Genomic DNA, 55442 nt, shown 5'->3' on the forward strand with positions numbered 1-55442 from the left:
CCGCCCTAATAGCTCCGCTATCAAGACGCTCCGGCGCCTTGCGATGCACCGCACCAGACGCCGCGGCCTGATCCGGCCCTGACCGACGAGACACCCCCAAACACAGGAGGCACCCGTGCCCGACATACTCAGCGCACCGCTGGTGGTCGAATTCCCCTTCACCCGCTCCCTCGGCCCGGTCCAGAGCGCCTTCCTCACCGGACTGCGCGAACGCACCGTGCTCGGCGTCCGGACCGGCGACGGCAAGGTCCTGGTCCCGCCCGTCGAGTACGACCCCGTCACGGCCGAGGAGATCCGTGACCTGGTCGAGGTCGCGGCCACCGGAACGGTCACCACCTGGGCCTGGAACCCGCAGCCGCGCCGCGACCAGCCCCTGGACACCCCCTTCGCCTGGGTGCTCGTCCGCCTCGACGGCGCCGACACCGCGCTCCTGCACGTCCTGGACGCCCCCGGACCCGAGGCCGTCCGCTCCGGCATGCGGGTCCGCGTCCGCTGGGCCCAGGACCGCACCGGCGCCATCACGGACATCGCCTGCTTCGAACCGTACGAGGGCGATCCCGGCGGATCCGCCCCGCACGACGGCGAGTTCGCGGACCCGGTCACCGGCATCGTCACCCCCGCACGCCTCGACTACACCTACTCCCCGGGCCGCGCCCAGAGCGCCTACCTCGAAGCGCTGGCGGGCCGGCGCGTCGTCGGTGAACGCTGCCCCTCCTGCCGCAAGGTGTACGTCCCGCCCCGCGGCGCCTGCCCCACCTGCGGCGTCGCCACCGACGAACAGGTCGAGGTCGGGCCGCGCGGCACGGTCACCACCTTCTGCGTCGTCAACATCAAGGCGAAGAACCTCGACATCGAGGTCCCCTACGTCTACGCCCACATCGCCCTCGACGGCGCCGACCTCGCCCTGCACGCCCGGATCGGCGGCATTCCGTACGACCAGGTGCGGATGGGGCTGCGCGTCGAGCCCGTATGGGCCGACGGCAGCCGCCACCCCGACCACTACCGGCCGACCGGAGAGCCGGACGCCGACTACGACGCGTACAAGGAGCTGGTCTAGATGCGAGACGTAGCGATCGTCGCCTTCGCGCAGACCGACCATCTGCGGCGCACCGACGAGCTGTCCGAAGTCGAGATGCTGATGCCCGTCCTGCATCAGGTCCTCGACGCGACGGGCCTGAGGACCAGCGACATCGGCTTCACCTGCTCCGGCTCCAGCGACTACCTCGCGGGCCGGGCCTTCTCCTTCACGATGGCGCTGGACGGGGTGGGCGCGCACCCGCCGATCTCCGAGTCCCATGTGGAGATGGACGGCGCCTGGGCCCTGTACGAGGCCTGGGTGAAGATCCAGACCGGCGAGGCGGACACCGCCCTCGTCTACGCGTACGGGAAGTCCTCGCCCGGCCAGGTGCGCGACGTCCTCACCCGGCAGCTCGACCCGTACTACACCGCCCCGCTGTGGCCCGACTCCGTCGCCCTCGCCGCGCTCCAGGCCCAGGCACTGATCGACGCGGGCGACACCGACGAGGCAGCTCTCGCGGCCATTGCCACCCGCAGCCGCACGGACGCCTCGGACAACCCGCACGCACAGCTCAGTGGCGCCGTCCCGGCCGGTGACTACCTCGTCCAGCCCCTGCGGACCGGTGACTGCCCACCCATCGGTGACGGCGCCGCCGCCGTGATCCTCGCCGCCGGGGACACCGCACGGGCCCTCTGCGCCAGGCCCGCCTGGATCCGAGGCATCGACCACCGGATCGAGGCCCATGGCCTCGGCGTGCGCGAGCTCACCGAATCACCGTCGACCCGGCTCGCCGCCGAACGTGCCGGGGTCTTCGACCGCCCCGTCGACACCGCCGAGCTGCACGCCCCGTTCACCTCCCAGGAAGTGGTGCTGCGCAAGGCGCTCGGCCTGGGCGACGAGGTCACGGTCAACCCGTCCGGCGGCGCGCTGGCCGCCAACCCGCTGATGGCCGCCGGGCTGATCCGCCTCGGCGAGGCCGCCGCCCGCATCCACCGCGGCGAGTCCGACCGGGCGCTCGCCCACGCCACCTCCGGGCCCTGCCTCCAGCAGAACCTGGTCGCCGTCCTCGAAGGGGAGAGTGCTCATGCCTAAGGAGCCCGTGGCCGTCGTAGGCGTCGGCCAGACCAAGCACGTCGCCGCCCGCCACGACGTGTCCCTCGCAGGTCTCGTCCGTGAAGCCGCCGTGGCCGCCCTCCAGGACGCCGGGCTGACCTGGGCGGACATCGACGCCGTCGTCATCGGCAAGGCGCCCGACTTCTTCGAGGGCGTGATGATGCCGGCGCTGTACCTCGCCGACGCCCTCGGCGCAGTCGGCAAACCCATGCTCCGGGTCCACACCGCGGGCTCGGTCGGCGGCTCGACCGCGCTCGTCGCCGCGAACCTCGTCGCCGCCCGGGTCCACCGCACCGTCCTCACCCTCGCCTTCGAGAAGCAGTCGGAGTCCAACGCGATGTGGGGCCTCTCGCTCCCCATCCCGTTCCAGCAGCCGCTGCTGGCGGGCGCCGGCGGCTTCTTCGCCCCGCATGTGCGGGCCTACATGCGCCGGACCGGGGCGCCCGACACCGTCGGTTCCCTCGTCGCGTACAAGGACCGGCGCAACGCCCTCAAGAATCCGTACGCGCACATCCACGACACGGGCATCACGCTGGAGAAGGTCCAGGCGGCGCCCATGCTCTGGGACCCCATCCGCTACTCGGAGACCTGCCCGTCCTCCGACGGGGCCTGCGCGATGATCCTCACCGACCGAGCGGGAGCCGACCGTTCACCGCACCCGCCCGCCTGGGTGCACGGCGGTGCGATGCGCAGCGAACCGACCCTCTTCGCCGGCAAGGACTTCGTCTCGCCGCAGGCCGGCAAGGACTGCGCCGCCGATGTCTACCGGCAGGCCGGCATCAGCGACCCGCGCCGGGAGATCGACGCCGTCGAGATGTACGTGCCCTTCTCCTGGTACGAGCCGATGTGGCTGGAGAACCTCGGCTTCGCCGACGAGGGCGAGGGCTGGAAACTCACCGAGGCGGGAGTCACCGAACTCGACGGCGACCTGCCGGTCAACCCGTCGGGAGGGGTGCTCTCCACCAATCCCATCGGCGCCTCCGGCATGATCCGCTTCGCCGAAGCGGCCCTCCAGGTAAGGGGACAGGCGGGGGAGCACCAGGTGGAGGGCGCCCGCCGGGCGCTCGGCCATGCCTATGGCGGCGGGGCCCAGTTCTTCTCCATGTGGCTGGTGGGTGCCGAACCGCCCACGGGCTGACCCCCCACCCTCCGGACAGGCCGCACCCACCGCGTTCCGCGGCCTGTTCGGGACCGCCCTCGGTGGCTAGGCTCTTTCCGGCCGCAATCGACGAGCGTGAGGAGCCGACGTGGCTCGCAGGACGACGCCCCAGCAGCCGTTCGCCGGCTGGGACAAGGCGGACATCGACCTCGGCAACGCCCGTTGGCGTTCGGGCAGTCGGGGCATCGGAGACGTCCAGATCGCTTTCGTCGAGGGATTCATCGCCATGCGCAATGCCGGGCGTCCCGCCAGCCGCCCGCTGGTCCTCACTCCCTTGGAATGGCGTGCGTTCGTCGTGAACGCCCGGCACGGCGAGTTCGACGCCGGGACCGGACACGGCGTGGTGTGATCCGCGGACCGGCAGTCCGTCGTCCCTCGGGCCGGACGGGATCGGTCTGCCGTCGGGGGCTCAGGTGTGGCGACGGATCATGCTCCTCGCCGGACGCGGCCTGAGGGCGAACAGGATGTGGCAGGCCGGCCGCTGACGGAGCCGAGTGCGGCGGTGATCCCGGCTTACGCGCTGTGGACATCTGTTCACAGGCGTGGAGAATGGACCTTCACATCCAGGAGCATGGGGGGATCTTGTGAGTAGTGGTGCTCTCATTGGTGCGTTAGGGCTGATCGTTCTCTTGGTGGCCTATTTCGTGCCGGCTTTTGTTGCCTATTCGCGAGGGGTGCCGAACAAGGGCTCCGTGTTCGTGATCAATCTGTTCCTGGGCTGGACCGTGGTGGGCTGGGTCGTCGCGCTGGCCATGGCGGCGCGCAGTAATCAGCAGCAGCCCCGTCTGTAGGCGTCCGGTCCTGTCCGTGGATCGTCGAGCCCTGTTGTACATGTCCGAGGCGGTCCGTCGGTGATCTCCGGCGGACCGTTCCCGCTGCCGATCCCTGGCGGCCGGACCGCCAGGCCTTCCGTGCCGGCGGCCAGGACCTCACCACCCGGGGCGCATACAGGGAGATGGCCAGCCCCTTCCGAACCCGTCCCGCTCGCGCCGGCCGTCCGCCCGCCCGCTCGTCTCCGGCGACCGCGCCCGTGTCGCACCTCCTCACGGGCGGCACCGCACACCGTGGGTAGCGTGGCGGGGTGACAGGTGAGAGTGATCTTCGTGTTCTGCTGAGCAACCTGCGTCCGGAACTGCACCCGGGGCGCTACGTCTACGCGGCCGCGCCCGGCGGTGTCGTGCCCGACGGCACCACCCCCGTCGTCACGGTCCTCGAGAGCGAAGGACTCACGGTGGTCCTCCCGGAGGAGCAGGCCGCGGCCGCCGGACTGGCCACCGCCGACTACCCGGCCGGCTGGATCACCCTCCGTGTGCACTCGGCGCTGGCGGCCGTCGGGCTGACCGCCGCCGTCTCGCTCGCCCTCACCGACGCGGGCATCAGCTGCAACGTGGTCGCCGGACTCCACCATGACCACCTCTTCGTCCCGTACGACCGGGCGGCCGAGGCTGTCGCCGTCCTGGAGGAGCTGGCCGCCGAGTCCGGAGCCGGGTGACCGGGGGCGGGCCGGGCAGTGCGGCGTGGGGACGGCGGTGGGCCGCCCGGGCCCGGCTCGGCGAGGTGGGCCCGGACACGTAACATGTCTGCATGTCCTTCCTCCGCCGCCGTAGCGCCGCCACACCCGCGGGCCCCGACTTCGACGTCCTGGCCATGGACCCGGGCGACTGGCCCGGCAACCTCGGCGCCGGTCTGCTGCCCGCCCCCGACGGGAGCTGTCAGGGCGTCTTCCTGCGCTACGACCTGTTCGGCGGCCGTGGCCCCGCGATGATCATCGGCAACCTCCCGGAGGGCTCGCCCGCCCGCGAGACCGAGGAGGGGCAGGTCCCCTTCGAGGTGGCCCAGCTGCTGCTCGCGCTGGAGAACGACGAGCCGGTCGAGGTGACCGGCACCGAGGACATGCCCGTCATGCAGGGCGACAACCTGCTGATCGTCCGCCGCGTGAAGCTTTCGGAGAGCCGGATCTCCTGTGTCCAGTTCGACCGCAGCGACGGCGTGCTTGTCACCATCGCCAGCTGGGACCGTCCGATCACCGACGACCTGTACACCCTCCTGAAGCCGTTGCCCGCCGAGCTCTTCCAGCAGGGCTGAGCCCGGCGCGGCCACCGGACCGCCGCACGGCGCCCGGCGACCCCAACGGCGCCACTTCTGTCCAAGTACCAGCGGCCTCCGTCCAAGAGGCCGCTTCGTCATGTGTCTTGTCCGCGCAGTCGTCGGACCTCTAGCGTCGGTCGGCATGACATCCGGGATGACGCGACGCACCACTGTGAAGACGGCGATCGGCGTAACAAGCGCTCTGGCGCTGGGAGTTCCCGCACTGTCCGGCACGGCAGCCGCAGTCGGGACCTCCGATGAATCGATGACCGGCAAGCGGAAGGCGGAGCTGCCGAACCCGGTGCTCCAGTATCGCGCGCCCGCCGCGGACTGGGAGCGCGAGTCCCTGCCCATCGGGGGCGGTGCCCTGGGCGCGAGCGTCCATGGAACGCTCGCCTCCGAACTCCTCACCTTCAACGAGAAGACCCTGTGGACCGGCGGCCCCGGCTCGGCCCAGGGGTACGACTTCGGCAACTGGACCGCACCCAGACCCGGCGCCCTGACCGGAGTGCAGGAGCGCCTCGACAGGGAAGGCGCGCTCGGCCCCGACGCCGTGGCCGCCGAACTCGGACAGGCACGCCGTGGCTACGGCGCCTACCAGGTCTTCGGGGAGCTGCACCTCGACGTGCCGGGCGCACCGGTCGCCCCCGATGCCTCCTACCGGCGCGGCCTGGACCTGCGCACCGCCCTGGCGTTTGTGGCCTACAGTCATGAAGGGGTCGCCCATACAAGGGAGTTCTTCGTCTCCCACCCGGGTTCCGTCATCGCCGGACGGCTGGCGGCCGACCGTCCGGGGCAGGTGGCCTTCACCCTGCGGTACACCTCGCCGCGCAACGACTTCACCGCATCCGCCACCGGTGACCGCCTCACGGTCCGGGGCGCGCTCAAGGACAACGGTCTGCGCTTCGAGGCCCAGATCCGCGTCCGCACCACCGGTGGCACGGTCACCGCAGGGGCCGACGGCAGCCTCACCGTCACCGGAGCGGACAGCGCGTGGTTCTTCCTCGCGGCCGGCACCGACTACGCGGACACCTGTCCCGCCTACCGCGGACAGGACCCGCACACCGAGGTCACGGCCGCCGTCGACACCGCGGCGGCGACCACGTACGAGCGCGTGCGCGACGCCCACGTGAAAGACCACCGCACCCTCTTCGACCGGGTCACCCTCGACATCGGCCAGCAACTGCCCGACCTGCCCACCGACCAGCTGCTGAGCGCCTACACCGGCGGAACGAGCGCCGCGGACCGGGCCCTGGAGGCGCTCTTCTTCCAGTACGGCCGCTATCTGCTGATCGCCTCCTCCCGACCCGGCTCGCTGCCCGCCAACCTCCAGGGCGTCTGGAACAACTCGACCAACCCGCCCTGGTCCGCCGACTACCACAGCAACATCAACCTCCAGATGAACTACTGGCTCGCCGAGGTCACCAACCTCGCCGAGACCACCGCCCCCTACGACCGCTATATCGAGGCCATGCGCGAGCCCGGCCGCAGAACGGCGAAGGAGATGTTCGGCACCGCCGGCTGGGTCGTGCACAACGAGACCAACCCGTTCGGCTTCACCGGCGTCCACGACTGGTCCACCGCCTTCTGGTTCCCCGAGGCCGCCGCCTGGCTCACCCAGCAGATGTACGAGCACTACCGCTTCAGCGGCTCCACCGACTACCTGCGCTCCACCGCCTACCCAGCGATGAAGGAAGCCGCCGAATTCTGGCTGGCCAACCTGCGCACCGACCCGCGCGACGGACTCCTCGTCGTCACCCCGAGCTACTCACCCGAGCACGGGGACTTCACCGCCGGGGCAGCCATGTCCCAGCAGATCGTCCACGACCTCCTCACCAGCACCCTGGAGGCCGCCCGCACCCTCGGCGAGGCACCCGCCTTCCGTGACCGTCTCGAATCGGCCCTCGACAACCTCGACCCCGGCCTGCGCGTCGGCTCCTGGGGCCAGCTCCAGGAGTGGAAGGCCGACCGGGACGACCCGGCCGACGATCACCGCCATGTCTCCCACCTCTTCGGCCTCCACCCCGGCCGTCAGATCGAGGCCGGGAGCACCTGGGCCGAAGCCGCCAAAGTCTCCCTGGGTGCCCGTGGGGACGGTGGCACCGGCTGGTCCAAGGCATGGAAGATCAACTTCTGGGCGCGGCTCCGGGACGGCAGCCACGCGCACAAGATGCTCGCGGAACAGCTGAAGAGCTCCACCCTCCCCAACCTCTGGGACACCCACCCGCCCTTCCAGATCGACGGAAACTTCGGTGCCGCCTCGGGTATCGCGGAGATGCTGCTGCAGAGCCAGCACGACGCCGTGGACATTCTCCCCGCACTTCCCGCAGCCTGGCCGGACGGCTCCGTGCGCGGACTGCGCGCCCGGGGAGGATTCACCGTCGACATCGAATGGGCCGCGGGCCAGGCCCGCCGTGTGGTGATCACGGCGAGCCGGACCCGCGAACTGACCGTACGCGGCACGCTGTTCACCGGCGGAGAGAAGGTCATCAGGGCCCGCGCCGGCAAGCGCTACACCTTGACCCCCGAGAGCTGAGCGAACAACGACGTCACCTGCGCCGCCGAGGTGCCGAGCCCCGTGGGACCGCCCAGGTGCCACGGGGCCGCGGTGCCCCGCCGCAGATCCTCCTCGCGGTAGCGCCTGCAGTCCCGGTGCCAGATCAGGATGCCCGCGATCCAGTGCTTCAGCTCCTGGACGTAACCGGCGAGGACCTCCCTCGCCTCGCTGTCCAGGCCGAAGTCGTCGTACAGCACCGGGAGTTCGTTCTCGGCGACGTGCAGGAACTGGCGCAGCCGGGACTTCATCAGGTCGTACAGGATCGACACTCCGGTCGGATAGTCCACCCCGAAGAAGTTCTGCACCACCAGGACACCGTTGTGCACCTCACCCTCGTACTCGATCTCCTTCTGGTACGAGAACAGGTCGTTGAGCAACGCGGCGTAGTCGGCTGCCGCGTTCTCCAGGGAGCGCAGCGGGCCGCTCTCGTAGATCTCCGGCGGTACCTTCCTGCCGTGCCCGAGCCGGCACAGACCCATCGTCAGATCCGAACCGAACGTCATGCGCCGCATCTCGACATAGTCCACCGGGTCGGGAATCCGGTTCTGTGCCTGGTTCGCCAGCTCCCACAGCCAGCTGGCGGTCATGTCCTCGATGGACTTGCGGAACGCGCGCCTGCCGCTGTCGTCCATCGGAGCCGAGGTGCGCTCCCAGAGGTCGCCCAGCCCGCGTTCCAGCGCGTTGACGGGCTCGGGCGGCGCGGTCCCGTCCAGTGGCATGAAGAGCGACAGCCGCTCGTTGGCCAGCCGGGCTCCCGCCAGATCGCGGGTCCGTCCGTGCACCACAGGGAACCAGTCGTCCCCGTAGGTCCCCCAGGCCAGCCACTGCGAGGACAGGTCCAGCTCGTCCGGGGTGGCGTCCGGATGAATGCCGGCCGCGCACAGCGGCAGGTCGATCGCCCGCAGCCGCTCCTCGTCCCAGATGTGCGAGTTGGGCACGCCCGGCTGCGCCTGAAGGATGCCCACCCGGTCCGACCAGCCGACCAGCCGCTCCCGGGCGCCGTCCAGGTGGGGACTGAGCGTCGTACCGAACGGCAGGTCGAAGTCGGGCAGCAGGGACGGGCCGACATGCTGGAACGGCCGATGGGTGTGGCTGCGCAGCCGGGCGGACTCCGAGCGGGGAGTGAATCGGATCGACGCGGCGGCCATCCCGAAGCCCGGCGCGGCCCGCACGGCCCCGCCGTCGTTCATGTAGCGGCTGGAGCGCATGTGCCATTCATGGCCGCCGGACTGCCAGTCCTGCAGCCCCTTGACGTACGCGAGCACCGCCGCAGTCTGCGCCGCGTCGAGGCCCTTCCCCGCGCAGAGGGGGCCCAGTTCGGTCAGCGCGGTGTTCTCGAACTGCTGGAGGCGTGACGTCAGCAGATCGTTCACCGCTTCGGCGGCCTCCTGTGTCGAGCAGTCGAGGAAGCGCTCAAGGACCAGGACGCCATTGCTGTTCTCGCCCTCGTCCTCGACCTCCCGCTGGTACGAGAACAGGTCGTTGCGCAAATGGACCCCGTCCGAGAACGCGTCACGCAGCACGCGCAACGCCCGTTCGCCGGCCACCGCCTCGGGCACCTCGGCGCCCGCCGCGTACTCCACCAGACCCGCCGACCAGGGAGCGCCGCCCACCTTGCGGCGCATTTCGATGTACTCGACGGGGTTCGCGATGCGGCCCTCGTTGATGTTGGCGAGCTCCCACAGCGACTCGTTCAACAGGTTCTTCGTCGCCTCGGCGAACCTCACCCGCCACGCGTCCGACATGCCGGGCACCGTCCGCGCCCACAAATCCGCCAGACCCGCCTCGACCGGGTTGGTGGGCTCCGGCGTGGGCGCGCCCCGCTCCATCGGCATGAACGCGGGCAGCCGGTCCAGGTACGCCTTGCCGCCCTCGCGGTCCGGGGTGCGCTTGAACAGCTCCAGGAAGTGGTCGTCGAAGAAGAAGACCCACACGTACCAGTCGGTGACCAGGGACAGGGCCTCGGCCGCGCAGTCGGGGTGCGTGTAGGCACACAACAACGCGTAGTCATGGGAGTCGAGGTCCTTCTCCTCCCAGATGCCGGACCCCTCCAGCATCCCTATGGCCCGAGCCCACGTCTTCGTGTGCTGCCGCGCCTCCTCGACATGCGGGTTGAGGCGCGCCGGATACGGAACATAGAAGTCCGGCAGGGTGAAGGGCTGTGCCATGTGCGTCCGGCCTTTCGGTGAGTCTCCGCGTGAGCGTCACGCGGTGCGGTCGTGTCCGCGCGAGCTCTACCCTTCGGCCGTTCGAGGCACGCGCGGCGGCTATTAGTCACACAAGAAGTACGCCCGTTCGAGGGACGGTTCCGGATCGCGCCGGGCGGTCCGCCGCTGCGTAAAACTCCGGTAACGCGACACCGCCAGAAACCCGTTGCTCCTTTCCTTCCGCAGGTCAGGGCACCTGCCAGTGGTCTGGTCCACTGGTTCGACTCGCGGCTTCCACAACGCTCTTGACGTGCTATCACCTCAGGTCACAGAGTGTGCGCGCACGACGGAACACGAGATCGGAACACGAAGACCTCTCGACACGTACGGCTCGGGAAACGCCCAGCTCCAAGAAGGGTTGTCATGACGTCCAAGCAGAGGACCAGACTCGCACTCGCGCTTACCACCGCCGGCGCACTGAGTCTCGCGCTGCTCAGTCCCGCGGCACAGGCCGGCGCGGACGGGGTGCGGCCGGAGTGCCCGCGCGGTCTCGAATGCGACTGGGTCCCGGCGGCCTACCAGCAGACCGGCGACCCGGCCGACAAGGAGACGTACGGCAACTACGACACCGCGGACCGGCCGCACGGCAACAAGATCAAGTTCATCGTCCTCCACGACACCGAGGAGGACTTCGACACCACCCTGAAGATCTTCCAGAACCCGCTGAAGCAGACGTCGGCCCACTACGTGGTGCGTTCGGGCGACGGCCATGTCACGCAGATGGTGAAGAACAAGGACGTCGCCTGGCAGGCCGGGAACTGGTACGTCAACTCGCACTCCATCGGGATCGAGCAGGAGGGCGTCGCCACCGAGGGCGCGAAGTGGTACACCCCCGAGATGTACCGCTCGACCGCCGCACTCGTGCGCTACCTCGCGGCCAAGTACGACATTCCGCTCGACCGGCAGCACATCATCGGCCACGACGGGGTGCCGCCCACCAGCGCCGCCGGCGCCAAGAGCATGCACTGGGACCCGGGCACCTACTGGGACTGGAACCGCTTCATGGCGCTGCTCGGCAAGCCCACTGTGCCGACGGCCCGCAAGAGCAGTGAACTCATCACTGTCAGCCCGCGGTTCAAGGACAACCAACAGGCCTTCCGTGACTGCGAGAAGGGCGTCGACCTGCCCGTCCAGGGTTCCAGCGCCGTCCCGCTCCACACGGAACCCTCCGCCGAATCACCGCTCTTCTCCGACCCCGGGCTGCACACGGACGGCTCGCCCGGCACCAACTGCGCCGCCGACTGGGGCAGCAAGATCAGTGCCACCCAGCAGGCCGTCGTTGCCGACCACGCACCCGGCTGGACGGCGATCTGGTGGTACGGCAAGAAGGCATGGCTCCGCACTCCGGACCACGCCCGTACCACGACCCCCACCGCCGGCTATGTGGTGAGGCCGAAGGCCGGCCGCACGGAGGTGCCGGTGTACGGGGTGGCGTACCCGGAGAAGTCGGAGTACCCCGCCGACTTCGCTGACCAGCGGGTGGGCACGGCCCTGCAGTACACCATCAAGGCAGGCCAGTCCTACCCCGGCGGCGGAGAGGCCCCCACCGGCTTCTTCTACGCGCCGACCATCGACTCCTCGTACCCCCTGGACCATGCCTACTTCCAGGGCAAGGAGAAGTACGTGACCGTCCAGATCGGCCACCGCATCGCCTTTGTGAAGGCATCCGACGTGGACATCGTCCGCGCACGCTGAGCGGACACACGCTCCCAGGGGGCAGGGCGGCACAACAGCGCGCTGCGGGCCCGGTGTGTCGGCACCGGACCCGCAGCGCGCATCCCCCGTCGGGCAAGGTCAGCGAGTGCCGACCGCGGCTCGAACGGCACTTCGCGCCATGGCGCAGTCGTCGTGCAGGCGACGCAGCAGCAGTCGCTGCTCCTCGCCCGACGAGAGCGCACCCGGACGGTCCTGGACCGTCCGGGCCGGCGCGGTGGTGTCCCGCATGGCCCGCTGAAGGGCCGTCTCGTACGTACGGATCTCCCGCGTGAGCACGAGCATCAGATTGACCAGGAACGAGTCCCGCGCCGCGGGACCCGCGACCTGGGCCAGCTGGCTGATCTGGCGCCGCGCCACCGGCGCGTCGCCCAGGACCGCCCAGAGCGTCGCCAGGTCGTAGCCCGGCAGATACCACCCGGCGTGTTCCCAGTCCACCAGAACCGGACCGGTGGGTGACAGGAGGATGTTGGAGAGCAGCGCGTCACCGTGACAGAACTGCCCCATGCCCTGGCGGCCCCCGGCGTGGGCCAGGCCGTGCAGCAGCTTCTGAAGGTCTCCCAGATCACGGTCGGTGAAGAGGCCGAGCTCGTGATAGCGCGCGATGCGTGCCGCGTAGTCGAGCGGGGCGTCGAACAGGCCGGCCGGCGGACGCCAGGCGTTGACCCGGCTGACCGCACCGAGCACGGCCCGCAGATCCGCCCGCGGCGGGGCCTCGGACGGGTGCCTGGTCAACGCCGCCACCCGGCCGGGCATCCGCTCGATGACCAGGGTGCAGTTCTCCGGGTCCGCTGCGATGAGCCGGGGCACCCGGACCGGCGGACGGTGCCGGACGAACGCCCGGTATGCCGCTATTTCGTGACGGAACCGCTCCGACCACGCGGGCGAGTGGTCCAGTAAACACTTGGCGACCGCGGTCGCCCGGCCGGTGGAACCGACGAGGAGTACCGAACGGCCACTGCGCCGCAGGACCTGCACCGGATTGAACTCCGGGCAGATCCGGTGCACCGAGGCGATCGCCATCCTCAACTGAGCGCCCTGCGGGCCCGACAGGTCCAGTCTTCCGCTGAGCGAAGGGGAACCCGGACCTGCCGCGCGCAGGGGCCGGCCGATGCCGGGCGCGGGGACGACGGCGCGGGGGTCGAGATACGGTCCGCCACCCACTCCCAGGGGACGCAGCGGCCGGGGTGGGGCGGACACGGAGGACGATGCTGTGTACATGGGCTAGACAGATCCCTTCGTGCGCCGACAAGTTACGTGCGCCGCCCCGGCCGGCGGCCGTTCGGCACCCTGGGGAGTACCTAGGGCTGCCGGGCGGGGTGGCGCTTTCCTACCTGACACCGATCCGCGGGTGGCAGACCATGTGGCGGACCCTGGCGAACCCTGGCGAATAGTCGCAAGGCATCTGACAGGGGGTTACTGTCAACACAGCCGAGAACCTGGGGGCTTGACGTGACCGGAGAACCCAACACCCGCCTTTCGGACCTGTTCGGCCTTGCCGGCTGGTCCAAGGGTGAACTCGCGAGAATGGTGAACCGGCAGGCGGCGGCCATGGGCCACCCACAGCTGGCCACCGACACCTCGCGCGTAAGGCGATGGATCGACATGGGGGAGTCCCCGCGCGATCCCGTGCCCGAAGTGCTGGCAGCCCTGTTCACCGAGCGGCTCGGTCGTGTCGTGACCATCGAGGACCTCGGGTTCGGCCGACGCGGGCGTGTGGGGAAACGGCGAGAGGCCGGGACGGAACACAATCCCGACCAACTCCCGTGGGCGCCCGAGCGGACGGCAGCGGTCCTCACCGAATTCACGGGAATGGACCTCATGCTCAACCGACGCGGCTTGGTGAGCGCGGGCGCCGCGCTCGCCGCCGGCTCCACGATCGCCGGCCCCATGCACGACTGGCTGCACACCGACCCCGTACTGGCGGCTGACGCCCCACGCATCGACGACCCCGTGCACGCGGATCCGGCCGGCTACGACCGGTACGAAGCCGCGCCCATCGGCTCGGAGGAGATCGAGGCCCTGGAGCGATCCGTGGAGGTGTTCCGCGCCTGGGACGCCTCCCGTGGCGGCGGCCTCCAGCGCAAGGCCGTGGTGGGCCAGCTCAACGAGGTGGGAGGCATGCTCGCCTACCGCCACCCCGATCACCTGCAGCGCCGTCTCTGGGGCGTCGCCGCCAACCTCGCCGTCCTCGCGGGCTGGATGTCCCACGACATCGGCCTCGAACCCACGGCCCAGAAGTACTTCGTCATCGCCGCACACGCCGCGCGCGAGGGTGGTGACCGGCCGCGCGCGGGCGAAGCCCTCTCCAGGGCGGCCCGCCAGATGGTCCACCTGGGCCGTCCCGACGACGCACTCGACCTCATGAAACTCGCCAAGTCGGGCTCGGGGGACATGGTCCTGCCGCGCACCCAGGCGATGCTGCACACGATCGAGGCCTGGGCGCAGGCCTCCATGGGGCGGGGGCAGGCCATGCGGCGCACCCTCGGCCGCGCGGAGGAGCTCTTCATCTCCGACAAGGGCGATGTGCCACCGCCCAGTTGGATGCAGATGTTCGACGAGGCTGATCTGCACGGCATGCAGGCCCTGGCGTTCCGCACGCTGGCCGAGCACGACCCCTCGGCAGCCGTCATCGCCCAGCGCCATGCGAAGCAGGCGCTGGAACTGCGGGTCAACGGACGCCAGCGGTCCAGGATCTTCGACTACATCTCGCTCGCTTCGGCCTGCTTCATCGCCGACGACCCCGAGCAGGCCGACCGTTACGCCCGGCTCGCCCTGGTGACGATGGGGGAGACCTCCTCGCACCGCACCTGGGACCGGCTGCGTGAAATGTACCGGCTGACGGGCCAGTTCGCGGGCTACGCGAAGATCGAGGACCTGCGCGAGGAGATCAAGCGTTCGCTGCCGCAGAGCGCCATCATCAAGAGGCCCAGGAGTTCGGAGATCTGACCTCTGTGCGTGGTGTTTCCGCGCTGCTCCTACGCCCCGACGCGGGCGATGAGTACACACGCGTCGTCCAGTCGTTCGGTGCCACCGAACTCCTCGACGACGGTCCGGACGCATTCCTGTGCTGTACGGGCCTCGGCGAAGCGCGGCGCGAGTCCGAGCAGTGTTTCCGTGCCCGAACGGAGACCGCTGTGCGCGTTCCCCTTGCCCCGGGCCAAACCGTCGGTGTGCAGTACCAGCACATCACCGGGCAGCAGGTGCAATTCGTCCTGCTCGTAGGCGACTCCGGACGCCGCTCCGAGGAGCACTCCGTCCGGAGGGGGAACCGGCCGCCCGGTTCCGTTGCGGAAAAGCAGTGGAGCCGGGTGTCCGGCCTGCGCCCAGTCCAGCCTGCGGGTGGCGGGGTCGAACCGGCAGCACACCGCGCTGCCCAGGGCGGGCTGGATGGATGTCTCGAGTAACTGGTTGAGGTGCCCCATCAACGCTCCGGGCTCGATCCCGGCCACCGCCATGCCCCGCAGCGCACCCAGGATCATCGCCATGGCGGAGGTGGCCTGGATGCCGTGACCGGTCAGATCACCGACCGTGAGCAGTGTCCGGCCGTCCGGCAGCTCCATGGCGTCGTACCAGCCGCCGCCGATCAGGGCGCTCGAATCCGACGGCAGATAGTGGGCCGCGATGTCCAGCGATCCGGGCCCCTGGTCCGGAAGGCTGAGCGAGCCTCGCCACGGGGGGAGTACGGCCTCCTGCAGTTCCACGGCCATGCGGCGTTCGGTCCTGGCGATGTGCTGCTGGCGGTGGAGTGATTCCTGGGTCCGGCGTACCACCTGCCGACTGCGGTGCAGCGCGCTGACATCGCGCAGGACCGCCCACATGGAAGCGGTGCAACCGTCCGCGTCGAGGACGGGCTCACCCATCATGTGCAGGGTCCTGATCCGCCCGTCGGTGTGCACGATGCGGAACTCGCCGTCTATCGGCTTGCCGTCGACCAGGCAGTCCGTCACCAGCGAGGTGAGCAGAGGCTGGTCCTCGGGTACGAGCACGGAGGGCAGGTCATCCAGCGAGAGCGGCCCTGTCTCGGGTGTGCGGCCGAAGATCTGGAGCAGTTCGTCGGACCAGCTCACCTCATCGGTCAGCAGGTTCCATTCGGCGCTGCCCACCCGGCCGATCAGTGATCCCGGCTGTTCGGCGGCGGGCGAATCCCGGTCGGCGAGCAGCGTCGCCCCGGCCGCGAGCTGCTCGGAGGCCTCCGACGGAAGGCCCTGCCTGAGCTGTCCCAGATGTGCGCCGAGGTCGTCGAGCTGGTGGACCGCCAGGTCGCACAGGGCGCGCTGCCAGCGCAGTTGCGGGTCGTCCTCGTCGACGAGGGCGGTGTCGCGCCGCACCGCGTCCACATCGCCGCGCAGCCGATGCGTCCGGTTGATCAATGCGTCAACCGCATCGCGCTCGGGCGGCTGGGGGGCGGGGTGGTCCGCGGACGGATGGGGCGGCATGTCGTACTCCGATACAGGCGCGGTACAACCAGGTCTGAGGGTGGACCGAATACGACTGTCGCACAGCCCGCAGGCGCCCGTAAGGGGTTTGGCAACACTCGACGCGTTCTTGCATCCGGCATATGCCAGCGGCTGGCCGGAACCCTGATTCGTCGAACACCCTTTCTGAACGCGGGTGTTGATGCAAGTCATCCGGCGCCCCGCGCCTGATGTGCGCCCGCGCTCGCTCTTTCGCGCGGCGTCGACGGACTCCCATCGGGGCATATGCGGGCGGGAGCCCCCGCCGGGGCGGGGGCTCCGGAATTCCGTGGGCCGGGCCACCGGGGGCGATGGCGGCCCGCAGTGTCAGCAGAGGGCGATTCGGCCGTACGAGCCCATCTTCCACTTCCATTCGAGGGTCTCGCCGGGGGAGGTGGTCCAGCACGACCGGTCGGGACCGTTGTTGATCACCAGCTGGATGTGCATGTTCCGGCCGCAGTTGTTCGTCGTCCAGGCCGTCTTGTTCTGCTTGATGACGTCGCGCGCCACGCAGGCGGGCGCGGTGTCCCCGGCAGCAGCTGCCGGGCCGGCCGCGGTCATCGAGCAGGCGGCGATCATCGCGGTGGCCGCAAGGGTGGTCAGGGTGTTCTTCAGGTGCATGGCTCACGTTCCTCGGGAGGCCGGCTGCGATGCCGGGCACAGCGATCAACGAGCGTCGCGGCCCCACGTGACGGCTGGCCGGCGAGTGCTGTGAGGTTCGGGTGCGGCGCCCGGAAGCCTGGTGGCGGAGTGTTCGACGGGGTGGGAATGCTCCCGGGTGCGCCCGCGTTACACGACCAGAACGAAAACGAATCCCGTTCCCATCAAGGGTTCGGGATCGCTGGAGAAGTCCGGAGGTGCTCATGGCCCGCAGTGAAACCCGTCCCGTCGTCACCCTCCGCTCGACCGCCGGAACCGGTCAGAGCTATGTGACGCGGAAAAGCCGTCGCAACAACCCCGACCGCCTGGTCCTGCGCAAGTACGACCCCGCAGCCGGGCAGCACGTCCTGTTCCGCGAGGAACGCTGACCGTAGCCCCGACCGACGCCGGGCGGCCTGCGCCGTCCGTCCGCTCTCGCACCAGGGAAGGAATGCCCATGAAGTCCCGAATTCACCCCGTCTCCCGTCCGGTGGTCTTCCGTGACCGTGCCGCGGGGGCTGCCTTCCTCACCCGTTCCACCGCGCATTCCGATCAGCGGGTGACGTGGGAGGACGGCCGGAGTTATCCCGTCATCGATGTGGAGACCTCGTCGGCGAGTCACCCGTTCTACACGGGGACCCGGCAGGTGCTGGACACGGCCGGCCGGATCGAGCAGTTCAACCGCCGTTACGGCGCCGAGGCCCCTGCCACCGGTGCGTGACGCCGCATCGTCGGCCCGGCTGTCCGTGCCGTGGATCACAGTTCGGGGTGCGGATTCCCGGGAACGGGACCGGATGATTTATCGTTCACCTATATGTGGATGACGCGCTGAGCGCCCACACCAGAGCCGCCCCGGCTGGATTCCCCCGATCCGGCCGGGGCTTCCCCTTGTCCGTGGCCTACGCCCGGGCCGCTGCCGTGACGGCCCTCCGTCCGGCAGTTTCGACGAACAGAGCGGCGGCCGCCAGACCCGCGGCGGACACGGCGCCCGAAGCAGGCCACAGACGCACCGTCAGCGCGGCCAGTGCCGCGCCCGCCACGACGGCGAGCAGCCGGCCGGCGACCCAGCCGTCATCGTGACGCCACGATGCCCGGGCGAGCCGTGCGACGAGAGAGGTCAGCGTTCCGGTGAAGTAGTTCGTGGGCGTGGCCCGGACACGGCCCTGGATGCCCATCGCGAGTCCCATGACCACCAGCAACCCCAGCCGGTCCGCGTCCGACGTGATCAGGCCGCACGCCCACAGCGCCGCGCCCAGGCTGAGCAGCACCACCTCGATCAGCAGCATGACGGGCAGCCGCCACCACACCCGCTCCCCGGCCACCGCGCCCCAGGCCACCCCGCACCCGTACGAGACCAGCGCGGTGACCACACGCAGCGCGACTCCCTCCTCGCCGGCCCCCGCGGCCGCGGCGCCCAGCAGTACCAGGTTGCCCGTCATCACACCGGCGAAGACCTGGCCGACGCAGATGAAGACGAAGGCGTCCGCTGCTCCGGAGGCCGCAGACAGCAGCAGAAGCGCCGCATGGGCGCGGGAACCGTCCGTGGCATCGCGGCCGGCCGGTTCGGTGGATGCGCTGGGAGTCGGCACGTCAGCATCCTCGCCGCCGCCCCGGCCTGCCCGGCGGCGTTGTCCCCGGCGTGGCGCGGCGGACCCGGCGCCGGAGCATTCCTGTGGGAGCGGGCGGCACCGGCTCCGGAGCGCGGTGGCGCTCAGTCCAGGCCGCGTGCCCGCCTGAAGCGGGACAGCCCGTCGGCCAGCCCCACCACCGGCTCCGGATAGTCCGGCCGGTCACGCCCCGACCTCCGCAGCTTCCACGGCTCATGCACGGCGGACCCGGACACCTCCGCCAGCTCCGGCACCCAGCGGCGGACGTAGCTGCCGTCCGGGTCGTATCGCTTGGCCTGGATCACGGGGTTGAGTACCCGGTTGGGGCGGCTGTCCGTGCCGGTCCCGGCCATCCACTGCCAGTTCAGCTGATTGTTGGCGACATCGCCGTCGACGAGCAGGTCCAGGAAGTGCCGTGCGCCGATGCGCCAGTCCACGTACAGCGTCTTGGTCAGGAAGCCGGCGGTGAGCAGCCGTCCGCGGTTGTGCATCCAGCCCTCGTGGCGCAGCTGGCGCATCGCCGCGTCGACCACGGGGTAGCCGGTGCGTCCCTGCCGCCAGGCCTCGATGTCCTCGGCGGCATCCGTCTCGGAGCGCCAGTGGTCGTGCCGGGTGCGGTAGTCCTGCCGGGCCGCGGCGGGCCGGGCCGCGAGGACCTGGTGGTGGAACTCGCGCCAGCACAACTGCCGGACGAAGGCCTCGGCCCCGGCCCCTTCAACGGTGCGGGCCCGGTGGACGAGCTCGACGGGGGACAGGGTGCCGAAGTGCAGGTGCGGCGAGAGCCGGGACGTCGCGTCGCCGGACAGGTCGTCGTGACCCTCCTCGTACGCCGCGAGCCCGTGACGCCGCCATGCGGTGAACCGTGTGCGGGCCTGACGCTCCCCGCCCTCGGCCAGACCCTCCGACACCCCGGAGACCGCGCTGCGGGCGGGCACGGCTTCCGACCCCGGACCGTCCGGGACCCGCACGGCCCGGGGCGCGGCGAAGGTCTCGCGTACCCGCTGCGCGGACCAGCGCCTGAAGTACGGCGTGAACACGGCGAAGTGGTCCGAGGCCGCCGGCGTCACGGCGCCGGGCGCGACCGCGGTGACCACGCCGTCGTGGACGTGCAGCCGCTGCCCGCCGGACGCCAGCGCCGCGCGCAGCCGCTCCTCGCGACGACGGGCGTACGCGCTGACGCCGGCCGCGAGATGGACGTCCGCCGCACCCGTCTCGGAGACGATCCGCCCCACCTCCTCGGCGACATCGCCCGAACGGATCACCAGCCTGCCGCCCCGCTCACGCAGCCCGGCGTCGAGATCCCGCAGACAGTCGGCAAGGAACGCCAGGCGGTTCGGGGCGCCGAACCCGGCCGCCTCGATCGCGCTGTCACGGACGAACAGCGGCACGATCTCGTCCGAGGAAGCGAGCGCCGCCCGCAGTGGTGGATGGTCGTGCAGCCGGAGATCGGCAGTGAACAGGACGACCGCTACGGTCATGGCGCAACTCCTGGGAGGCCGGGGACATGCCATGCTGCCGTCCGCGGGCGCACCGGTCAGGGCGACACCGTGGCGCTCGCCGGTTCGGGTGACGCCGAGCCCGCCGCCGTACGGGCGATGTTGCGGGCCATCCCCCCGAACACGACCGAGTGGAAGGGCCACACGCTCCACCAGTACGCGTGGCCGAGCAGCCCGCGCGGATGGAACAGCGCCCGCTGGCGGTAGCGCGAGCGGCCCCGGCCGTCGGGCTCCGCGTACATCTCCAGCCAGGCCAGGCCCGGCAGCCGCATCTCGGCGCGCAGCCGCAGCAGGCGGCCCGGCTCGATCTCCTCGACGCGCCAGAAGTCCAGCGAGTCACCCACGCGCAGCCGGTCGGTGTCCCGCCGCCCGCGTCGCAGTCCCACGCCCCCCACCAGCCGGTCGAGCCACCCGCGTACCGCCCAGGCGAGCGGGAACGAATACCAGCCGTGATCGCCGCCGATCCCCTCGACGACCCGCCACAGCGCCTCCGGGGACGCGTTGACGTCGAGTCCGCGCACATCCGTGTACAGGCTGCCGCCGGCCCAGTCGGGGTCCGTGGGCAGTGGGTCGCTGGGCACCCCGGGCACGGATGCGGAGGACCACCGGGTGGTGACCCGTGCCTCCCGGACCCGTTGCAGTGCCAGCCGCAGCGCCTTGTCGAGGCCGAACGGCTGCCCGGGGCCGTCGGGGACGTACCGTGCGATGTCGTGTTCCCGGCACACCACCTCGTACCGCAGCGACTCGGCGAGCGGGCGGGCGATCGAGCGCGGCACGGGGGTGACCAGGCCGATCCAGTGGCTGGACAGCCGCGGGGTGAGCATCGGAACGGGGAGGATCAGCCGGTGCGGAAGGTCGGCGACCTCCGCGTAGCGCTGCATCATGTCGCGGTAGGTGACGATGTCGGGCCCGCCGATGTCGAAGGTGCGGCTCACCTCCCGCTCCATCCGGGCGCTGCCCACCAGATAGCGCAGCACGTCCCGCACCGCGATCGGCTGGATCCGCGTGGACACCCAGCTGGGCGTCACCATGACGGGCAGCCGCTCCGTGAGATAGCGCAGCATCTCGAAGGAGGCCGACCCGGATCCGATGATGACCGCGGCCCGCAGAGCGGTGGTCGGGACGCCGGAATCCAGCAGGATCCTGCCCACCTCGGCCCGCGACCGCAGGTGCGGTGACAGCTCCTGTTCGGGTACGTCGTTAGGAGTGAGGCCACCGAGGTAGACGATCCGGCCGACCCCCGCCGCATGCGCCTGCTCCCCGAAGACCGTGGCGGCCCTGCGGTCCGTCTCCTCGAAGCCGCCGCCGGCCGTCAGGGCGTGCACCAGGTAGTAGGCCACGTCGATGCCCCGCATGGCCGGGGCGAGCGACTGTGCGTCGGTGACGTCGCCTCGGACGATCTCCACCTCGCCCGCCCACGGGTAGTCCCGCAGCTTCTCCGGGCTGCGGGCCAGGCAGCGCACCCGGTACCCCGCCGCCAGAAGTTCCGGGACCAGGCGCCCCCCGATGTAGCCGGTGGCGCCGGTGACCAGACAGTGAGGCTCATTCCCGCGGTCGCTCGTCATGAGATCTCCGCATCGGTTCGTCGTGCCGTGCCCGCCGGGCCGTTCGCGTGCCGGCCGCTGCGACCAGTCTGGCCCGCGTCCGCCCGCGTCGCATGCGCCGGTGCGGCGGGGCAGGTGTGCCGCGGCCGGTCGGGGGCACCTGTCGCCCATGAACGCAGAGGCAGGAAGAGGCACGCGCAACGTGACACGGCACAGGGCATGGGGCCATGTTCTGCTCCAGATCACCATCCTGGTGACGGCCTTCGTGGCCATGGTCGGATTCTCCGTCGTGCTGGCAAAGGTGACGCTCACACCGTCGCCCGCTTCGGAGGATCTCGTGACGTCGAATCTCCACCCGGGACGCTCGCTCCGGCAGTACGCCGAGGACTACACCTTCCTCGCAGCCTGCAAACAGGCCGGTGGCAATCTCGTGCTGGGCATGCCGTTCGGCGTGCTGCTGCCCGTTCTCGTGCCACGACGGCTGCGCATGGTCCGCATGGTCCTGCTGACCGTCCTGGTCATCGTCGTGGTCGAACTGGTTCAGGGAGCGCTGGTCGCGGGGCGGGCCTTCGACATCGACGACGTCATACTCAACACGACGGGCGCGCTGCTCGGCTATCTGCTGCTGGGCCGGCGTCTGAGTCACCGCTACCACGTGCTCGCGGCCGAACCGGGGCGCAAGGCCGCCCCGGCCCGGACCCGGCGGCCGAAGCCCGCCCGCCCCCGGACCACGAAGCGGACCGGCCGGGTGACCGCGACCTGGACCCGGATGCGGCAGGGAGTGCGGGCCGGAGTCACCCGCAGACGAGTCCGCAAGGGATGACCCGGAGACGGGGCCCGACGGATGGGCCCGACGGCGGGGCAGCCGACCGGAAGCCGGCCGGCCACTCGATCGGCCCGTGGCCGATTGCGGGTCCGCACGGGCGGTCCCAGCGTGGGGTGACGCCACAGCGTGCCGTAGGCGTACGGATCACCCGCCGAAGGGGAGCGACATGGCCGACGCGCAGTGGAGTCCGGGACGCCGTGCAGGGGACGCGGAGGAGTTCCTGCCGGTGCTGGACATCATCGAGCCGGCCCGCCAGCGCAGGCTCACCGTCCTGTTCCGTCTCCTGCTGCTGATCCCGCACTTCATCGTGCTGTTCTTCCTGGAGGTCGCGGCCTTCTTCACCGTCGTGTTCGGCTGGTTCGCAGCCCTTGTCCTGGGCCGGCTCCCCGAGCCCGTCTTCCGCTTCCTTGCGGCGACCCTCGCCTACCGCACGAGGGTCGCCGCAAGCGGCATGCTCCTCGTCGACAGCTATCCGCCCTTCACCCTGACCCAGCCGCCGGACCACCCCGTCCGGATCGACGTCCGTCCGACAGGTCTCAACCGGCTGGCCGTCTTCTTCCGGCTGATCCTGGTGATTCCGGCCGCCATCGTGCAGAGCCTGGCCACCTACGGCTGGTACGCCCTGGCGATCGTGTGGTGGCTGATCACCCTGATCCTCGGACGCATGCCCCGTCCTCTCTTCGAAGCCACGGCGGCCACCCTCCGCTACGAGATGCGCGTCTCCGCGTACGTGTCGATGCTCAGCCCCGCCTACCCCAAGGGATTCTTCGGCGAGGACGCCCTCTCCGTACCGGAACAGCAGGGGCGCTCCGCGACCAGGCCTCTGGTCATGAGCACCGCGGGCAAGGCGCTGCTGGTCCTTTTCCTCGTCCTCGGTCTCATCGGCAGCATCACGACGTCCGTGACCCGTTCGTCGTCCGACGACACCGATTACCACATGCAGGCGTAAAGGCCTCGTGCGAACCACCCGCCGACAGGCATGATCACCCGATGACATGGACAGCACCTGAAGCCGCACGCACGGGCGGATCACTCGTCGCCGCAGAGCGGGAGATGCTCACCGGGTACCTCGGTTGGTTCCGCGCCACCCTCCTCCGGAAGTGCGCCGGCCTGACCGGCGAGCAGCTTGCCGAGCGGACCACACCGCCGTCGAACCTCTCGCTGCTCGGACTCCTGCGCCACATGGCCAAGGTCGAACGCACCTGGTTCCGGCAGCGGTTCGCCGGTCAGGACCTCGCGCCGATGTACGACCCGCAGAAGGGCAAGGACGCGGACTTCGAGGACCTCGATCCGGCCCGGGCCGCCGAGGACTACGCCCGGCTCGTCGAGGAGTGCCGCCTGGCGGACGAGATCGTCGCCGGCGCGTCGTTCGACGACACGTTCGTCCACAACGGAGAGGTCTTCTCGCTGCGCCTCGTGCACGTCCACATGATCGGCGAGTACGCGCGCCACATCGGCCACGCCGATCTGGTGCGCGAGCGGCTGGACGGAGTCACCGGGGACTGAGGGGACCGCGAACGGAGTCGGCGCGGCCGCGGAGCCGCACGCGTGCGTAGCCCTACCGATCCAGCCACTTCGCGCGCTGGGCCTCTCTTCGCCGAACTCCCTTTCCCTGCCGTGCACTTGACGGCCACGCCCCGATAGGTATGGTCTAGTCCAAGTGCAGGGCCGGTGTCGGACACGCCCCGTTTCCGGGGTGTGTCCGACCACGCAATCCTGCCGTGCCCTTCGCGCCTCTTGGCCCCACACCTGAGAGGCTGGACTGCCGCTTCCGGGCTTCCCCACAGTCCGCCCGCGTGCAGCGACGCCTCATGTGAAGGAGAAGCATGCACGCGAAAAGGAAGACTGCCGCAGTCATCGGTGCCTTACTCGCACCGGTGCTCGCCCTGAGCCTCCCGGCGAGCTCCGCCAGCGCCCACGGCTACATCTCGTCACCCCCCAGCAGGCAGGCCCAGTGCGCCGCCGGAACGGTCAGCTGCGGCGACATAAAGTACGAACCCCAGAGTGTGGAAGGCCCCAAGGGGCTGACCAGTTGTAGCGGCGGCAACAGCAGGTTCGCCGAACTCGACGACGACTCCAAGGGCTGGCAGGTCACTCCGGTGAGCCGGAGCACCTCCTTCCAGTGGGTGCTGACGGCTCGTCATTCCACCAGCACCTGGCAGTACTTCGCCGGTGGCCAGAAGATCGCCGAATTCAACGACAACGGCGCGCAGCCCGGTGCCACCGTCACCCACCAGGTGGACTTCGGCAGCCACACCGGAAAGCAGAAGGTCCTCGCGGTGTGGAACATCGCCGACACGTCCAACGCCTTCTACGCGTGCATCGACGTCAACGTCAGCTGAACACCCGCACCACCCGTCACACGGACACCGGCAAGAACAGGAGCCCCCGCCCTGCGTAGGGTGGGGGCTCCGACGGCGTCGCCGGGATACGGCCCGCGACTCGATGTGCGGGGCGGACGGAGGACGACACCATGGCCGACCAGTGGGTCAGGCTGGAACTCGACCTGAGCGCATTCGACGCGAACCGGTTCGAGCAGTACGTGACCAAGTGCCGGGACGAAGGCATCCGCCTGACCACGCTCGCCGAGCTGGGCGACACCCCGGAGCACCGGCGCGCGCTGTACGAACTCAACAAGGAGTGTTCGGCCGACATCCCGGAACGGGGCGAGTTCTTCTCGTACGAGGAATTCTGCACGCGCCGGTTCGACGTCCCTTCCTACGATCCACGCGGCGTCGTGATCGCGCGGGACGGCGACGACTGGATCGGCATGGCGGCCACTTCCCGCCACGGGGACTTCCTCTTCAACGAGATGACCGGGGTGCGGGCGTCATACCGCGGCCGGGGCATCTCCGTCGCCATGAAGACGTTCGGGATGCGATTCGCCACGGTGTGCGGCGTGCGCAGGATACGTACCTTCCACCATCCGGCGAACGACAGCGCCATAGGGATGAACCGGACCATGGGCTACGCCGACACCGAATGACGCGCGTCGGCCGCTCGATGGAACCGACACGTCGGCGGGACCGGGATTTTTCGGTGGTCGGTGTTGTTGAAGCCATGATGAGGGTCCGCGGCCGACAGGACGCCGCGGACGGACGTCGACGACGGGACAGCTGCCATGCCGCTTCAGGGCGAGTACGAGCCGAGCCCCACCCCTTGGGTGCGTGACCAGGTCGAGCAGTACGAGAGTTCGGGCGGGACGGAGGGGACGACCATGCGGGACATGCCGGTGATCGTCCTGACGACACTGGGTGCCAAGAGCGGGAAGATCCGCAAGACGCCCCTGATGCGGGTCGAGCACAACGGCTCGTACGCGGTGGTCGCGTCACTGGGCGGGGCTCCGAAGCACCCGGTCTGGTACCACAACCTCACAGCCGATCCGCGCGCCGAACTCCAGGACGGCCCGGTGCGCCAGGACATGACCGCCCGTGAGGTGACCGGGGACGAGAAGGCGCTCTGGTGGGAGCGTGCCGTCGCCGCGTATCCCGACTACGCCGACTACCAGGAGAAGACCGACCGGCAGATCCCGGTCCTCGTCCTGGAGCCCGTGGACGGCGGCCACTGAGCGACACGGGCCGGTGCGGACGGGCCGAACGCGACCCGGCAGGGATGCGGCCGGCCCGTCGGACTGCGCGGAGCCGGCCGGGGCACCACACTTGCCGGCCGGCCGTTGCGCACCGGCGCGGGGCAGTGCGACGGGATACTCTCCAGCACGGCTCCTGAGGCGTGGGGCCGAGCGGAAGGATGCACAACCAGATGACAGAGAACTCCGAGCTGGTCGCGTTCGTCCGGGCGCGCCTCGACGAGGAAGAACAGGTCGCACGCGCGGCCGGCGGCCAGGGCTGGCGGTGCCCGGCCGAGGTACCCGGCGAGATCCACGACCGGACCGGTGCCATCGCGTTCACCCTGAGGACGCACGGCTACGACCACCACATCGCCCTGCAGGATCCCGCGCGAACCCTCCAGCGCATCGAGACCAGCCGGGTGCTCCTGGACGAGTACGCGGAGGTCGCCGCCCTGGACGTCGACCGCCCCGAGCGCGACTTCCCCTCGGGCCGGGCCTTCGGCTTGGGGTTCGTGGTCCGGCAGATGGCCGCAGAACACGCGGGGCACCCCGGCTACCTGGTGAAGTGGCTGCCCCGGTTCACGCAGTAGGGCCACCGTGCCGGGGAAGGGTCCGCCTCCCGCGGCACCCGCACGGACGGGGCGGCTGCCCCTCGTACCGGCACGAGGGGCAGCCGGCCGGCGGGCGACCGGGCGGACCCGGGCAGGTCAGAGGGGGTTCGTGCCGCCTTCGCCCTTGGTGGACACCTGATCGCTCCGCTCCTGGAGCCGGCGCGCCTTGTCCTCAAGACGCCGGCGCTCCTGCGGATCGGAGACACGCTCGGCCGCCTCCTTCATTTCCTGTGCCTTGGCGCGTATACGCTCCGCGCGGCCGCCGGTTTCATCCGCAACACTCATGATCGCTCCTGGGTCTCGGGGGGAGAGCCGACCACACCAGCGAATCAGCGCGCCCGCACACCTGCATCTCGAACGGTCACCCGCCGCTACGGAACGCGGCGCGCAAACCGGTCGTGCCGGAGCGGCCCCTTGCGACCCCTGTGGGGGAGACGCTCTTTGACCGGACGACGGCGGGTGACCGGGCCGAGAACGTCGGCCCCGGACCCTGGTGCGGCCCGGGCCGCACCTTCTGGCAGGATCGTGCGCCTGAACGCACCACCCGGGCCCGGGAGTCGCAAGTTCCCGCCGGGTGGACGAGCAAGTTGAACGGGGAACGAGGAAGATATGCGTACGTGGACTCGCGTCATGCCTGCGGCGATGGGCGCTCTGGCGCTGGCCGTGGTGCTGAGCGGCTGCAACGGCACGGATTCGGCCAAGGGGAGTAAGGGATCCGGCTCCGAGGGGGGCGGCGAGAAGGTCTACAGCCTGGGTGAGGCCAGCCCGCCGCAGAAGAGCACCATGAAGGAGTCGAAGGACAGCACGTACACGGTCACGCCCACGAAGGTGGAGACGGGAACGAAGGCCGACCTGGACAAGTCCGGTCTGGACACGGACAAGGACAAGAGTCCCAGGGTCCCCGTATATGTGTGGGCGACCGTGACGCACAAGAGCGGCAAGGCCATGGAAGTCGGCGACATGGACGACGACCTGGTCGTGGAGACGGACAAGGGCCAGCGCACGAGGGCCCTCATCGTCATCATGGGCGAGGCCAAATGGCCCAACTGCCCGGCGCCCGACGGGATCAAGAAGCTGAGCGCGGGGCAGTCGGAGAAGATCTGCAAGGCCTTCCTGATCCCCGAGGGGCAGAAGGCCGCCGCGGTCCAGCTGAGCCAGGGCTTCTCCGCCGAGCCGCTGGAATGGCCGGTCAAGAGCTGACCGCCGACGGGCCCCGCCGCGGCCCGCGCCGGTGATCCGAGCACGGACGGAGTGCACGTACCGAGGAGAGAGGGGACGTGCACTCTGCCGTGTTCAGTCGGTCGCGCCCGCAGCAGGACACACGTCGGACGGCGGTGAGTCTGCCTGGGATCTGCCCCGCGGCTGAATCTCCGCATCGTCCGCGGCATCCACCCGTCCGGGATGTGCCTCCGCTGAGGCATCATGTCGTCGGTGATCACCATTCATCTGAAGTACGAGATCGACCCCGACCGCATCGAGGACTTCGAGGAGTACGGCCGTCGATGGGTCGTACTCGTCAACCGGTTCGGCGGCACCCACCACGGCTACTTCCTGCCCAGCGAGGGTGACAGCGACATCGCGTACGCGCTCTTCTCGTTCCCCGGCTTCGCCGAGTACGAGCGCTACCGGACCGACAGCACCACCGACCCCGAGTGCCAGGCCGCATTCGAGCTGGCACGCCGCACGCGATGCATCCGACGGTACGAACGCCGCTTCCTGCGCCCCCTCGACGTGACGGAGAAGTGAGTGCCATGACGGCGCGCGTGACAGCTGTGAGCAGCAACGGGACGTACGCGTTCAGCAAGCCGAACCGGGCGGGCATCACTCTGCTCGCCGGTCTCGGCGTCGAGGACGACGTCCATGCCGGGGAGACCATCAGGCACCAGTTCCGCATGACGTACGAACCGGAGCTGCTCAATCTGCGCCAGGTGCACCTCATGCACGAGGAACTCTTCGACGAACTCGCCGGAAAAGGGTACGCCGTTGCCCCGGGTGAGCTCGGCGAGAACATCTCCACCCGGGGGATCGACCTGCTCGGCCTGCCCACAGGCGCGCTGTTGAACCTGGGCGGGGAAGCGATCGTGGAAGTCACGGGGCTGCGCAACCCGTGCGCGAAAATCAACACGCTTCGGCCGGGCCTGCTGAACGAGATGTTCGAGATCGATCGTGCGACCGGGGACTTCACCTTCAAGGCCGGGATCATGGGCGTGGTCCGGCAGGGAGGCCGGGTACGACCCGGCGACCCGGTCGGCGTCGATCTGCCCGCAGGCCCGCTCCGGCCGCTGGAGCGCGTCTAGGGTCGGCGGACCGGCCCTGCGAACGGCGCTACTTGCCCAGCTTCTCGGCCACGGCCGCCCGCCGGGCGAACATCTCGTCCTTGGACGCCGCCATCTCCCGCAGGGCCGCCCTGCGCTCCCGCTGGGCCAGCCGGTCCAGATACAGCTGACCGCGAAGGTGGTCGGTCTCGTGCTGAAGGCATCGCGCGAAATAGCCCCGGCCCTCGATCACCAGCGGTGCGCCGTCCTTGTCCCGGCCTCGTACGACGGCACGGTCGAGGCGGGGCACCATCCGGTAGGGACCCGGAACGGACAGACACCCTTCGGACTCCTCGACCAGACGGCGCTCTCCGGCCGGAACCTCGACCAGGACCGGATTGGCGATGTGCCCGACATGACGTACTCCCCACTCGTCCGTGATGTCCCACACGAACAACTGCAGATCCACGTCGACCTGGTTGGCCGCAAGTCCCGCGCCTTCCGCCACCTGGTTCGTGGCGAACATGTCGTCGATCAGTTGCGACAGTTCCGGCGTGCCGAACCGGGTGACCTCCGGACACCGACGCCGCAGGATCTCCTCCCCGACCACGGTGATGCGTCGCACCGAACCGCGTCGGACCTCCGGAGCGAGCCGCGGATAGGACTCCACCGGTTCTCCCAGGACACGCACCCGGCGGTCCTGGGCAGTGTTGTCGAGCCGAACCGTCATGGAACATCAACGCCTTTCGCACCCGCTCGGACGGCGGCCGGAGCAGTAGGCCGCGGCCATTCCGCTGGGCAGCTTGACCGATTGCTTTGCAAAGTAGCACTCTTTGCAAAATGAGCGACGAGAACCGCCAAGTTCCCTGCGTGGACCCACTGCTGCATCGCGCCCGCCGACAACTGCCCGATCACCCGCTGCGTGTTGCCCTCCTGGACCTGCTCGCCGAGGTCGGCACGGTTACGTCCACGGAGGCCGCCGTCCGCCTCGGCCACAGTTCCGGACTGTGTTCGTTCCATCTGCGCCAGCTCGCCCGGCACGGCCTCATCGAGGAAGCGCCGCACAACGGTGGCCGCGCGCGGCCGTGGCGGCTTCGCTGGGAGCAGTCCGGGAGGAGTGGCGGACCGTACACGGAAGAGCCGGAAGAAGGTGCCGCGTCGGCACGCGAACTGGAGGACGCGAGCCATCAGCACTGGCTGGATCACCGGGAGCAGGCACCGGAGGAGTGGCAGCACGACGAGTCCTTCAGCGCCGTGGTCCACCTCACCCCGGCGGAGATGGCCGAACTCGGTGCCGCGATACGCCGCCTGCTGGCCGGCTACCGCGACCGGGACCAGGGGCTCGCCGGCCTCCGGCCCGACGGCACGGAGGCCGTGGCCGTGGTCACCCGGCTGTTCCCGCTTCTCGGCCGGTGAGCCGCCCGCCCGAGCGCGCGCAGCCCGACGACCGGGGCGATCGGCGGAGGAGGGCCCGGTCTACGCCTGCTCCCCAGGGGCGCCTGCCGCCGTGTCGATGACCGCGTCCAGGACCTCGCGGGAGCGGACCAGATCGTTGATCATGCAGTCGATGCGGTCCCGTTCGGTGGTGAGCTCGGTGACCAGCAGCGGGGTGGCGTGCAGAGACGGACCGCCGTCCTCGTCGCGCATGCAGGGCAGAATCCGTGCGATCTTCGAGCTGTGGAGACCGGCCGCGTAGAGCTCCTGGATGCGGATGACCCGGTCGACGGCTCTCGCGGGGTAGTCACGGTGACCGCCCGGGGTCCGGTCGGCCGCCAGCAGCCCTTGTTCTTCGTAGTAACGCAGTGAACGCTCACCGACACCTGTGCGAGCCGCCAGTTCACCGATCCGCATGTCCACCCCCACGACTTGAATCTCACATCAATGTCAGGTTCTACGGTACCGGCATGACGCACACGCAGCAGGCACCCGCCACATCCCGTCTCTTCGAATCCGCCCGGCTCGGTGGCCTCGGACTCGCCAACCGCCTGGTCATGGCTCCACTGACACGTAACCGCGCAGGGACCGACGGCGTCCCTGGCGAGCTGATGGCCACTCACTACGCACAACGCGCCTCGGCCGGCCTGATCATCGCCGAGGCCGCGACTCCGAACGCCGTCGGGCAGACCTACCCCCGCATCCCGGGCATCCACAGTCCCGCGCAGATCGCCGGATGGCGCCGGGTGACCGAAGCGGTACGTGCGGCCTCCGGCCGGAGCCCGATGTTCCTCCAGTTGCAGCACGGCGGCAGGGTGGGCCACCCCGATACCAGCGGCCACGTCCCGCTTGCACCGTCAGCCGTGCGCTGTCCGGAGACGCTGACGACACCGAGCGGGCTCCAGGAAGCTGTCGCGCCTCGTGAGATGTCGTCGCGGGACATCAGGTCCACCATCGCCGATTTTGCCGCGGCCGCCCGCAACGCCGTCGAAGCGGGTTTCGCCGGTGTGGAGGTGCATTCCGCCAACGGCCATCTGCTGCACCAGTTCCTGGCCGGGAACACCAACCGCCGGACGGACGAGTGGGGCGGCCCGGCAGCGAACCGGACCCGCTTCACCGTCGAGGTGGTGCGGGCCGTCGCGGAGGCGATCGGCCCGGAACGGGTCGGCGTACGCATCTCGCCCGGAGCAGGTGTCAACAGCGTGGAAGAGGGCGATACCGAGGCCATCTACGCGGCGCTTCTGCCCGCACTCGCGCGCATCGCCCCGGTCTATCTGCATCTGGTCCGGGCCGATCCGGACCTGCCCCTCTTCTCGGAGATCCGCAAGGCATGGCCGGGCACGCTGATCGCCAACCCGGCGCTGTCACGCGAGGAGGCAGCGGCCGACGGCGGCATGAGGCGAGGGGAACGGCTCCTGGCGGAGGGCGCCGACCTGATCGCGCTGGGCCGCGGCTTCCTCGCCAATCCCGACCTTGTGGAGCGACTGCGCACCGGCGCACCGCTCAACGAGATCCGCCCGGAGTTCCTGATGCACGTACACGGGGAGGAGGGGTACAACGACTATCCCCCGCTCGGACGCGCGGGGCGTGTCAGCGGCCTTCGGCCTTCGGAGGACGGCGGCGTATCAGTTCCGAGAACCTCCGCCGCGGGGGCCGGGCGATGATGTCGCCGCCGCGGGACTGTCCGGTCAGCTGTACGTGCAGGGAGCGGCGCGCACCCTGACCGGAATCGGGACTGATCTTGATCTCCCCGCTGCTGCGTACCAGGCCGTCCGTGTCGACGACGATGCCCGGCCTGGTCACCAGAATCAGGTTTCCCCCGACGCGCAGGTCGACATCGATGTGAAGAGTGCTGTGGGTGATCACCGCGTCGGTGAAATCGAGCTTCGCGTCGCAGAACATCAGCCGGATTTCCATCCGGCGCGGAACGAGCCAGCGGCCCGTTCGGCTGACATCGCCGAAACGCTGGTCGATCCTGACCACCTCCTTCGCCTGCGGTGGCATTCCCTCCGGGGGCAGGTCGGCGGTCAGCCCGGCCAGCTCGCCCATGGTGCGAGCAGACAGGGCGGCGTCCAGGCGCTCGTCCAGCTCGTCAGCGGTGAGCCGGCCGTCCCCGGCGGCAACCTGAAGGATCTCCACGACCTGGTCCCGATCCCGGTCGGATGCCCGTAGCTCGGGCCTTGTGCCATGTCCTGAAGAGTCGTCGGCCGACTGCAGTTCACCCGTCATACATGCATTTTGGCCGAGGGGCCGGGGCCGTGCAACGGCCTTGATCGCGAGTGCGCACCTGGCCGACGGGTCGAGGCTGTGCGCACACGGAACGGCAGGCCGGATGAAGCGGTCGGGCTGCGCTCAGCGGACCGGCCTGTGCGCCGGATCCTGGGAGCCGGCCGCGGCACGCAGCAGGTCGCGCAGTTCCAGGGCGGCCGGGAGCGGGGTGGTGGGCAGTGCGACGTGTACGGTCCGGCGCAGAGCGGGGTCCGTGAGGCGGCACAGGGCCAGTGTGCCGGGGACCGCCCGTGCGGCCAGCGAGGGGACCAGGGCCACCCCCAGCCCCGCGGCGACGTAGCCGAACTTTCCGGTCCATTCCGCGATGCGGATGACCTTCCTGGGGGTGAAGCCCGCTCGGGCGCAGGCGTCCGCGAGCATCGTCGGGCGGTCACCGTACGCGCTCTGGAGCCAGGCCTCGTCCCGCAGTTCGCGAAGGCCGAACGTACCGGCTTCCGCCAGCCTGTGGCCCCGGGGGAGTACGACGCACAACTCGTCCTCGCACAGCACCGTCGTGGTGACACCGTCGGCCTGCGGCAATCCGGACGGGTAGTCGCTGACGACGGCCAGGTCGAGGGCGCCGTCCATGAGCCGCCGCATGAGGATGTCGGTCGGACCCTCGGATGCCGCGACCTCGACACCCGGCCGGGTGTCGAGGAGCGAACGAAGGGCTCCGGGTACCAGGGAGATGTTGGCGGTGGCGAACGCACCGACGTGCAGCAGCCCGCCCTGACCGGCGTGGAGAACGGCCAGTTCGCGTTCAGCCGTCGCCAGCCGGTCCAGCACGTCGGTCGCGTGCCGGTGCAGCGCGCGACCGGCGGGATTGAGTCGTACGCCCCGGGGCAGCCGGTCGAACAGCGGGCCGCCCGCCTGCAGTTCCAGCGCCGCGATCCGCCGGGACACGGCGGACTGCGTGTAGTTGAGCCGAATCGCCGCCTGTGTGAACGAACCGCACTTCGCCACGGCCACGAGCAGCCGTAGCGCCTCGTTCTCGAACATCCGCTCACCACCTCCCGGCTATCGACTGCCTCGCCCGTCATTCTCGCCCCTCGCATTCCTCGGACGCATGGCTTCCATGCAATCCCGTCGCTGGTGGAATGCCATGCCCCGCCCTAACGTCGTTCGCACGGCGGTGTTGCAGCACTGATACGCGTTCCGCCCCTTCATCCACGGTCCAAGTAGCCCTAGGGAGAAGTGTGTTGTTACAACGGCAAGCGATGACGAGGTGTACCCGGTGACGGGGGAGAGGGAGGGCGTCCTCTCCCTGCCGACGATGCTGGCCGACGTGGAGGAACTCGTGCGGTGCGAGTCCTTCTCGTCCGACCTGGTGGCGGTGGCGCGCAGCGCGCGGGTGGTCGGCGCCCTCGGGGCGAGGCTGCTGGGTGTCGCGCCGGAACGGATCGTGACCGGGGGCGTGAGCCACCTGCGATGGACCTTCGGCACCCCGAAGGTCCTGCTGGTCGGGCATCACGACACGGTGTGGCCCATGGGCTCGATCCGGAGCCGTCCCTGGTCGGTGGCGGCCGGCAGAGCGCGGGGGCCCGGGGTTCTGGACATGAAAGCGGGTCTGGTGCAGATGTTCCACGCGCTGGCATCCCTCCCCTCACCGGAGGGGGTGTGTGTGATCGTCAACGGGGACGAGGAGGTCGGCTCCACGACCTCCCGGCAGCTGATCGAGCAATCCGCCGCCGGGTGCGCGGCCGCGTTCGTGCTGGAGGCGGCAGCCGACGAGAGGGGCGCGCTCAAGACCGCCCGCAAGGGCACGTCGCGCTACGAGATCGTGGTGCACGGCAAGGCCGCGCACGCGGGCCAGGAACCCGAGAGGGGAATCAACGCCACCGTAGAGGCCGCTCACCAGGTACTGTCCGTCGCCGGCCTGGGAGTCTCTGCCGCCACGGCCGCGGACGGTGGCCCCCTGGGCCCGGCAACCATCACGCCCACGCTCCTGTCGGCGGGAAGCGCACGCAACACCGTTCCCGCACAGGCGCGGCTGACGGTCGACGTACGGGCGCCCAGCGCGGCGACGCAGGAGGCGATCGACGTGCTGGTACGAGGGCTGACACCCCGGATCCCCGGTGCGCGACTGGAAGTGCGGGGCGGTGGACAGCGGCCGCCCATGGGCCCGGAGTCCTCCGCCGTGCTGTTCGCCCTGGCGTCGAGGATCGCCGTCGAACAGGGGCAGGAACCGCTGAGGGGGGCGTCCGTCGGTGGCGCATCCGACGCCAACTACACCGCGGCGCTGGGCTGTCCGACGCTGGACGGACTGGGAGCCGTGGGCGCCGGAGCGCACGCGGACTCCGAGTACGTCGATGTCACCCGGATGGTTCCCCGGGCCCAGCTGCTCGCCGAACTCGTCGCGCGTACGAGGCGATGAGGTGCTTCTTCGTGCCGGGCAAGTGGACCGTGACACATCCTCCAAGGAGACGATTCGGATGAGACCAGGTGTGAACGGGTTCGGTATGGGCGAGGCGTGCGGCGACTACGCCGTCGCGGGAGTGGGTGGCGCGCTGGCGCAGACGGGAAGGCGGATGCTCATGACGCTGTGTCTGGTGCTGCTCGTCCTCCTGGCCGTCAAGCAGCCCACGGGGGCGTTGGCCAAGGGCGTTGTCGTCACCGGGATCATGCTCGCCGTGTGGGGGCTGACCCGCGCATGGGGCCTGGTGTCCGCCCGGCTGGGGCTCCGCAGGTGCTACCTGTTCCCGGGCGGCCTGGTCGTCACCGGCCTGTTCGGCCGGCCGCGAGGGGTCGTGGCATGGAGCGAGGTGACGGCGCTCAACGTGATGGTCACGGGGTCGCTCCTGATGGCCTTCCACCGGTTCGAGGTCGAGAGACGAGGGGCCGGACGCCTGGCGTTCCTGGCCATGGGCATGGAACCGGGGCTGGTCGAACCTCTGCTGAGCCGGGCGGCAGCGAACGGCGTGGGGCGCTGACCCCGGTCTCGACCGCGGCCAGCGCCCCGTCCGGGTACCGCAGTCGGCTCAGCCGGCCAGATTGCGCAGGAACCGTGCCGCGACCGGGCCCGCGTCGGCACCGCCGGACCCCCCGTCCTCCAGGAGGACTGCCCATGCGAGGTCGGAGTCGCCCTGGTATCCGATCATCCAGGCGTGGGTGCGGGGCGGCTTCCCGGTACCGAACTCAGCCGTTCCGGTCTTCGCGTGGGGGCTGCCGGGGAGCTCCCGCAACGCGTGGGCGGACCCCGAGGTCACCGTGGCGCGCATCAGCTCGCGGAGCTGACCGGTGACCTCGGCGCCGAGCGCCGCCGGTGCGGTGAACCTCTTCTTCACCGCGTCCGGCACCAGCACCGGCTGGTTGAACGTTCCGCTCTTGACGGTGGCCGCGATCGACGCCATGACCAGCGGAGACGCCTGGACACGTGCCTGACCGATGGTGGCGGCGGCCTTGTCGTTGTCGCTCGTCGTGGCAGGGACACTGCCGTCGTACGTGGTCGTGCCGACGTCCCAGCTGCCGCCGATTCCGAACGCCTGGGCCGCGTCCCGCAGATCGGTGCTGGAGAGCTGGCTGCGGGCGTTGACGAAGTATGTGTTGCAGGACTGGGCGAAGACATCGGTGAAGGTCGAGCCGGCAGGGAGGGAGAACTGTCCCTGGTTCTCGAAGCGCTGACCGTCGACGTGCGCGAACTTGGGGCAGGCCGCGGCATCTGTGGGCCGGGTGCCGCCCTTCAGCAGAGCCGCTGTGGTGACGACCTTGAAGGTGGAGCCGGGCGGGTAGCGCCCTTCGAGCGCGCGATTGAGGCCACCGGGCCGGTTGACGGCGGCGAGGATGTGGCCATTGCGCGGGTTGACGGCGACGATGGCCGCGTTGTTCTTGACCTCGGCCACGGCATCGGCCGCCGCGGTCTGGATGCGCGGGTCGATGGTGGTACGAACCGGACGGCCTTCGGCCGGCGCGGCTGAGCCGAGGTTCTTGATCGCGAGCCCGCTCTGCCGGTCCGCGACGACGAGGGACTTGCCGGCCTTCCTGCCGCCGGAGAGCACCTTGTCGTACCGGGCCTCCAGCCCCGATGTGCCCTTGCCGCTGACCGGGTCGACGATGCCCACGAGTGACGCGGCCTGAAGCGGCCGCCCCCGGCTGTCGAGGACCTTGGCCCGGGTGCCGTCCGTCTTGAGCGCGAGTGTCTGCCCCGGACTCAGTTCCGGGTGGATCATCGGCGAGGTGAATTCGACCTTCCACGTCCCGGACGTGCGGTTCACCTCGGCCCGGGAGCGCCAGGTGATCTCGCCCGCACCCGGAACCTCCATGGCCACGGAGAAGGGGAAGAGCACTTTCCCGTCCTCCTTCTTCTGGCCGTCGCCGCTCACCAGGGTGGTCCTGGACGGCTTGAGGTTGGTCAGGACCGACGTGAGGAGCGACGCGGCGTTGTCGGGTGTGTCGGTATGGCGCGCGGCCCCTTTGGCGTCGTGCCCCGCCCATGCTGCGAGGAATGCCGTCATGGGCTTCCGGGCGGCTGTCACCTGCGGATCGTCCTCCTCCGCGTCGCCGCCCAAGAGGCTGAAGGCGACGTAACCGCCTGCGGCCAGCACGAGAAGGGCGGCGACGATGCTGAGCAGTCGCCTTCCGCGGCGCCGCGGCCCGTATCCCGTGTGAGTGTTCCGGCTGCCGGCACGCGTCAAGGTGCTCTCCGTTCTGGGTCCGGCCTGATCGGCCTGCCGGAGACGACCCCCGGCGTCCACGGGGGCGCAGCCGTGCGGGCGGGTCTTCGCAGGCCCTGCCGAAGCCCTCGCGGGCAACCCCCGCCGGGAGTCAAACCCGCTGCCCGACCGAATGTCGAATACGCTCTCGACATCAAGGGGATTCGCAAGTCGTATCGCTGCATGTCAGGGGGGCGCAGTGCTGACAGAACGGCACCTGGAAATCTTTGTCGCGCTGGCGGAGGAGGAACACTTCGGCACGGCGGCCCAGCGGGTGGGCATCACCCAGCCACCGCTCTCGCAGGGCCTGCGCAGGCTGGAGGCACTGCTCGGTGTTCGCCTGTTCGATCGCGAGCGGGGGGTGTTCCTCACCGAGGAGGGGGCCCTGCTGCTTCCGCACGCCCGCCGGGCTCTGGCGGCGCTCGCGGAACTCCGGGAGACCGGCGCCCGCGAGCACGCGGACGGCCGTCGGCTCCGACTCGGGCTGACCCCCGAGGTGCCGACGCCGCTCGCAGCCGATGCGGCAGCCGCGCCGGTCCGGGCCGGCGAGCGGACCAGGATCGGCATGGTGACGGCGTCGACGGCCACGCTGCTCGGCGACGTCGAGGCCGGGCGTCTCGACCTGGCGGTGATCCGGCATCCTTCGGTTCTGCACGGTCTGTCCGCAGGCCGCGTGATCCTTCTGCCGACCTGGGTTCTTGTCCCCGACGGCCTCGAACAGGCCGGTGGCGCAGTGCCGTTGGGACTCCCGGTCGCCGTGCGTCCGCGCGCCGAGGCGCCGGCGGCCCATGACCTGTTCATCGACACCCTGGCCGGCCGCGGGCGCCGGGTGGAGACCGTGGTGGTCGCCGATGAGCGCGCCGGTCTCGCCATGGTCGCGTCAGGTCAGGCGGTGCTGGTGACGGCGGACGGCGCGCTGACGGCCTCCGGAGTCGTGCGCCGCGCGGCGACGGAGCCCCCGCTGCCTCTGCGGCTGCGCGTGGTGTGGAACCCGCGACGTCCGGGTTCGAAGGAGACGGCGAGGACGGCGCAACTGCTGGAGAACGCATTGGCCCGGAAGGCGGCGCTGTGAAGGAAATGCGGCGCGGCATCGGTGTGGAGCGCACCATCCGCGCCATGTTCGACGACGCGGGTGTCCGGGGCTGGCTCCACGTGGCGGAACTGCACCGCCCTTCGGCCCAGGTGGCCATCGACCCCGACGAACAACTGCCGATGGGTTCGGTCTACAAGGTGCCGCTCATGGCGGCCTTCTGCCGGCTCGCGGATGCGGGTCTGATCGACCCCTGCCGTCGGCTGACCCTGGAGCCCGCAGACCGCGTCCCCGGCCCGACCGGCGTCTCCATCCTTCGCGACGCCGTCACCATGTCACTGCGCGACCTGGTGACGCAGATGATGAGCATCTCCGACAACACCGCGGCCGCCGCCGTTCTCCGGGCAGTCGGCGCCGACGTGGTCGACGCCATGTGCCGGGACCTGGGCATGCCTGACACCCGCATCCACGGGGGCGTCGTCGGCACGCTCCGCCGGCTCGTCGCCGAAACGGGTGCCCGGTCGCTGGACGCTGCGATGGCGCGCGTGAGCGACAACGACGCCGTCGTGCCGGTGGACGTGTACGACCCTGCGTTCAAGGCGTCCAGCACGGCGTCGGACATGGCCCGACTTCTGCGCGCGATCTGGACCGGCCGGGCCGCCTCCGAAGAGCGCTGTGCCTACATGCGCGAGGTCATGCGCAGCCAGCCGTGGACGCACCGGCTCGCCTCCGGGTTCCCCTATGACGACGTCACCGTCTACGGGAAGACCGGCACCTTCGGTGCGATGCGCCACGAGGCGGGTGTCGTCGAACTCGCGGACGGAAGCACCTACACGGCGGTGGTGTTCACCCAAGCCGCCCGTGCCGACAGCAAGTTGCCCCGCGCCGACGCCGTGATCGGGGCGGCGGCGCGGGCCGCTGTGGAGGAACTGCAGGGAACCCTGGACGCCTGAGAGCGTTCCGTGTCGCGGCCGCGCCGACGAGGCGTGGGGAACCGTCGCCTGCCCGCCGCGGACACGGCTGGGCACCGCTTTTGGTGCGCGGTCAGGCGAACAGCCTGCTGGGGTGAGAAGCGCGACGGGCGGCTGCCAGCAGGGCGTGGATCCGGGGGCCGGCGTGGCCCAGCTCGGTCATCGGCGTTGCGAACGGCAGCCGTACGTCGCGCCGTGTCCGGCGGTACTCCAAGCGCAGGGTGACGCCGTACCGGTCCAGCGCGACGGGCAGGGCGCGCAGCATGCTCCTGTCCGGCCTGGGGCGGACGAGACGCAGCAGTAGCGGAACCAGTTCTGCATGACTGTCCATGAGGTGGGTCAGCATGTCCGCCTCATGTGTGGTGATGGGATCGGGGGTTGCGGACTGCAGCGCGGACAGCGGGACGAACGTGCGGCCGCTGTCGTCGTCGAGAACCGCTTGGCCGAACTCCATGCAGATGCTGTTTGTGGCATCGGCGTCGTAGTGGGCGGCCAGCAGCCCGGTCAGCGTGACGCGGGCACGCAGCCGGTCGCGTACGGGCGTGGGTGCGATGTCCGTGAACTCCAGCCGGACCGGGACGGGCGCTGACGGATGTGCGGGGCCCGTCCCGGACGGTTCGTGGAGGTGGATGCGGCCCATGGCGCCCGTCCCGTCGAGGCGGTGGACCTCGACGGGGTCGAGGCCGTCACTCACCACCGTCATCGAATGCGCTGCGATGAGGATCGACCGCATGCGTTCGGCGGGAGTCGGCTGCGGGCTGCTGGCGCTGGAAGGGCGCATCCAAGGTCTCCTGAGGGGCAGATGGCGAGATCCGGTTACTTAGGCATGCCTAACCTAACCTATTGGTTGGAGCGGTGGGACGGGTCGGGGGGCGGCGGGGTCGGGTCTCCGGCTGTCGACCGCCGGAACCGCTGACGGGCGGGACTCCGGTTTCGGCCGCCTCGAAGTCCCGTCCGTGTAAAGGTTTTCCGCTGGTTCCCTCGTTGATGAGGGCGACCGCCGGAGGGGCCGCCGCGCCAGGGAGCCGGTGCGTGGCCGGGCGGGGCGCGTCGACGATCCGCGTGGGCCGCGGAGGTGCTGCTCCATTCGGCGCCGCGCGGCCGCGGCCGAGTGGCGGCCCGTCCGGGGGGCACCTAGCGTCGCCCAAGTCGAGGGGCATTGCTCGCTTGTGCGGACAAAAGGTCCACAGCTGCCGCTCGAGAATCCGGAGAACCTCATGCGCGTGATACGTGCTGCTTCTGTCGCCCTGCTCGGTGCCGCCGCATTCGGAGTCGCTGCTCCGGCGGCCCTTGCCGACGACGGGAACCACAACATCACGTCGTTCGGCTTCACCGTCTCCCCGTCGACGGTGGCCCCCGGCGGCACCGTGACCCTCAACGCCACCGGGTGCGAGGTCCCGTCCGTGACCGTCACCTCGGGTGTGTTCGACACCGTCACTCTTGAGGAGGGGCGTTCGGCCACCGCACGCGTCGATGACGACGCCAAGCCCGGTGCCGAGTACGAGGTCACCTTCGACTGCAAGGGGGAGAAGGGGACCACACCGCTGACCATTCGCGAGGGCTCCGGCCACCACGACCAGACGGGTTCGGTGATGCCCGGCAACGGCGTCCGTGCCGGTGCCGGTGGCAGCCTCTCCGGCATGAGCCCGGGAGAGGTCGGCGCGGGAGCCGCACTCGTCGTGGGCGCGCTCGGATTCGGCGCCCACAAGATGCGCCGCCGTTCCGGCGGCAACGCCTGACCGCGAGAGCGCCGACGGACCGGGCCTTCGCGGGCCCGGTCCTGGCACCACAGGACCGAAATGCGGTGAAGACGTGCACAGAGCCGTGTGGCACGAGTGGATCGAACCCGCCGAACCTCCGGAACGGGCACGTCGGGGCCTGTTCGGCCGGCGTGCCGCCGCCGATGGAAAGGGCGGAGGCGACGGGGGTGGTGCCCGGCGCGGGCCCGGCTGGGGCACGCTCGTCGTCGCCCTGCTGCTCGGTCTGTCCCTGATCCGGCAGGGCGTCGGAGGCGACGACGGTCCCCCGCAACCCGCGTCGGCCATGGGCGACCGGACCGGCGCCTCGGGTGCCGGTACCTGGCTGAAGGGATCGCCCCCCGACCCCCTCACCCGCTCGCTTCCCGAACGGATCACGATTCCCTTCCTCGACGTCGACGCCCCGGTCGGAAAGGTCGGCCTGGGCGTGGACGACTGGATCGACGCACCGCCACTGACGGACGACAACCTGGCGGCCTGGTACGACGGTTCCGTCACTCCCGGCGAACGCGGCACTTCCGTGCTCGTGGGCCATGTGGACAACAAGGCCGGCCCTGCGGTCTTCTACGGACTCGGCGCACTGGAGAAGGGGCGCCGCATCGAGGTCCGCCGCACCGACGGCACCACGGCCGTCTTCTCCGTGTACGCCGTGGAGGTCGTCAACAAGGCCGCATTCCCCGCCGACCGCGTCTATGCGAACACCTCCGACCCGGAGTTGCGCGTGCTCACCTGCGGCGGCGGCTTCTCCCGGAAGGCGGGCTACGACGGCAATGTCGTGGCATACGCGCGCCTCACGGCCGTCCTTTGACCGGGGCTGCCGGGGCTTCGGGGGGCGTTGAGCCGCAAGCGTGTCATGGGCCCTGAGTGCCCTGAGGCCCCTGGCGAACGTCGTCGGGGAGGCCGGCCAGGATCAGGGCGACGGCCTCGGCCGCACCGTTCACCTCCCCCCCTGAAGGGCACGAAGTAGCGGCTCCGCATGGGCGGCCTCGACGAGCTGATGCGGCATGGTGCCCTGTCGGCGCGTGGTGGACTCACGCAGTCGGCGTCAGCGCGCCGGTACGGCTTCGCCACGCTCATGGCACTCGGCTTGCACGGCGTTCTGCAGGGATCCGGACCGCACCACATCGGGAGAATGCGCCGCGTAGAAGTGCAGGGGATCGTTCGGCGCGGTGCTTTGATGCTGCTCGGTCATGCGGCCGAGTGTTTGTTCCAGGCCGTGGCGGCGTCATGCCGGCCCCGGAGAGATCGCGCGATGGGCTGCGTCCGTTTTCTTCAAGAGAAGGATGGAAGCGACCGATATTCTCGCCGTTATGAACAGCACCGCAGGAGAATCGCGCCATATCGGCATCCACATCGACAGCCCCGTCGCGGCTGTCTACGCCTACGCCTCCGATCCGGCCAACCTCCCGAAGTGGGCGCAGGGGCTGGGAGGTTCCATCGAGGAGATCGACGGCCAGTGGGTCGCGGAATCCTCCCCGATGGGGCGGGTCGTCGTCGCCTTCACTCCCCACAACGAGTTGGGCGTGCTCGACCACGACGTCACGCTGCCCTCCGGGCAAACCGTCCACAACCCGGTTCGTGTGATTGCGGACGGCACGGGAAGCGAAGTGGTGTTCACCCTGCGGCGGCAGCCGGGGATGAGCGACGCCGACATGCGGCGCGACGCCGACATGGTCGCTGCCGACCTGGCCCGGCTCAAGGAGCGGACGGAGTCCGCCTGAAGGACCGTCGCTCTCCCGGGCGGTCCGACCGTCAGGCCGGCGGGGTCCACGCTGTGACCAGGTCGAGGAGCCCCGGGAAGTGGGCGTCGAGGTCGTCGACGCGTACATGACTGCGGCGCTCCAGCCCGTACTGCCGCTGGCGGGTGATTCCCGCCTCCCGCAGCGCCTTGAAGTGGTGTGTGAGAGAGGACTTGGGCCGGTCGAAGCCGAACCAGCCGCAGGGGTGGTCGAACTGTTCCGACTCCAGGAGGAGCTTGCGGACGATCGTCAGTCTCAAAGGGTCGCTGAGCGCGGCGAGAACCGTCTCCAGACGGAGGTCCTCGACAGCCGGTTCCGGTAGCGGCTCGGGCAGGCCGGGCGGCTCCGGAAGCACCTTGTGGGCGACGGTTGCGGTGCGGGCGGTCGGAGACACGGTCGCTCCTCATGGCTCGATTCCTATGTACGACTTCAATCGTACTGCATGTTAAGTTCGATTCAACTCGTACTGCAGGACTCGGGAGGAACAGTCATGTCCAGAACTCGGACCGCATCCGTCCGTGCCGTCGGCCGCGTGGGTCGCCAAGGCGGCCCCGTACAGACCGACGGGCGCACCGCTGCCCCGCTGTCGTGGGTGTGGCTCGCCGCGTGGCCGGTCACGGCCGTGTTCGTTCTCTCGAACGCCGCAACGCCGTTGTACGTGTTGTGGCAGCGCGACTTCGGCTTCTCCAAGGGCACCCTGACCGTCGTGTTCGCGTTCTACATCCTTGGCCTCATCGGCTCGCTCCTCGTTTCCGGTGTGGTATCCGACCGGATCGGGCGCAAGCCGGTGCTGCTGCCCGCCCTGGTGCTTGCCCTGCTCGCATGCCTGGTCTTCGCGACTGCCACCGGCGTGGCCGCGCTGATCGTGGCCCGGCTGCTCGCCGGCGTCGCTGTCGGCGCTGTGGTCTCGGCCGGGATGGCTGCGGTGACCGACGTGGCCGGTCCCGAACGCAAGCGGCTCGCCGCCCTGCTCGCCTCGTGCGCGATGGTCTTCGGCGCCGGCCTCGGCCCGTTCCTGGCCGGGATCCTTTCCGAGACCCTGCCCGCGCCGACCGTCACCGTCTTCGCCGTCGAGGCCGTGCTGCTCGTCACCGCGGTCCTTGTGGTGCTGCGCATGCCGATCCAGCGCTCTCCTTCGCCCGCGAAGGGAGCCTGGATGCGCGTGCCCTCCGTGCCGCGAGGTCACGGCCGTCAACTCATCCAGGGTGTTGCCGTGTTCGCGCCCGGACTCGCCGCAACCTCCTTCGTGCTTTCGCTCGGCCCTTCGCTCCTCTCCGGACTGCTGGGCACCACCAGCCGGATCGTCGCGGGCGGCATGGCGTTCGCCATGTTCCTCACCGCCACCGGAGTGCAGTTCGCCGTCCGGCGTTTGCGCCGGCACGCCATTCTCACGGCCGGTGCGACCGGCACCGCGATGAGCATGATCACGCTGATCGTCGCGGTGCGCACCTCGTCGGCGCCGATCCTCCTCGCCTCGGCGCTGCTTGCCGGGGCCGGTCAGGGTATGGGACAGCTCGGTGGCCTGTCGCTGCTCAATTCCGCCGTGCCTCCCCAACGCCTTGCTGAGGCCAACGCCGCGCTCAATGTGGGGGGTTACGTCCTTGCGGGTGTTCTGCCCGTGTCCGCCGGCTACCTCAGCGACGCCGTGGGCCTGACCGGCGGTGCCACAGTGTTCGGCGTGGTCCTCATGAGCCTTGCGGTCATCGGAGGGCTGGTGGTCCGGACCGGCCGGGACAAGGCGCCGGAACCGGCCTGAGGGCCCCGACGGGACATGAGTCGCGATGCTCGGATCCCGCCAACCGTTCCGGGGTGGGCTACCGGCAGGCTCATACGTCCCACCACGGTTCGGAGGTGAGCGGCACGACGTCGTACTGCGGGCACGGCGTGGTGATGCACTGCTTGGGTGCGGGGACACAGACGTACCCGGTGGGCGCGGCGACGGACGCGCAGGGGCCCGCCTGCGCCGGGGCGGAGCCATCCGTGGCGTGCACCGGGCCGGCCAGGGCGAGAGACAGGGCGGTCGACGTGACTGCCGCAGCAGTGCGCATCAGGTTCTTGGTCACGAACGACAGGGATAGCCGCCGTCCTGCCCGGGCGGTAGTCCCTGGCGGCCCGAGTCACCCGCCTGGGCCGACGAATTCCCCGCAGAAGGGGACTCCTTGCCGACAGTGGCTCTCTGCTTGTTCCTTCTGCTCCGTCTGTTGTGCCGATGGGTGACGGGGCAGGTTCAAACGGCGCGAAATCGAGAAGGTGAGAGGTATGAGTTCACTCTCGCGCACCACTTCACCACCGTCCGAGCGATTGCGCCGGCCGCGGAGCGGGAGGACAGCCCGGAGGGCTCGCATACTCCGCCGGAATGTCCTTGTCCCGGTCGCGATCGTGTCGTTCACGGTTGTCGCAGCCGGCTGCGACGGCACCTCGGCCTCCGCCGGACCGCCCGGGGCGACGGGCTCCGTGTCCGGCGGTTCCGCGCAGGAGGCCGAAATCCCATCCGGCGGGGCCTCCTCCGCCCCTGCCTCGGCTACCGTCGCCCCGGAAGAATCCACTGCCCAGGATCCCGCCGCCGGCAGAACCACTGCCGGGGCCGGTTCGGCTGCCCGGCGCTGTACGGCCGACGGCCTGACCATGCGTCTGGGCCGCGCCGACGCGGGCGCCGGACAGATCTACTACCGGCTCACCTTCGCGAACAAGTCCACAACTGCGTGCACGCTGCGTGGCTTCCCCGGTGTCTCACTGATCAGGCGGGACGGCAGCGCGATCGGTGTGCCGGCCGAGCGCGAGGGCGCCATGCGGGATCGAGCGGTGATCGGTCCCGGAAAGAAGGCAGAGGTAACTCTGCACACCCTGAACCAGGGCATCACGGACTCGGGCTGCTGGAGCCGGCCCGACTACCTGCGTGTATACCCGCCCGGCTCGAAGGACGCCCTGACCCTGCGGGCCTCCCAGCTCCACATCTGCGGCGACCGCTTCACGACCACGGCAGTGGACCGCTGACAGGGTGTACGAGACATCTCGGCCCGGTTCCGGGGCTCGTGCCCGGTCCCGGAACCGGGCACGAGCCCCCGGCCTCGACGGTGGGGTGGTTCGTCTGCTTCTGTCGCCGGGAAGGGGCAGCCGCACCGGCGGCACGATCAGCTGAAGGCCGCCTCGACGTCCGGCAAATGCCCAGGTGGGCAACCGAGTTCGAAGCCCGGCCCGAGACCGTCCCTCACATGCCCGACCTGACGATAGCGTGATCGGCATGACAGCCGAGGGCGATGAGACAGAGGCCGAAGCACTGGTCGGCGGCATGGCGAACGCGGGCGCGGTATTCCGCCGAGGCGCCTTGGTGGAACGCCCGGCACCGCGCACCGCGCGCGCCCTTCACGCCCACCTCCTCACGCTCAGGGAACAGGGCTTCGACGGCGCTCCGATGCCCGTAGGTCTCCCCTCTGATGGCCGTGAGCAGCTGACGTTCATCCCCGGCGACGTCGCTCTGCCGCCGTTTCCGCGCTGGGTGATGACGCAGACCGCGCTGAGATCGGTGGGAAGCCTGCTGCGGCGCCTGCACGAGGTCAGCGAGTCCGTTGCGGTCGACACATGCGCCGAATGGCCCCGGGCCCTGGCCGATCCGGAGGGAGGAACGATGCTGTGCCACAACGACGTGTGCCCGGAGAACGTCGTCTTCCGCGACGGCCGTGCCGTGGCCGTGATCGATTTCGACCTGGCGGCACCCGGCCGACCACTGTGGGACGTCGCCATGACGGCCCGCTACTGGGTGCCCATGCTCGATCCCGTGTCCGCGGCAGGTGTCCATCCCGAAGGGCTGGATGTTCCGGCGCGATTGCGGATCCTCGCCGAGAGCTACGGTCTCGCCGCCCAGGAGCGGGCTGAACTGCCCGGCGTCATCGAACAGGCCACCGCATCCTGCCGGGCCTTCGTCGAAGACCGGGTGGCCGAAGGCGACCCCGTCTACGCCCGGGCGCTGACCGAGCGCGGTGGGTGGCAACGATGGGACCGCATACAGGAGTGGCTGGTGGCTCACCGTGAGGTGTTCACCGCTGCCCTGCTGGACTGACGGGGCAGAGGCCAAGGAACAAGCGCAGCGAGTACGCGTCCTTCGGCCGCACCTCGGGCACATCTCGCGATGAACGAGCCCGTCCTCCCTTTGCCGAAGACACAGGATCAGCATCTTCTCGCTGACACCGGCGGACCGCGCGCTGCCCGGGCTGCAACCCTCCGACGAGCAGCACCGTGCACGCGCCGACGGTCAGCAGCCCGCCGGCGAGAAACGCGCCCCGCATGTCGGCGAACGACAGGATCATCCCCCCCGAGTGCCGCGCCCGCCGCGATCCCGGCGTTGCAGCAGCCGGAGTGGGCCGCGAGCGCCACATCCGTGCGGCCCGGTGCGCAGAGCGGCATCGCGTTCCGGGTGGTCATGAACACCGGTCCGATCGCAGCGCCCCTCAGCACCAGGAACACCACCGCGCCGCCACCGGCTTCAGTTCCCTGGCGCGGGACACGTGCGCGCGAACGGCTGCGCCCCGTACACACTGCATGCCTTACGAGCATCCTGACGCCGGTGGAGCGGACGGGTCAGTGCGTGCCGAGCTTGAGAGCCCGCACTCCGGCGTAGAGCGCGGCGACGTCGGCGGGCCGGAGCAGGGAGCGGCCGGTGAGACGGGAGACGCGGTCGAGCCTGTTGCGGACGGTGTTGCGGTGACAGTAGAGGGCCTCCGCGATTTCGGTGGTGGAGCCGGTATCGGAGTCCAGCCACGCCGTGAGCGTCTCCATGAGGTCCTTCCGGTCCGGTGCGGCCAGGACCGGATCGAGCAGGGTGATGCTCAGCCGCAGTGCCAGGTCGTGCCCCGCCGCGACCAGGGCCGCGGCCGGGTCGTGATCGAGTGTGACCGCCCGGTGCGTCCCGGAAGGCAGCGAGGCCCGGGCCAGCGTGGCGAGGCGAAGCGCGTCGGCGCTCTCCCTCAGCCGCGTGTACACAGGGCTCAGGCCCGCGCGCCCCGTGACCGCGGTGCCGACCGCCTCCAGGACCAGCGCAGGTCCCGGAACACGGGCGGAACCGGAGGAGAGCGCGGGGTCGGGCAGCGCGACGATGCCCGCCAGACCATCGGGGCGGGGCCGCCACGCCGAACGCAGTCCGCTGCGCAGCAGGGCCTGTTCCATCGCGGTGACGTCGCTGTGCTCGGCGACGACGCAGATGTACGGCCCTTGCTCGGGCAGACCGAGGGAGGCTGCGGTGCCGCCGAGTCTCGCCCAGTCGGCCGTCTTGCCGGTGAGGAGTGCGTCGAGCAGCAACAGCCGCTGAAGTTCGTCGGCCCGTGCCAGGCCGACCAGGGTCTCCCGGTAGACGTCGTTGACCGTCTGCGATGCGGCATCCAGCAAGGACCAGATCGACATGGAGGCCTGGGCGATGTCGTCCATCGTCGTGCCGGGCTGTTGTGTGGCGCGCTCGATGAGGGCATGGGCCATCAAGCGGTAGCCGATGCGGAAGGCATGCAGGACCGCGTCGAGCGGAACGCCCTGCGTGGCCCGACGGCGTACACACTGCCGGGTGGAGTCCGTGCGCACCGGCCGGTGGTCGGCCATGCACGTCAGCTGCTCGTGCAGATTGCGCTCGTTGAAGTCGCGTACGTCGGCCCGGACCTCCTCGCTCAACTGCGCGTAGGGGGCGATCTCGGCGGTGATCGCACGGAACAGGTCGTCAGCGAGGGCATCGACCCGCTCCACCAGCTCCGCGGCACACACCGACAACAGCGGAGGAACGATCAGGCCGCCATCGGCATGCTGCTCTGGCATGCCGGCCAGCATACGGTTCACCGACTGGACCGCAATTGTGCAGTCGCACAAGGCGGCTGCCTGATCCGAGGTCGTCCGCCCACGGCGCACGGGGCCTGTTGTGCCCCAGCATTTCCTCACGAGCCGCTGAGGAGAACTGATGCTGAACCTGTCGTCCCTGCTGGAACACAGCGCCCAGGAGTACCCCGAGCGAACCGCGCTGGTCCTCGGTGACACCCGCCTGACCTACGCCGAGCTGCTGTCACGGTCCAAGGACATCGCCGACACGCTGAGGGGCCTCGGCGTGGGAAGGGGCGACAAGGTGGCGCTGTCCTGTCCGAACGTGCCGGACTTCCCGGCCGCCTACTTCGGCATACTCCGAGCCGGAGCGGTCGTGGTGCCTCTCAACGTGCTGCTGCGCCCGCAGGAGGTCGCCTACCACCTCACCGACTCCCGTGCGAAAGCTCTTCTCTGCTTCGAGGGCACACCCCAGCTGCCCCTGGCCGAGATGGGGAAGGCGGGCTTCGACCAGGCGCCCGACTGCGAGCACTTCCTTCTGCTGCACCGGATCGAGCACACGAGTTCCGGAATTGCCGAGCCCGCTGAGATGGTGGCCACCGAGGCAGAGGACACCGCCGTGATCCTTTACACGAGCGGCACGACGGGACGGCCCAAGGGAGCCGAGCTCACGCACCGCAACATGGCGATGAACGCCATGGTCGCCGACCGGCTGTTCACGGCGGCGGAGGACGAGGTGATGCTGGCCTCGCTCCCGCTGTTCCACGCCTTCGGTCAGAGCGCGGTGATGAACACGGGCCTGCTCCGGGGCGCCACCCTCGTCCTGCAGCCCCGTTTCGACGCGGAGGAGGCCCTCCGGCTGATGCACCGTGAAGGCGTCACGTTCTTCGCGGGGGTTCCGACGATGTACTGGGCCCTGCTCGGCGCGCTCGGAGCCCTCGACGAACAGGCACCGCCCGCGCACCTGCGTACTGCCGTCTCCGGGGGAGCCGCCCTGCCCGTCGAAGTACTCCGGCAGTTCGGAAAGATCTTCGGGGTGGGAGTGCAGGAGGGGTACGGACTGTCGGAGACCTCGCCCGTCGCCTGCTTCAACCCGCCCGGACTGCCGCCGAGGCCCGGGTCCATCGGCCGGCCGGTGTGGGGCGTGCAGATGAAGCTCATCGACAACTCCTGGCAGGCCGTCCCGGGCGACGGTCCGGGCGAGATCGCGATCCGCGGTCACAACATCATGAAGGGCTACTACCAGCGGCCCGACGACACGGCCACGGTGGTGCGTGACGGATGGTTCCGTACCGGAGACATCGCCCGGCGCGACGCGGACGGCTACTACTACATCGTGGACCGGGTCAAGGACCTGATCATCCGCGGTGGCTTCAACATCTACCCGCGCGAGATCGAAGAGGTCCTGATCACGCATCCGGCCGTGAGCATGGCCGCCGTGGTCGGAGTACCCCATGCCACGCACGGAGAAGACGTCAAGGCGTTCGTCATTCCCGCGCCCGGAGCCCAGCTGAGCGAAGAGGAACTGATCGCCTGGTGCCGCGAGCGCATGGCGGCCTACAAGTACCCCCGCAGCGTGGAGTTCCGCGACAGCCTGCCCCTGACATCCACCGGCAAGATCCTCAAGCGTGAACTGACCGCGGAGGCCGGCGGGGGAGCCGGGCCCGCCTGACCTCCTGCAGAGGTACGCGAGCGCCGCTCACGAGGACGCCCGGTTCCGGCATCCGCCGACGAGGCCGCGGCCCGGCAAGGCAGGGCACCACCGACGCACGACCGACGGCTTCGGCACATTGCACAAACTCCGCCGTCGGTGATTGCCGCGATTGCGCAGAGACGGCCGCCGATCGCTCCCACAGGATGTGCCATCAGGCACCGATGTGATCCGGATGAATCAATCAGCTCGCCCCGACGTCAGGAGTCGCCGTGTTGTGGAGAAGGAAACTGCTCGTCCCGCTGGCCGCGCTCACCCTCGTTCTGTCCGCGTCGGCAGGCGCGGGCGCAGCGCCGTCACCCGCACCCACCAGTGCCCCCACGGCGTCGGCCGCCGGTGACTTCGGTGCCCCCGGGCCGTACGCCACCGCTGTGGAAGTAGGGGCCGTCACCACCCTGTACTACCCGCGCGACATCGCAGACAGCGACCGCCGCCACCCCGTGATCGTGTGGGGCAACGGCACGTTCGCCTTCCCCGTCGTCTACCGGGACCTGCTGCTGCACTGGGCCAGCCAGGGCTTCATCGTGGCCGCGGCGAACACTCCGCAGTCCAACCTCGGCATCTCCATGCGGGCGGGCATCGACATGCTCACCCGCAGGGACGCCGACCCGGACAGCATCTTCCGCAACCACGTCGACCTGGAGCACATCGGCGCATCGGGGCACTCACAGGGTGGCGCGGCCGCCATCGTCGTCGGTTCGGACCCTCGTATCGACACCATCCTGCCGATCCAGCCCGGCCCGCTGGCCGACATCAACTCCGTGCACGTCCCCGCGCTCCTCATGGCCGGTGAGAAGGACAGCATCGTCTTCCCCTTCCTCGTGAAGGCCTTCTACAACGCGGCCGACCACATACCGGCCCTGTACGGGGAAGTACGCGGAGCCGACCACTTCACGGTCGTGGGTGACGCCGGCCCGTTTGCCGCGCCGACCACGGCGTGGTTCCGTGCCCAGCTCATGGGCGACCAGACGGCCCGTGCCCAGTTCTTCGGCCCCGCGTGCGGCATCTGCACCGACACCACCACCTGGTCCGACGTCCGCCGCAACGACCTGGCCCTGAACATCCCGGCCGTCACCCCGTAACGGGCGTCCTCCGCGTGAGGGCATCACAATGCCTGTGGTGCCCGCTCTCCCTCCGTATCCGCCTCCCCTGTCCGCTCCCGCGACGGGGGAGGCGGGCACACCTTGTGAAAGGACCGACATGGACGTCATCGCGACCACGTGCCAAGGCAAGGTCCGCGGCCGCGTCCGGGAAGGAATCTCCACCTTCCTCGGAATCCCCTACGCCGCCGCGCCGTTCGGAGCCCACCGCTTTCGCGCCCCGGCACCCGTCGAACCCTGGGAGGGGCTGCGCGACGCGCTGGAATACGGGCCGACCGCGCCGCAGCGCCCCTACCGGCCGCCTCTCGGCGAGCTGATTCCCGACGTGGACATCCCCGGGGAGGAGTGCCTCAACCTCAACATCTGGGCCCCGGACGCCGGTGGCGGACAGCTTCCCGTGATGGTGTGGATCCACGGAGGATCCCTGCGCAACGGTTCGGGCTCCGTGCCGCTGTACGACGGCCGGGCCTTCGCACGCGACGGCGTGGTCCTTGTCACGGTGAACTACCGGCTCGGCGTCGAGGGGTTCGGAGTGTTCCCCGACGCACCTGACAACCGGGGCCTGCTGGACCAGATCGCTGCCCTGACCTGGGTGCGGGAGAACATCGAGGCCTTCGGCGGCGACCCGGACAACGTCACGGTGTGCGGAGAGTCGGCCGGGGCCATCAGCATCGCCGCCCTGATGACCAGCCCTCGCGCGGCCGGCTTGTTCCACCGGGCGATCCTGCAGAGCGGACCTCCGCAGACGGTGCCGCGCAGCCGGGGCGCGAAGACCGTGCAGGCGATGGCGAAGACGCTGCGGGTGCCCGCGACGGCGGAGGCGTTCGCGGAGGTGGACCGCGCGATGCTGCTGGACGTACAGAACGAGATCATCGGCAAGGCCGATCCGATCAGCGGCGGCCCCGGATTCCACCTGGTGGTCGACGACGACGTGGTCCCGGCAGAACCTTCGCTGCCCACGGTCGATCTGCTGATGGGCACCAACCGGGAGGAGTACCGGTTGTGGTTCGTGCCGAGCGGGGCGGTGGACCGCGTCAGCGGGTTCTCGTTGCGGCTGGCCCTGCTGAAGTTCCGGATCCCAGGGCGTGTTGCCCGGCTGTACAGGGCGGCCAGACCGGGCGCGAAGCCCGGGGTGATCCTCGGCGAGATGGCTACGGACCTGCTGCTGCGAGGGCCCCTCAACCGTCTTGCCGACGCGCGGCCGGCACGGACGTTTCTGTACGAGTTCGCCTGGCGCTCGCCCGTACTGGAACTCGGTGCGTGCCATGCGCTGGAGATCGGCTTCGTCTTCGACAACCTTCGCCACGGTGAAGGGCTCACCGGACCGGATGCGCCTCAGCCGCTGGCCGACGTCATGCACCGGGCATGGATCGCCTTTGCTTCCTCGGGAGACCCGGGCTGGTCCGCCTGGGACGCGCGCCGGCCGGTCATGGTCTTCGACCATCCCGATACGGGTGTGGTTCTCGCGCCACGCCAGGAGGAACTGCAGGCCTGGCTCTAGCGGCCACCCGGCTCCCTCGGGCCGCGGTGCCGGTCCGTCGTGGTCCGGTCCGCATCGGGCCCGGCCCGATCGGTCACCTGTCAGGCGAGATCCCTGGCGACGAGCGCCGCTTGGAGCAGCCGCGCCTCGGCAGGGACCGCGAGGTCGAGACCGGTCAGCGCGCTCACCCGGTGCAACCTGTAGTCAAGCGTGTTGCGGTGGACGCACAGCTCCATGGCGCTCCGGCGGCGGTTGTGGCCATGGTCGACGAACACCCGCAGCGTCTCCAGCAGATACGGATGTTCCTCCAGCGGGTCAAGCTTGGCGGCCAGCCGCAGCAGGGCGTCACCGGGGCGCGCGAGCTGGTACTCAAGCAGTACGTCATCGAGCCGGTACAACCCGGGTGGGCGGTCAAGCCGCTGTACGAGCTCCAGCACGCGCCCCGCCTCCGCAGCGGCTGCGGGAACAGCCGCCGGATCAACGGCCGGGGCAGCAGCGGCGAACACGCGCTGTCCCACCTCCTTCCCGAGTGAGGCCGGCAGGCCGAGCACGTCGCAGCCACCCGGCAGCAGCGCGATCCCGGCGACGTGATCCATCAGCACCGGGACACCGGCGCGGGCCTCCAGAGAAGACTGCACCAGCCTGGCCGGCGGATTCGACTCGAATGACAAGGCGATCACCTCGTGCTCGCCGGTCACTGTGACCCCGGCCGCCTCCGCCAGCTCCTCGTACGGCCGACCGGCCAGCAGGGCGGTCAGCAGTGCGCGTCGTACCCGCTTGTCCTCGCTGTGGATGTCCTCCTGCGCGTTGCGGTGAGCGAGTACGACAGCGGGCATGGCCGCGTGCAGCCAGGCCAGCAGTCGAGCACCCGCCCCGGCCAGCTCTTCGGGCTCCGCCGTCTCGGCCAGGACCTGCCACCAGACCTCGGCACCGATGAGATAGGCGGCGATCACGGCCTCAAGGGGCACGCGCTCCTCGGCCCGGCGCCCGGACCACTCGATGAGCCGGGTCAGGTCGACCGAGTCCATGGCGCCGTCATCGCGCAGGGCGCGCAGCAGCAGCTCGTGTACCGCCGTGATCGACCGCGTCACCTCACCGTCGAGCGTGCGTCGCGGCAGTTCCCCGTAGAACGGTACTTCCGCAGCACAGCGAGCGACCACGGTCGCGGTGAGATGGCCGCTGCGAACAGCCATCCGTGCATGTAGGCCAGGCATCGGCGCATCGTCACACTGCCCCGTGCTTCCGTCAATCACCGCTCACCCCGATGAGACGACCGGCACGCATGGAACGAGCGTAAAGAACGCGCTTGCTTCGCGTGGATCATCCGGCGTGATGCGGGAACCATGGCCTCGGAGCTCTCTGACCGTGCCGTGAATCCACCTCTAAATCCAGCGATCGTAGGGCAGTTGGTGCACGAGTTGGAGCGCTTCCGTGGGCAGGGGTGTCCAGAGCCTTGCCAGCCCAGCTGAAGCAGTCCTATTCTCACGACGAGAAAGCGCTTTCCATTTCTCAGAACTCCGTTCCGGTGACAGTGAGGCCACGGCGGCTGCCGCGACCTCGCGAGCGAGCCGCCATTGATCCGGTGCGGGCTGTACCCACGGTGTCGACATGCCGTGGGGTCGGGGATGTGCGCCATGACGACGGCGCACCGTGTAACTCTGCACGGTTTCAAAAGGCGGCGGCTTCCTGCGGTGACGGTGGCGGTGATCCCGCAGCCGGCGCCGACGTACGCGCAGCTCCTGGCCGCAATGGCGCGGCCCGTTCGATCGCACCGAAGAAGAGCACCCGCAACCGCGCCGATCAGAGCTTGTCCGGCAAAGAGTCGGTAGCCGGCGAACGCCGCGCTACTGAATGTCATGGGCATGCCATTTTCGCGCTCCGGCCCAGAAGACGAACAGGGAGAAACCCTCATGAAAAGGCGAGTCGCACTGCGACTGTATGCGGCGCTGACCACGGCCGCTCTTGCCGCCGCGACCGGTGCCGTCGTGTCGATGCCCTCGGCATCGGCCGCGACCGGCGGGGCCACCGGCTACGCAACCCAGAACGGCGGCACCACCGGCGGCGCCGGCGGGCAGACGGTCCGGGCCACCACGGGCACCGCGATCCACCAGGCCCTGTGCAGCCGGGCCAGCAGCAGCACCCCCATCGTCATCGAGGTCGAGGGGACCATCAACCACGCCAACACTGCCAAGGTGTCCGGCGACAGCTGCAACACAGCGGCCGGTGTGATCGAGCTCAAGCAGATCAGCAACGTCACGATCGTCGGTGTCGGCAGTGGCGCCGTGTTCGACCAACTGGGCATCCACATACGTCAGTCCAGCAACATCATCATCCAGAACGTGACCGTCAAGAACGTCAAGAAGTCCGGCTCGCCCACGTCCAACGGCGGTGACGCCATCGGCATGGAGAGCGACGTCCGCAACGTCTGGGTCGATCACGCCAGCCTGGAAGCATCGGGAGGGGAGTCGGAAGGCTTCGACGGCCTCTTCGACATGAAGGACAACACGCAGTACGTGACGCTGTCCTACAGCACCCTGCGCAACTCCGGACGCGGTGGCCTCATCGGGTCGAGCGAGACCGAACTGTCGAACGGCTTCGTCACGTTCCACCACAACCTGTACGAGAACCTGGACTCCCGCACCCCCTTGCTGCGCG

At 70.0% G+C, this 55442-nt stretch carries 57 protein-coding genes (1 of these 57 running past the window's edge); 38 read left to right on the forward strand and 19 right to left on the reverse strand.

Annotated features, from left to right (window positions below; translation table 11 throughout):
• Positions 1-115 precede the first annotated feature (115 nt).
• The 8 genes from OG912_RS36150 to OG912_RS36185 all read left to right on the forward strand — a co-directional run bounded on the left by OG912_RS36150 (position 116) and on the right by OG912_RS36185 (position 7914).
• The gene (locus OG912_RS36150; RefSeq protein ID WP_327713025.1) at positions 116-1057 is read left to right on the forward strand and encodes a Zn-ribbon domain-containing OB-fold protein; all 942 of its coding nucleotides are present in this window, start codon (positions 116-118) and stop codon (positions 1055-1057) included.
• Positions 1058-2110, forward strand: coding sequence for a thiolase domain-containing protein (locus OG912_RS36155; RefSeq protein WP_326734216.1), 1053 nt, complete (start codon positions 1058-1060; stop codon positions 2108-2110).
• Positions 2103-3269 (forward strand): thiolase domain-containing protein, encoded by a 1167-nt coding sequence (locus OG912_RS36160; RefSeq protein WP_327713026.1) that lies wholly within the window; start codon positions 2103-2105, stop codon positions 3267-3269. The genes OG912_RS36155 and OG912_RS36160 overlap by 8 nt, the downstream gene beginning before the upstream one ends.
• Before the next feature lie 109 nt (positions 3270-3378).
• Complete coding sequence (locus OG912_RS36165; protein WP_327713027.1) at positions 3379-3639, forward strand: DUF397 domain-containing protein; 261 nt, start codon at positions 3379-3381, stop codon at positions 3637-3639.
• A 283-nt stretch (positions 3640-3922) separates the two neighbouring features.
• Entirely contained in the window at positions 3923-4081 is a 159-nt protein-coding gene (locus OG912_RS36170; RefSeq protein ID WP_327713028.1) for a superinfection immunity protein, read from the forward strand.
• Between the two features lie 290 nt (positions 4082-4371).
• Positions 4372-4782, forward strand: a complete 411-nt coding sequence (locus tag OG912_RS36175; RefSeq protein ID WP_327713029.1) for an ACT domain-containing protein — start codon at positions 4372-4374, stop codon at positions 4780-4782.
• A 92-nt stretch (positions 4783-4874) separates the two neighbouring features.
• Complete coding sequence (locus tag OG912_RS36180) at positions 4875-5375, forward strand: hypothetical protein (RefSeq protein ID WP_018550733.1); 501 nt, start codon at positions 4875-4877, stop codon at positions 5373-5375.
• Between the two features lie 304 nt (positions 5376-5679).
• Positions 5680-7914 carry a glycoside hydrolase family 95 protein gene (locus OG912_RS36185; RefSeq protein ID WP_327713631.1) on the forward strand — a complete coding sequence of 745 codons (2235 nt, stop codon included), beginning with the start codon at positions 5680-5682 and terminating at the stop codon, positions 7912-7914.
• Here OG912_RS36185 and OG912_RS36190 read toward each other — a convergent pair.
• Positions 7890-10103: a terpene synthase family protein gene (locus OG912_RS36190; protein ID WP_327713030.1), complete on the reverse strand. Its 2214-nt coding sequence runs from the start codon at positions 10101-10103 to the stop codon at positions 7890-7892. The genes OG912_RS36185 and OG912_RS36190 overlap by 25 nt on opposite strands.
• Positions 10104-10505: 402 nt before the next feature.
• Here OG912_RS36190 and OG912_RS36195 point away from each other — a divergent pair, with 402 nt between their 5' ends.
• The gene (locus OG912_RS36195) at positions 10506-11837 is read left to right on the forward strand and encodes an N-acetylmuramoyl-L-alanine amidase (RefSeq protein WP_327713031.1); all 1332 of its coding nucleotides are present in this window, start codon (positions 10506-10508) and stop codon (positions 11835-11837) included.
• A 99-nt stretch (positions 11838-11936) separates the two neighbouring features.
• Here the strand turns inward: OG912_RS36195 and OG912_RS36200 are convergent, their stop codons facing one another.
• On the reverse strand, positions 11937-13076 hold the full coding sequence (locus OG912_RS36200) for an aminoglycoside phosphotransferase family protein (protein WP_327713032.1): 1140 nt from the start codon (positions 13074-13076) through the stop codon (positions 11937-11939).
• 231 nt (positions 13077-13307) lie between these two features.
• Here OG912_RS36200 and OG912_RS36205 point away from each other — a divergent pair, with 231 nt between their 5' ends.
• Complete coding sequence (locus OG912_RS36205) at positions 13308-14804, forward strand: DNA-binding protein NsdB (RefSeq protein ID WP_327713033.1); 1497 nt, start codon at positions 13308-13310, stop codon at positions 14802-14804.
• Between the two features lie 29 nt (positions 14805-14833).
• Here the strand turns inward: OG912_RS36205 and OG912_RS36210 are convergent, their stop codons facing one another.
• Together OG912_RS36210 and OG912_RS36215 are read right to left on the reverse strand one after the other, a co-directional pair.
• Positions 14834-16294: a PP2C family protein-serine/threonine phosphatase gene (locus OG912_RS36210; protein WP_327713034.1), complete on the reverse strand. Its 1461-nt coding sequence runs from the start codon at positions 16292-16294 to the stop codon at positions 14834-14836.
• A gap of 345 nt (positions 16295-16639) precedes the next feature.
• Complete coding sequence (locus OG912_RS36215; RefSeq protein WP_326734206.1) at positions 16640-16933, reverse strand: hypothetical protein; 294 nt, start codon at positions 16931-16933, stop codon at positions 16640-16642.
• A gap of 242 nt (positions 16934-17175) precedes the next feature.
• Between OG912_RS36215 and rpmG the strand changes: the two genes are divergently transcribed.
• Together rpmG and OG912_RS36225 are read left to right on the forward strand one after the other, a co-directional pair.
• Positions 17176-17340, forward strand: a complete 165-nt coding sequence (rpmG, locus tag OG912_RS36220) for a 50S ribosomal protein L33 (protein ID WP_327713035.1) — start codon at positions 17176-17178, stop codon at positions 17338-17340.
• Between the two features lie 68 nt (positions 17341-17408).
• Entirely contained in the window at positions 17409-17672 is a 264-nt protein-coding gene (locus tag OG912_RS36225; RefSeq protein WP_327713036.1) for a type B 50S ribosomal protein L31, read from the forward strand.
• 178 nt (positions 17673-17850) lie between these two features.
• Here OG912_RS36225 and OG912_RS36230 read toward each other — a convergent pair whose 3' ends face one another.
• The 3 genes from OG912_RS36230 to OG912_RS36240 form a co-directional block, all read right to left on the reverse strand.
• Entirely contained in the window at positions 17851-18465 is a 615-nt protein-coding gene (locus OG912_RS36230; protein ID WP_327713632.1) for a DUF1275 family protein, read from the reverse strand.
• Positions 18466-18662: 197 nt separating this feature from the next.
• Complete coding sequence (locus OG912_RS36235) at positions 18663-20036, reverse strand: cryptochrome/photolyase family protein (RefSeq protein WP_327713037.1); 1374 nt, start codon at positions 20034-20036, stop codon at positions 18663-18665.
• A 56-nt stretch (positions 20037-20092) separates the two neighbouring features.
• A complete protein-coding gene (locus tag OG912_RS36240) occupies positions 20093-21619 on the reverse strand; it encodes an SDR family oxidoreductase (protein ID WP_327713038.1) in 1527 nt (508 codons plus the stop codon).
• Positions 21620-21800: 181 nt separating this feature from the next.
• Here OG912_RS36240 and OG912_RS36245 point away from each other — a divergent pair, with 181 nt between their 5' ends.
• The 7 genes from OG912_RS36245 to OG912_RS36275 all read left to right on the forward strand — a co-directional run bounded on the left by OG912_RS36245 (position 21801) and on the right by OG912_RS36275 (position 26582).
• Positions 21801-22421, forward strand: coding sequence for a VanZ family protein (locus OG912_RS36245; RefSeq protein WP_443061060.1), 621 nt, complete (start codon positions 21801-21803; stop codon positions 22419-22421).
• Positions 22422-22590: 169 nt separating this feature from the next.
• Positions 22591-23373: a DUF4389 domain-containing protein gene (locus OG912_RS36250; protein WP_327713040.1), complete on the forward strand. Its 783-nt coding sequence runs from the start codon at positions 22591-22593 to the stop codon at positions 23371-23373.
• A gap of 41 nt (positions 23374-23414) precedes the next feature.
• Entirely contained in the window at positions 23415-23930 is a 516-nt protein-coding gene (locus OG912_RS36255) for a DinB family protein (protein WP_327713041.1), read from the forward strand.
• 320 nt (positions 23931-24250) lie between these two features.
• On the forward strand, positions 24251-24766 hold the full coding sequence (locus OG912_RS36260; protein ID WP_327713042.1) for a lytic polysaccharide monooxygenase auxiliary activity family 9 protein: 516 nt from the start codon (positions 24251-24253) through the stop codon (positions 24764-24766).
• A gap of 131 nt (positions 24767-24897) precedes the next feature.
• Positions 24898-25410, forward strand: coding sequence for a GNAT family N-acetyltransferase (locus OG912_RS36265; RefSeq protein WP_327713043.1), 513 nt, complete (start codon positions 24898-24900; stop codon positions 25408-25410).
• A 135-nt stretch (positions 25411-25545) separates the two neighbouring features.
• Positions 25546-25992: a nitroreductase family deazaflavin-dependent oxidoreductase gene (locus OG912_RS36270; RefSeq protein WP_327713044.1), complete on the forward strand. Its 447-nt coding sequence runs from the start codon at positions 25546-25548 to the stop codon at positions 25990-25992.
• A gap of 191 nt (positions 25993-26183) precedes the next feature.
• Positions 26184-26582 carry a DUF6221 family protein gene (locus tag OG912_RS36275; RefSeq protein WP_327713045.1) on the forward strand — a complete coding sequence of 133 codons (399 nt, stop codon included), beginning with the start codon at positions 26184-26186 and terminating at the stop codon, positions 26580-26582.
• Positions 26583-26699: 117 nt separating this feature from the next.
• On the opposite strand, the gene OG912_RS36280 is transcribed toward OG912_RS36275, so the two are convergent.
• Positions 26700-26888, reverse strand: a complete 189-nt coding sequence (locus OG912_RS36280; RefSeq protein ID WP_219566791.1) for a DUF6381 family protein — start codon at positions 26886-26888, stop codon at positions 26700-26702.
• A 324-nt stretch (positions 26889-27212) separates the two neighbouring features.
• Between OG912_RS36280 and OG912_RS36285 the strand changes: the two genes are divergently transcribed.
• The 3 genes from OG912_RS36285 to OG912_RS36295 all read left to right on the forward strand — a co-directional run bounded on the left by OG912_RS36285 (position 27213) and on the right by OG912_RS36295 (position 28900).
• Positions 27213-27803 (forward strand): hypothetical protein, encoded by a 591-nt coding sequence (locus tag OG912_RS36285; protein ID WP_327713046.1) that lies wholly within the window; start codon positions 27213-27215, stop codon positions 27801-27803.
• A gap of 231 nt (positions 27804-28034) precedes the next feature.
• Positions 28035-28349, forward strand: coding sequence for an NIPSNAP family protein (locus tag OG912_RS36290; protein WP_327713047.1), 315 nt, complete (start codon positions 28035-28037; stop codon positions 28347-28349).
• A gap of 5 nt (positions 28350-28354) precedes the next feature.
• Positions 28355-28900 (forward strand): MOSC domain-containing protein, encoded by a 546-nt coding sequence (locus OG912_RS36295; RefSeq protein WP_327713048.1) that lies wholly within the window; start codon positions 28355-28357, stop codon positions 28898-28900.
• A 28-nt stretch (positions 28901-28928) separates the two neighbouring features.
• Here the strand turns inward: OG912_RS36295 and def are convergent, their stop codons facing one another.
• Entirely contained in the window at positions 28929-29588 is a 660-nt protein-coding gene (gene def, locus OG912_RS36300; protein WP_327713049.1) for a peptide deformylase, read from the reverse strand.
• Between the two features lie 110 nt (positions 29589-29698).
• On the opposite strand from def, the gene OG912_RS36305 reads away from it, so the two are divergent.
• Positions 29699-30274, forward strand: coding sequence for an ArsR/SmtB family transcription factor (locus OG912_RS36305; protein WP_327713050.1), 576 nt, complete (start codon positions 29699-29701; stop codon positions 30272-30274).
• Between the two features lie 60 nt (positions 30275-30334).
• Here the strand turns inward: OG912_RS36305 and OG912_RS36310 are convergent, their stop codons facing one another.
• Entirely contained in the window at positions 30335-30709 is a 375-nt protein-coding gene (locus OG912_RS36310) for a MerR family transcriptional regulator (protein WP_327713633.1), read from the reverse strand.
• Between the two features lie 53 nt (positions 30710-30762).
• On the opposite strand from OG912_RS36310, the gene OG912_RS36315 reads away from it, so the two are divergent.
• The gene (locus OG912_RS36315; protein WP_327713051.1) at positions 30763-31956 is read left to right on the forward strand and encodes an alkene reductase; all 1194 of its coding nucleotides are present in this window, start codon (positions 30763-30765) and stop codon (positions 31954-31956) included.
• Here OG912_RS36315 and OG912_RS36320 read toward each other — a convergent pair.
• On the reverse strand, positions 31883-32521 hold the full coding sequence (locus tag OG912_RS36320) for a DUF1707 SHOCT-like domain-containing protein (RefSeq protein WP_327713052.1): 639 nt from the start codon (positions 32519-32521) through the stop codon (positions 31883-31885). The genes OG912_RS36315 and OG912_RS36320 overlap by 74 nt on opposite strands.
• A gap of 123 nt (positions 32522-32644) precedes the next feature.
• The gene (locus OG912_RS36325) at positions 32645-33559 is read right to left on the reverse strand and encodes a LysR family transcriptional regulator (protein ID WP_327713053.1); all 915 of its coding nucleotides are present in this window, start codon (positions 33557-33559) and stop codon (positions 32645-32647) included.
• 274 nt (positions 33560-33833) lie between these two features.
• Between OG912_RS36325 and OG912_RS36330 the strand changes: the two genes are divergently transcribed.
• Positions 33834-34934 carry a M20/M25/M40 family metallo-hydrolase gene (locus OG912_RS36330; RefSeq protein ID WP_327713634.1) on the forward strand — a complete coding sequence of 367 codons (1101 nt, stop codon included), beginning with the start codon at positions 33834-33836 and terminating at the stop codon, positions 34932-34934.
• Positions 34935-34992: 58 nt separating this feature from the next.
• The gene (locus OG912_RS36335; protein WP_327713054.1) at positions 34993-35490 is read left to right on the forward strand and encodes a hypothetical protein; all 498 of its coding nucleotides are present in this window, start codon (positions 34993-34995) and stop codon (positions 35488-35490) included.
• 48 nt (positions 35491-35538) lie between these two features.
• On the opposite strand, the gene OG912_RS36340 is transcribed toward OG912_RS36335, so the two are convergent.
• A complete protein-coding gene (locus tag OG912_RS36340) occupies positions 35539-37191 on the reverse strand; it encodes a penicillin-binding transpeptidase domain-containing protein (protein ID WP_443061061.1) in 1653 nt (550 codons plus the stop codon).
• Between the two features lie 217 nt (positions 37192-37408).
• On the opposite strand from OG912_RS36340, the gene OG912_RS36345 reads away from it, so the two are divergent.
• Positions 37409-38281, forward strand: a complete 873-nt coding sequence (locus tag OG912_RS36345; RefSeq protein WP_327713055.1) for a LysR family transcriptional regulator — start codon at positions 37409-37411, stop codon at positions 38279-38281.
• Between the two features lie 5 nt (positions 38282-38286).
• Complete coding sequence (locus OG912_RS36350) at positions 38287-39192, forward strand: serine hydrolase (RefSeq protein WP_327713636.1); 906 nt, start codon at positions 38287-38289, stop codon at positions 39190-39192.
• A 91-nt stretch (positions 39193-39283) separates the two neighbouring features.
• On the opposite strand, the gene OG912_RS36355 is transcribed toward OG912_RS36350, so the two are convergent.
• Positions 39284-39991, reverse strand: a complete 708-nt coding sequence (locus OG912_RS36355; protein WP_327713056.1) for a DUF2470 domain-containing protein — start codon at positions 39989-39991, stop codon at positions 39284-39286.
• Positions 39992-40427: 436 nt separating this feature from the next.
• Between OG912_RS36355 and OG912_RS36360 the strand changes: the two genes are divergently transcribed.
• A complete protein-coding gene (locus OG912_RS36360) occupies positions 40428-40949 on the forward strand; it encodes a hypothetical protein (RefSeq protein WP_327713057.1) in 522 nt (173 codons plus the stop codon).
• Between the two features lie 139 nt (positions 40950-41088).
• Positions 41089-41775 (forward strand): class F sortase, encoded by a 687-nt coding sequence (locus OG912_RS36365; RefSeq protein ID WP_443061118.1) that lies wholly within the window; start codon positions 41089-41091, stop codon positions 41773-41775.
• Between the two features lie 237 nt (positions 41776-42012).
• Here the strand turns inward: OG912_RS36365 and OG912_RS36370 are convergent, their stop codons facing one another.
• On the reverse strand, positions 42013-42159 hold the full coding sequence (locus tag OG912_RS36370) for a hypothetical protein (RefSeq protein WP_327713059.1): 147 nt from the start codon (positions 42157-42159) through the stop codon (positions 42013-42015).
• 118 nt (positions 42160-42277) lie between these two features.
• Between OG912_RS36370 and OG912_RS36375 the strand changes: the two genes are divergently transcribed.
• Positions 42278-42688 carry an SRPBCC family protein gene (locus OG912_RS36375; protein WP_327713060.1) on the forward strand — a complete coding sequence of 137 codons (411 nt, stop codon included), beginning with the start codon at positions 42278-42280 and terminating at the stop codon, positions 42686-42688.
• Between the two features lie 31 nt (positions 42689-42719).
• On the opposite strand, the gene OG912_RS36380 is transcribed toward OG912_RS36375, so the two are convergent.
• Positions 42720-43100 (reverse strand): ArsR/SmtB family transcription factor, encoded by a 381-nt coding sequence (locus tag OG912_RS36380; protein ID WP_327713061.1) that lies wholly within the window; start codon positions 43098-43100, stop codon positions 42720-42722.
• A 96-nt stretch (positions 43101-43196) separates the two neighbouring features.
• On the opposite strand from OG912_RS36380, the gene OG912_RS36385 reads away from it, so the two are divergent.
• Positions 43197-44462 (forward strand): MFS transporter, encoded by a 1266-nt coding sequence (locus tag OG912_RS36385; RefSeq protein WP_327713062.1) that lies wholly within the window; start codon positions 43197-43199, stop codon positions 44460-44462.
• Between the two features lie 70 nt (positions 44463-44532).
• Here the strand turns inward: OG912_RS36385 and OG912_RS36390 are convergent, their stop codons facing one another.
• A complete protein-coding gene (locus tag OG912_RS36390) occupies positions 44533-44769 on the reverse strand; it encodes a hypothetical protein (protein WP_327713063.1) in 237 nt (78 codons plus the stop codon).
• Between the two features lie 196 nt (positions 44770-44965).
• On the opposite strand from OG912_RS36390, the gene OG912_RS36395 reads away from it, so the two are divergent.
• Positions 44966-45700, forward strand: coding sequence for a DUF4232 domain-containing protein (locus OG912_RS36395; protein WP_327713064.1), 735 nt, complete (start codon positions 44966-44968; stop codon positions 45698-45700).
• 247 nt (positions 45701-45947) lie between these two features.
• Entirely contained in the window at positions 45948-46763 is an 816-nt protein-coding gene (locus tag OG912_RS36400) for a phosphotransferase (protein ID WP_327713065.1), read from the forward strand.
• Between the two features lie 518 nt (positions 46764-47281).
• On the opposite strand, the gene OG912_RS36410 is transcribed toward OG912_RS36400, so the two are convergent.
• On the reverse strand, positions 47282-48499 hold the full coding sequence (locus OG912_RS36410; RefSeq protein WP_327713066.1) for a PucR family transcriptional regulator: 1218 nt from the start codon (positions 48497-48499) through the stop codon (positions 47282-47284).
• A 139-nt stretch (positions 48500-48638) separates the two neighbouring features.
• Between OG912_RS36410 and OG912_RS36415 the strand changes: the two genes are divergently transcribed.
• The 3 genes from OG912_RS36415 (at position 48639) to OG912_RS36425 (ending at position 52808) form a co-directional block, all read left to right on the forward strand.
• Positions 48639-50168 (forward strand): long-chain-fatty-acid--CoA ligase, encoded by a 1530-nt coding sequence (locus OG912_RS36415; protein ID WP_327713067.1) that lies wholly within the window; start codon positions 48639-48641, stop codon positions 50166-50168.
• A 251-nt stretch (positions 50169-50419) separates the two neighbouring features.
• On the forward strand, positions 50420-51289 hold the full coding sequence (locus OG912_RS36420) for an alpha/beta hydrolase family protein (protein WP_327713068.1): 870 nt from the start codon (positions 50420-50422) through the stop codon (positions 51287-51289).
• A gap of 118 nt (positions 51290-51407) precedes the next feature.
• Positions 51408-52808 (forward strand): carboxylesterase/lipase family protein, encoded by a 1401-nt coding sequence (locus OG912_RS36425; RefSeq protein ID WP_327713069.1) that lies wholly within the window; start codon positions 51408-51410, stop codon positions 52806-52808.
• A gap of 80 nt (positions 52809-52888) precedes the next feature.
• Here the strand turns inward: OG912_RS36425 and OG912_RS36430 are convergent, their stop codons facing one another.
• Positions 52889-53980: a PucR family transcriptional regulator gene (locus OG912_RS36430; RefSeq protein ID WP_327713070.1), complete on the reverse strand. Its 1092-nt coding sequence runs from the start codon at positions 53978-53980 to the stop codon at positions 52889-52891.
• A gap of 717 nt (positions 53981-54697) precedes the next feature.
• Between OG912_RS36430 and OG912_RS36435 the strand changes: the two genes are divergently transcribed.
• Positions 54698-55442: the start of a pectate lyase family protein gene (locus OG912_RS36435; RefSeq protein ID WP_327713071.1), read on the forward strand. Its footprint extends 812 nt past the window's final position; the window shows 745 of its 1557 coding nt (coding positions 1-745); the start codon lies at positions 54698-54700; its stop codon lies beyond the right edge, outside the window.

Source organism: Streptomyces sp. NBC_00464 (assembly GCF_036013915.1).
In the GTDB taxonomy this organism is placed as follows: Bacteria; Actinomycetota; Actinomycetes; order Streptomycetales; family Streptomycetaceae; genus Streptomyces.

Coding starts and splice junctions, on each gene's coding strand:
- OG912_RS36155 (WP_326734216.1), top strand. CDS start 1,058: ATGCGAGACGTAGCGATCGTCGCCTTCGCGCAGACCGACCATCTGCGG.
- OG912_RS36160 (WP_327713026.1), top strand. CDS start 2,103: ATGCCTAAGGAGCCCGTGGCCGTCGTAGGCGTCGGCCAGACCAAGCAC.
- OG912_RS36180 (WP_018550733.1), top strand. CDS start 4,875: ATGTCCTTCCTCCGCCGCCGTAGCGCCGCCACACCCGCGGGCCCCGAC.
- OG912_RS36190 (WP_327713030.1), bottom strand. CDS start 10,103: ATGGCACAGCCCTTCACCCTGCCGGACTTCTATGTTCCGTATCCGGCG.
- OG912_RS36195 (WP_327713031.1), top strand. CDS start 10,506: ATGACGTCCAAGCAGAGGACCAGACTCGCACTCGCGCTTACCACCGCC.
- OG912_RS36200 (WP_327713032.1), bottom strand. CDS start 13,076: ATGTACACAGCATCGTCCTCCGTGTCCGCCCCACCCCGGCCGCTGCGT.
- OG912_RS36210 (WP_327713034.1), bottom strand. CDS start 16,294: ATGCCGCCCCATCCGTCCGCGGACCACCCCGCCCCCCAGCCGCCCGAG.
- OG912_RS36215 (WP_326734206.1), bottom strand. CDS start 16,933: ATGCACCTGAAGAACACCCTGACCACCCTTGCGGCCACCGCGATGATC.
- rpmG (WP_327713035.1), top strand. CDS start 17,176: ATGGCCCGCAGTGAAACCCGTCCCGTCGTCACCCTCCGCTCGACCGCC.
- OG912_RS36225 (WP_327713036.1), top strand. CDS start 17,409: ATGAAGTCCCGAATTCACCCCGTCTCCCGTCCGGTGGTCTTCCGTGAC.
- OG912_RS36235 (WP_327713037.1), bottom strand. CDS start 20,036: ATGACCGTAGCGGTCGTCCTGTTCACTGCCGATCTCCGGCTGCACGAC.
- OG912_RS36240 (WP_327713038.1), bottom strand. CDS start 21,619: ATGACGAGCGACCGCGGGAATGAGCCTCACTGTCTGGTCACCGGCGCC.
- OG912_RS36250 (WP_327713040.1), top strand. CDS start 22,591: ATGGCCGACGCGCAGTGGAGTCCGGGACGCCGTGCAGGGGACGCGGAG.
- OG912_RS36255 (WP_327713041.1), top strand. CDS start 23,415: ATGACATGGACAGCACCTGAAGCCGCACGCACGGGCGGATCACTCGTC.
- OG912_RS36260 (WP_327713042.1), top strand. CDS start 24,251: ATGCACGCGAAAAGGAAGACTGCCGCAGTCATCGGTGCCTTACTCGCA.
- OG912_RS36265 (WP_327713043.1), top strand. CDS start 24,898: ATGGCCGACCAGTGGGTCAGGCTGGAACTCGACCTGAGCGCATTCGAC.
- OG912_RS36270 (WP_327713044.1), top strand. CDS start 25,546: ATGCCGCTTCAGGGCGAGTACGAGCCGAGCCCCACCCCTTGGGTGCGT.
- OG912_RS36275 (WP_327713045.1), top strand. CDS start 26,184: ATGACAGAGAACTCCGAGCTGGTCGCGTTCGTCCGGGCGCGCCTCGAC.
- OG912_RS36280 (WP_219566791.1), bottom strand. CDS start 26,888: ATGAGTGTTGCGGATGAAACCGGCGGCCGCGCGGAGCGTATACGCGCC.
- OG912_RS36285 (WP_327713046.1), top strand. CDS start 27,213: ATGCGTACGTGGACTCGCGTCATGCCTGCGGCGATGGGCGCTCTGGCG.
- OG912_RS36295 (WP_327713048.1), top strand. CDS start 28,355: ATGACGGCGCGCGTGACAGCTGTGAGCAGCAACGGGACGTACGCGTTC.
- def (WP_327713049.1), bottom strand. CDS start 29,588: ATGACGGTTCGGCTCGACAACACTGCCCAGGACCGCCGGGTGCGTGTC.
- OG912_RS36305 (WP_327713050.1), top strand. CDS start 29,699: ATGAGCGACGAGAACCGCCAAGTTCCCTGCGTGGACCCACTGCTGCAT.
- OG912_RS36310 (WP_327713633.1), bottom strand. CDS start 30,709: ATGCGGATCGGTGAACTGGCGGCTCGCACAGGTGTCGGTGAGCGTTCA.
- OG912_RS36315 (WP_327713051.1), top strand. CDS start 30,763: ATGACGCACACGCAGCAGGCACCCGCCACATCCCGTCTCTTCGAATCC.
- OG912_RS36320 (WP_327713052.1), bottom strand. CDS start 32,521: ATGACGGGTGAACTGCAGTCGGCCGACGACTCTTCAGGACATGGCACA.
- OG912_RS36325 (WP_327713053.1), bottom strand. CDS start 33,559: ATGTTCGAGAACGAGGCGCTACGGCTGCTCGTGGCCGTGGCGAAGTGC.
- OG912_RS36330 (WP_327713634.1), top strand. CDS start 33,834: ATGCTGGCCGACGTGGAGGAACTCGTGCGGTGCGAGTCCTTCTCGTCC.
- OG912_RS36335 (WP_327713054.1), top strand. CDS start 34,993: ATGAGACCAGGTGTGAACGGGTTCGGTATGGGCGAGGCGTGCGGCGAC.
- OG912_RS36350 (WP_327713636.1), top strand. CDS start 38,287: ATGCGGCGCGGCATCGGTGTGGAGCGCACCATCCGCGCCATGTTCGAC.
- OG912_RS36355 (WP_327713056.1), bottom strand. CDS start 39,991: ATGCGCCCTTCCAGCGCCAGCAGCCCGCAGCCGACTCCCGCCGAACGC.
- OG912_RS36360 (WP_327713057.1), top strand. CDS start 40,428: ATGCGCGTGATACGTGCTGCTTCTGTCGCCCTGCTCGGTGCCGCCGCA.
- OG912_RS36370 (WP_327713059.1), bottom strand. CDS start 42,159: ATGACCGAGCAGCATCAAAGCACCGCGCCGAACGATCCCCTGCACTTC.
- OG912_RS36375 (WP_327713060.1), top strand. CDS start 42,278: ATGAACAGCACCGCAGGAGAATCGCGCCATATCGGCATCCACATCGAC.
- OG912_RS36385 (WP_327713062.1), top strand. CDS start 43,197: ATGTCCAGAACTCGGACCGCATCCGTCCGTGCCGTCGGCCGCGTGGGT.
- OG912_RS36395 (WP_327713064.1), top strand. CDS start 44,966: ATGAGTTCACTCTCGCGCACCACTTCACCACCGTCCGAGCGATTGCGC.
- OG912_RS36400 (WP_327713065.1), top strand. CDS start 45,948: ATGACAGCCGAGGGCGATGAGACAGAGGCCGAAGCACTGGTCGGCGGC.
- OG912_RS36410 (WP_327713066.1), bottom strand. CDS start 48,499: ATGCCAGAGCAGCATGCCGATGGCGGCCTGATCGTTCCTCCGCTGTTG.
- OG912_RS36415 (WP_327713067.1), top strand. CDS start 48,639: ATGCTGAACCTGTCGTCCCTGCTGGAACACAGCGCCCAGGAGTACCCC.
- OG912_RS36425 (WP_327713069.1), top strand. CDS start 51,408: ATGGACGTCATCGCGACCACGTGCCAAGGCAAGGTCCGCGGCCGCGTC.
- OG912_RS36430 (WP_327713070.1), bottom strand. CDS start 53,980: ATGGCTGTTCGCAGCGGCCATCTCACCGCGACCGTGGTCGCTCGCTGT.